At 67.3% G+C, this 55174-nt stretch carries 55 protein-coding genes and 1 pseudogene (1 of these 56 cut by a window edge); 40 read left to right on the top strand and 16 right to left on the bottom strand.

The window, feature by feature from the left end; translation table 11 throughout:
• Positions 1-100: the 3' portion of a 4-alpha-glucanotransferase gene (gene malQ, locus LJ754_RS03940; protein ID WP_227925574.1), read on the top strand. 2075 nt of this gene lie to the left of the window's left edge; only the last 100 of its 2175 coding nucleotides appear in the window; the start codon falls outside the window, past its left edge; it ends in the stop codon at positions 98-100.
• A gap of 2 nt (positions 101-102) precedes the next feature.
• Here malQ and LJ754_RS03935 read toward each other — a convergent pair whose 3' ends face one another.
• The 4 genes from LJ754_RS03935 to LJ754_RS03920 all read right to left on the bottom strand — a co-directional run bounded on the left by LJ754_RS03935 (position 103) and on the right by LJ754_RS03920 (position 4660).
• Positions 103-1338, bottom strand: coding sequence for an ABC transporter permease (locus tag LJ754_RS03935; protein ID WP_227925572.1), 1236 nt, complete (start codon positions 1336-1338; stop codon positions 103-105).
• Entirely contained in the window at positions 1335-2216 is an 882-nt protein-coding gene (locus tag LJ754_RS03930; protein WP_227925571.1) for an ABC transporter ATP-binding protein, read from the bottom strand. The genes LJ754_RS03935 and LJ754_RS03930 overlap by 4 nt, the downstream gene beginning before the upstream one ends.
• Before the next feature lie 109 nt (positions 2217-2325).
• Positions 2326-3081, bottom strand: coding sequence for a response regulator transcription factor (locus LJ754_RS03925; RefSeq protein WP_227925569.1), 756 nt, complete (start codon positions 3079-3081; stop codon positions 2326-2328).
• Between the two features lie 184 nt (positions 3082-3265).
• Positions 3266-4660 (bottom strand): sensor histidine kinase, encoded by a 1395-nt coding sequence (locus LJ754_RS03920; protein ID WP_227925567.1) that lies wholly within the window; start codon positions 4658-4660, stop codon positions 3266-3268.
• A 362-nt stretch (positions 4661-5022) separates the two neighbouring features.
• Between LJ754_RS03920 and LJ754_RS03915 the strand changes: the two genes are divergently transcribed.
• Complete coding sequence (locus tag LJ754_RS03915; RefSeq protein WP_227925566.1) at positions 5023-6198, top strand: M20 metallopeptidase family protein; 1176 nt, start codon at positions 5023-5025, stop codon at positions 6196-6198.
• 41 nt (positions 6199-6239) lie between these two features.
• Positions 6240-6701 carry a DoxX family protein gene (locus LJ754_RS03910; RefSeq protein ID WP_227925564.1) on the top strand — a complete coding sequence of 154 codons (462 nt, stop codon included), beginning with the start codon at positions 6240-6242 and terminating at the stop codon, positions 6699-6701.
• Positions 6702-6713: 12 nt separating this feature from the next.
• Here the strand turns inward: LJ754_RS03910 and LJ754_RS03905 are convergent, their stop codons facing one another.
• Positions 6714-7268, bottom strand: a complete 555-nt coding sequence (locus LJ754_RS03905) for a hypothetical protein (protein ID WP_227925563.1) — start codon at positions 7266-7268, stop codon at positions 6714-6716.
• Between the two features lie 198 nt (positions 7269-7466).
• Between LJ754_RS03905 and LJ754_RS03900 the strand changes: the two genes are divergently transcribed.
• The 8 genes from LJ754_RS03900 to LJ754_RS03865 all read left to right on the top strand — a co-directional run bounded on the left by LJ754_RS03900 (position 7467) and on the right by LJ754_RS03865 (position 14340).
• Complete coding sequence (locus tag LJ754_RS03900) at positions 7467-8171, top strand: hypothetical protein (protein ID WP_227925562.1); 705 nt, start codon at positions 7467-7469, stop codon at positions 8169-8171.
• A 14-nt stretch (positions 8172-8185) separates the two neighbouring features.
• Complete coding sequence (locus LJ754_RS03895) at positions 8186-8755, top strand: hypothetical protein (RefSeq protein ID WP_227925560.1); 570 nt, start codon at positions 8186-8188, stop codon at positions 8753-8755.
• Positions 8756-8826: 71 nt separating this feature from the next.
• Positions 8827-9543 carry a DUF6308 family protein gene (locus LJ754_RS03890; protein ID WP_227925558.1) on the top strand — a complete coding sequence of 239 codons (717 nt, stop codon included), beginning with the start codon at positions 8827-8829 and terminating at the stop codon, positions 9541-9543.
• 370 nt (positions 9544-9913) lie between these two features.
• A complete protein-coding gene (locus tag LJ754_RS03885; RefSeq protein ID WP_227911829.1) occupies positions 9914-10555 on the top strand; it encodes an ABC transporter permease in 642 nt (213 codons plus the stop codon).
• Entirely contained in the window at positions 10548-11834 is a 1287-nt protein-coding gene (locus LJ754_RS03880) for an ABC transporter ATP-binding protein (protein WP_227925557.1), read from the top strand. Before LJ754_RS03885 ends, LJ754_RS03880 begins: the two co-directional genes overlap by 8 nt.
• A gap of 23 nt (positions 11835-11857) precedes the next feature.
• The gene (locus tag LJ754_RS03875) at positions 11858-12622 is read left to right on the top strand and encodes an ABC transporter permease (RefSeq protein ID WP_442860307.1); all 765 of its coding nucleotides are present in this window, start codon (positions 11858-11860) and stop codon (positions 12620-12622) included.
• Complete coding sequence (locus LJ754_RS03870; RefSeq protein WP_227925555.1) at positions 12622-13662, top strand: glycine betaine ABC transporter substrate-binding protein; 1041 nt, start codon at positions 12622-12624, stop codon at positions 13660-13662. Before LJ754_RS03875 ends, LJ754_RS03870 begins: the two co-directional genes overlap by 1 nt.
• A gap of 9 nt (positions 13663-13671) precedes the next feature.
• Entirely contained in the window at positions 13672-14340 is a 669-nt protein-coding gene (locus LJ754_RS03865; RefSeq protein ID WP_227925552.1) for a DUF6308 family protein, read from the top strand.
• Here the strand turns inward: LJ754_RS03865 and LJ754_RS03860 are convergent.
• A complete protein-coding gene (locus tag LJ754_RS03860) occupies positions 14337-14633 on the bottom strand; it encodes an EthD family reductase (protein WP_227911824.1) in 297 nt (98 codons plus the stop codon). The genes LJ754_RS03865 and LJ754_RS03860 overlap by 4 nt on opposite strands.
• Before the next feature lie 78 nt (positions 14634-14711).
• Here LJ754_RS03860 and LJ754_RS03855 point away from each other — a divergent pair, with 78 nt between their 5' ends.
• From LJ754_RS03855 to LJ754_RS03840, 4 genes and pseudogenes are all read left to right on the top strand, one after another.
• The gene (locus tag LJ754_RS03855) at positions 14712-15833 is read left to right on the top strand and encodes an NAD(P)-dependent alcohol dehydrogenase (protein WP_227925551.1); all 1122 of its coding nucleotides are present in this window, start codon (positions 14712-14714) and stop codon (positions 15831-15833) included.
• Positions 15834-15921: 88 nt separating this feature from the next.
• Entirely contained in the window at positions 15922-16467 is a 546-nt protein-coding gene (locus LJ754_RS03850; RefSeq protein ID WP_227911822.1) for a thioesterase family protein, read from the top strand.
• Between the two features lie 92 nt (positions 16468-16559).
• Positions 16560-17156 carry a dihydrofolate reductase family protein gene (locus LJ754_RS03845; protein WP_227925549.1) on the top strand — a complete coding sequence of 199 codons (597 nt, stop codon included), beginning with the start codon at positions 16560-16562 and terminating at the stop codon, positions 17154-17156.
• Positions 17157-17213: 57 nt separating this feature from the next.
• Positions 17214-17966: pseudogene (locus LJ754_RS03840) on the top strand (IclR family transcriptional regulator); the annotation flags it as partial.
• Positions 17967-18084: 118 nt separating this feature from the next.
• Here the strand turns inward: LJ754_RS03840 and LJ754_RS03835 are convergent.
• Entirely contained in the window at positions 18085-20142 is a 2058-nt protein-coding gene (locus tag LJ754_RS03835) for a hypothetical protein (protein WP_227925547.1), read from the bottom strand.
• A gap of 333 nt (positions 20143-20475) precedes the next feature.
• On the opposite strand from LJ754_RS03835, the gene LJ754_RS03830 reads away from it, so the two are divergent.
• From LJ754_RS03830 to LJ754_RS03825, 3 genes are read left to right on the top strand one after another with little or no spacing between them, the layout of a single operon-like run.
• The gene (locus LJ754_RS03830) at positions 20476-21879 is read left to right on the top strand and encodes an OFA family MFS transporter (protein WP_227925546.1); all 1404 of its coding nucleotides are present in this window, start codon (positions 20476-20478) and stop codon (positions 21877-21879) included.
• Positions 21879-21980, top strand: a complete 102-nt coding sequence (locus LJ754_RS17030) for an MFS transporter small subunit (RefSeq protein ID WP_442860305.1) — start codon at positions 21879-21881, stop codon at positions 21978-21980. Before LJ754_RS03830 ends, LJ754_RS17030 begins: the two co-directional genes overlap by 1 nt.
• Before the next feature lie 32 nt (positions 21981-22012).
• Complete coding sequence (locus LJ754_RS03825) at positions 22013-22426, top strand: DUF5956 family protein (protein ID WP_227925544.1); 414 nt, start codon at positions 22013-22015, stop codon at positions 22424-22426.
• Here LJ754_RS03825 and LJ754_RS03820 read toward each other — a convergent pair.
• On the bottom strand, positions 22420-22932 hold the full coding sequence (locus LJ754_RS03820; protein ID WP_227925542.1) for a hypothetical protein: 513 nt from the start codon (positions 22930-22932) through the stop codon (positions 22420-22422). The two genes, LJ754_RS03825 and LJ754_RS03820, sit on opposite strands and share 7 nt — an antisense overlap.
• 123 nt (positions 22933-23055) lie before the next feature.
• Here LJ754_RS03820 and LJ754_RS03815 point away from each other — a divergent pair, with 123 nt between their 5' ends.
• Positions 23056-24093: an NAD(P)-dependent alcohol dehydrogenase gene (locus LJ754_RS03815; protein WP_227925540.1), complete on the top strand. Its 1038-nt coding sequence runs from the start codon at positions 23056-23058 to the stop codon at positions 24091-24093.
• A gap of 17 nt (positions 24094-24110) precedes the next feature.
• Here LJ754_RS03815 and LJ754_RS03810 read toward each other — a convergent pair whose 3' ends face one another.
• From LJ754_RS03810 to LJ754_RS03800, 3 genes are all read right to left on the bottom strand, one after another.
• A complete protein-coding gene (locus LJ754_RS03810; protein ID WP_227925538.1) occupies positions 24111-25208 on the bottom strand; it encodes a phosphotransferase family protein in 1098 nt (365 codons plus the stop codon).
• 3 nt (positions 25209-25211) lie between these two features.
• The gene (locus tag LJ754_RS03805) at positions 25212-26465 is read right to left on the bottom strand and encodes an acyl-CoA dehydrogenase family protein (RefSeq protein WP_227925535.1); all 1254 of its coding nucleotides are present in this window, start codon (positions 26463-26465) and stop codon (positions 25212-25214) included.
• A 116-nt stretch (positions 26466-26581) separates the two neighbouring features.
• The gene (locus LJ754_RS03800) at positions 26582-27427 is read right to left on the bottom strand and encodes an SDR family oxidoreductase (RefSeq protein WP_227925534.1); all 846 of its coding nucleotides are present in this window, start codon (positions 27425-27427) and stop codon (positions 26582-26584) included.
• Positions 27428-27539: 112 nt separating this feature from the next.
• Here LJ754_RS03800 and LJ754_RS03795 point away from each other — a divergent pair, with 112 nt between their 5' ends.
• Entirely contained in the window at positions 27540-28148 is a 609-nt protein-coding gene (locus LJ754_RS03795) for a TetR/AcrR family transcriptional regulator (RefSeq protein WP_227925532.1), read from the top strand.
• 7 nt (positions 28149-28155) lie between these two features.
• On the opposite strand, the gene LJ754_RS03790 is transcribed toward LJ754_RS03795, so the two are convergent.
• Positions 28156-30129: an acyl-CoA dehydrogenase family protein gene (locus LJ754_RS03790; protein WP_227925529.1), complete on the bottom strand. Its 1974-nt coding sequence runs from the start codon at positions 30127-30129 to the stop codon at positions 28156-28158.
• A 186-nt stretch (positions 30130-30315) separates the two neighbouring features.
• On the opposite strand from LJ754_RS03790, the gene LJ754_RS03785 reads away from it, so the two are divergent.
• The 8 genes from LJ754_RS03785 (at position 30316) to LJ754_RS03750 (ending at position 37308) form a co-directional block, all read left to right on the top strand.
• Positions 30316-30945, top strand: a complete 630-nt coding sequence (locus tag LJ754_RS03785) for a TIGR03085 family metal-binding protein (RefSeq protein WP_227911812.1) — start codon at positions 30316-30318, stop codon at positions 30943-30945.
• A 179-nt stretch (positions 30946-31124) separates the two neighbouring features.
• A complete protein-coding gene (locus LJ754_RS03780) occupies positions 31125-31511 on the top strand; it encodes a MarR family winged helix-turn-helix transcriptional regulator (protein WP_227911811.1) in 387 nt (128 codons plus the stop codon).
• Positions 31512-31621: 110 nt separating this feature from the next.
• Positions 31622-31966 carry a bifunctional 3-phenylpropionate/cinnamic acid dioxygenase ferredoxin subunit gene (locus LJ754_RS03775; protein WP_227911810.1) on the top strand — a complete coding sequence of 115 codons (345 nt, stop codon included), beginning with the start codon at positions 31622-31624 and terminating at the stop codon, positions 31964-31966.
• Entirely contained in the window at positions 31963-33219 is a 1257-nt protein-coding gene (locus tag LJ754_RS03770) for an NAD(P)/FAD-dependent oxidoreductase (RefSeq protein WP_227925527.1), read from the top strand. The genes LJ754_RS03775 and LJ754_RS03770 overlap by 4 nt, the downstream gene beginning before the upstream one ends.
• A gap of 161 nt (positions 33220-33380) precedes the next feature.
• Positions 33381-34427, top strand: coding sequence for an iron-siderophore ABC transporter substrate-binding protein (locus LJ754_RS03765; protein WP_227925525.1), 1047 nt, complete (start codon positions 33381-33383; stop codon positions 34425-34427).
• A 68-nt stretch (positions 34428-34495) separates the two neighbouring features.
• A complete protein-coding gene (locus LJ754_RS03760; RefSeq protein WP_227911807.1) occupies positions 34496-35713 on the top strand; it encodes a mechanosensitive ion channel family protein in 1218 nt (405 codons plus the stop codon).
• Positions 35714-35819: 106 nt separating this feature from the next.
• The gene (locus tag LJ754_RS03755) at positions 35820-36140 is read left to right on the top strand and encodes a PRC-barrel domain-containing protein (protein ID WP_227911806.1); all 321 of its coding nucleotides are present in this window, start codon (positions 35820-35822) and stop codon (positions 36138-36140) included.
• Between the two features lie 91 nt (positions 36141-36231).
• Positions 36232-37308, top strand: coding sequence for a YihY/virulence factor BrkB family protein (locus LJ754_RS03750; RefSeq protein WP_227911805.1), 1077 nt, complete (start codon positions 36232-36234; stop codon positions 37306-37308).
• A 120-nt stretch (positions 37309-37428) separates the two neighbouring features.
• Here the strand turns inward: LJ754_RS03750 and LJ754_RS03745 are convergent, their stop codons facing one another.
• The gene (locus tag LJ754_RS03745; protein WP_227925524.1) at positions 37429-38784 is read right to left on the bottom strand and encodes an APC family permease; all 1356 of its coding nucleotides are present in this window, start codon (positions 38782-38784) and stop codon (positions 37429-37431) included.
• Positions 38785-38853: 69 nt separating this feature from the next.
• Here LJ754_RS03745 and LJ754_RS03740 point away from each other — a divergent pair, with 69 nt between their 5' ends.
• Complete coding sequence (locus tag LJ754_RS03740; protein WP_227925523.1) at positions 38854-39834, top strand: NAD(P)/FAD-dependent oxidoreductase; 981 nt, start codon at positions 38854-38856, stop codon at positions 39832-39834.
• A gap of 9 nt (positions 39835-39843) precedes the next feature.
• Here the strand turns inward: LJ754_RS03740 and LJ754_RS03735 are convergent, their stop codons facing one another.
• Positions 39844-40890 (bottom strand): NAD-dependent epimerase/dehydratase family protein, encoded by a 1047-nt coding sequence (locus LJ754_RS03735; protein ID WP_227925521.1) that lies wholly within the window; start codon positions 40888-40890, stop codon positions 39844-39846.
• Between the two features lie 128 nt (positions 40891-41018).
• Between LJ754_RS03735 and LJ754_RS03730 the strand changes: the two genes are divergently transcribed.
• From LJ754_RS03730 to LJ754_RS03695, 8 genes are all read left to right on the top strand, one after another.
• Positions 41019-42047, top strand: coding sequence for a glutathione S-transferase family protein (locus LJ754_RS03730; RefSeq protein WP_227925519.1), 1029 nt, complete (start codon positions 41019-41021; stop codon positions 42045-42047).
• Between the two features lie 184 nt (positions 42048-42231).
• On the top strand, positions 42232-43263 hold the full coding sequence (locus LJ754_RS03725; RefSeq protein ID WP_227912404.1) for a FecCD family ABC transporter permease: 1032 nt from the start codon (positions 42232-42234) through the stop codon (positions 43261-43263).
• Between the two features lie 89 nt (positions 43264-43352).
• The gene (locus LJ754_RS03720) at positions 43353-44324 is read left to right on the top strand and encodes a FecCD family ABC transporter permease (RefSeq protein ID WP_227925773.1); all 972 of its coding nucleotides are present in this window, start codon (positions 43353-43355) and stop codon (positions 44322-44324) included.
• A gap of 1 nt (position 44325) precedes the next feature.
• The gene (locus LJ754_RS03715) at positions 44326-45213 is read left to right on the top strand and encodes an ABC transporter ATP-binding protein (protein WP_227925517.1); all 888 of its coding nucleotides are present in this window, start codon (positions 44326-44328) and stop codon (positions 45211-45213) included.
• Positions 45214-45353: 140 nt separating this feature from the next.
• Positions 45354-46352, top strand: a complete 999-nt coding sequence (locus LJ754_RS03710; RefSeq protein WP_227912402.1) for a siderophore-interacting protein — start codon at positions 45354-45356, stop codon at positions 46350-46352.
• Between the two features lie 90 nt (positions 46353-46442).
• On the top strand, positions 46443-47471 hold the full coding sequence (locus LJ754_RS03705) for an iron-siderophore ABC transporter substrate-binding protein (protein ID WP_227925515.1): 1029 nt from the start codon (positions 46443-46445) through the stop codon (positions 47469-47471).
• Entirely contained in the window at positions 47455-48585 is a 1131-nt protein-coding gene (locus LJ754_RS03700; protein ID WP_227911798.1) for a FecCD family ABC transporter permease, read from the top strand. Before LJ754_RS03705 ends, LJ754_RS03700 begins: the two co-directional genes overlap by 17 nt.
• Before the next feature lie 47 nt (positions 48586-48632).
• Entirely contained in the window at positions 48633-49670 is a 1038-nt protein-coding gene (locus LJ754_RS03695; RefSeq protein WP_227925514.1) for a FecCD family ABC transporter permease, read from the top strand.
• Here the strand turns inward: LJ754_RS03695 and LJ754_RS03690 are convergent.
• Positions 49622-50329, bottom strand: a complete 708-nt coding sequence (locus LJ754_RS03690; protein WP_227925512.1) for a hypothetical protein — start codon at positions 50327-50329, stop codon at positions 49622-49624. The two genes, LJ754_RS03695 and LJ754_RS03690, sit on opposite strands and share 49 nt — an antisense overlap.
• 281 nt (positions 50330-50610) lie before the next feature.
• Here LJ754_RS03690 and LJ754_RS03685 point away from each other — a divergent pair, with 281 nt between their 5' ends.
• A complete protein-coding gene (locus LJ754_RS03685) occupies positions 50611-51444 on the top strand; it encodes a M23 family metallopeptidase (protein ID WP_227925509.1) in 834 nt (277 codons plus the stop codon).
• 10 nt (positions 51445-51454) lie between these two features.
• Here the strand turns inward: LJ754_RS03685 and LJ754_RS03680 are convergent, their stop codons facing one another.
• Complete coding sequence (locus tag LJ754_RS03680) at positions 51455-52417, bottom strand: diacylglycerol/lipid kinase family protein (RefSeq protein ID WP_227911794.1); 963 nt, start codon at positions 52415-52417, stop codon at positions 51455-51457.
• Positions 52418-52511: 94 nt separating this feature from the next.
• On the opposite strand from LJ754_RS03680, the gene LJ754_RS03675 reads away from it, so the two are divergent.
• Positions 52512-53285, top strand: a complete 774-nt coding sequence (locus LJ754_RS03675; RefSeq protein WP_227911793.1) for an SGNH/GDSL hydrolase family protein — start codon at positions 52512-52514, stop codon at positions 53283-53285.
• 213 nt (positions 53286-53498) lie between these two features.
• Entirely contained in the window at positions 53499-55070 is a 1572-nt protein-coding gene (locus LJ754_RS03670) for an MFS transporter (protein ID WP_442860303.1), read from the top strand.
• Positions 55071-55174: the final 104 nt, after the last annotated feature.

Genomic DNA, 55174 nt, shown 5'->3' with positions numbered 1-55174 from the left:
ACCCCTCTGCGGTCCCGATGGAAAGGCGGTGCTGCTGGACGACCTGGAGAAAAACCCCCGGTTCCGGTCCCTGGCTGCGCTGATGCAGGAGGGGATCTAGGCCTACTCCTCGAGCTTCATGGCCTTGCGCAGGGTCAGTGAGCCGCCGCTCTGCATGACGGCCCGGCGGTAGATCCGTGCCGAGAAGGACAGCAGGCCGTAAGCTGCCGCCAGTGCCAGCACCAGTGAGGCAAGGGACTGCCACAGCGGCACTTCGGTGCTCAGCATCCGGATGGGCATGGCCACCGAGGAGATCACCGGGACAAAGGACGCGAGCACCAGCAGCTGCCCCTTGGCGAATATCCCCGCGAACAGGGCAGCCATGATCACCGCCATCACGGGGGTGGAGCTGCTGTTCAGGTCCTCGCTGCGGCTGGCCATGGAACCAAGCATGGCCCAGCCGGCAGCGAGGATCAGGAACCCGACCAGGAAGAAGACCAGGAACCAGCCCGAGACCGGGATGATGAAGCCCAGCGTCTCCGCGGTTCCGGTTAGGTTCATCGCCAGCAGGGCCGCCCCGGCGTACAGGGCCAGCTGGATGATGGCCAGCACGGTGTTGCCGGCCACCTTGCCGTAGAGCAGCTGGCGGATGGGGATGGCGGTGGCCAGGATCTCCACCACCCGGTTCTGCTTCTCCTCCAGCACCGAGGTGGCAATCGCCATCCCGAAGATGATGGTGGCCATGTAGAAGAGGAAACTGAACACGAAACCGACGGCGGAAGCCACCGAGGAGTTCTCGGCGTCGCCTTCGAGCAGGGCTTCGTCCAGCTTGCTGCCGGCGGTCAGTTCCTCAGCCGTGGTTCCGGCTGCGGCGGCGTTGGTGCTGATGACGTAGCTGGTCAGGGCATCCGCCACCGGTCCGCGCAGTTCCGCATCGATGTCTTCCCGGCCGGTGAGCGTCCAGGTGCCCTCCTCCCCGCGCAGCAGTGCGGCGTCGGCCTCTTCGTCGCGGACCAGTTGCAGGGCGGCGTCCTCGGAGTCCGCGGTCCGGACCTCGAAGGAGGTGTTCCCGTCATTTTCCTGTCCGACGGCGTCCGCGCCGGTGATGATCTCCGAACCGGCGGAATCAGTGACCGCCACGGTGAAATCGGAAGCGCGGGAGGACATGTAGCCGCTGAACAGGACGCTGCCGACAATCAGCACCATGGTGACCAGGGTGGAAATCAGGTAGGTGCGGTCCCGCATCTTGACCATGACCTCGCGCAGCGTCACCACGGCCCAGGCAGGGGTGGTGCTGCCTTGTTCGGCGGTTTTCTCCGGGTTCTCTGGTTTCTCCGGGGTACGGGTTGCAGTGCTCATGCGGTCACCTCACGGTAAATGTCGCTCAGGGAGGGGCGGATGGGGGTGAATTCGTGCACCGTACCCCGCGCGACGGCGGAGGCGAGGGTGCGCTGGGCGCCGGAGTCGTCGTCGAACTCCACCAGGGCCGTGGGACCGGCGACGTCAATGACCCTCAGCCCGGCCTCTTCCCGCAGCCAGCCGGCGTCGGGGGAAACCGTGATGCGGTGCCGGCGGGGGACCGCGGCGCGCAGCTCGTCGCCGGAGCCCGCGGCCATCAGGCGTCCCTGCTGCAGCACCACCAGGTTGTCGCAAAGCCGGTCCACCAGGTCCAGCTGGTGGCTGGAGAACAGCACCGGCACACCGGCGGCGGTACGTTCGCGCAGCAGTTCCACCATGGAATCCACGGCCACCGGGTCCAGCCCGGAGAAGGGTTCGTCCAGGATCAGCGCGGTTGGCCGGTGCAGCAGGGACGCGGCAATCTGCACGCGCTGCTGGTTGCCCAGGGACAGCGATTCCAGTTTGTCCTTGCTGCGGTCCGCCAGATTGAAGCGTTCCAGCAGGTCCAGGGCTTCACGGCGGGCCGCGGACTGGCTCATCCGGTGCAGCTGGCCCAGGTAGACCAGCTGGTCGATGATGGGCTGCTTGGGGTACAGGCCGCGTTCTTCGGGCATGTACCCGAAGGCTGCCCGCCGCTGGGCGGTCAAGGGGGCGTCGTCCAGCAGCACTTCGCCGGAGGTGGCGGTTAGTACGCCCATGATCATGCGCATGGTGGTGGTTTTCCCGGCACCGTTGGCGCCGACAAAGCCGGTCATCTGGCCGGACGGAATGTCGAACGTAACGTCGTCGACAGCCGTTTTCTCCCCGAAACGCCGGGTGAGGTTGCGGACCTGCAGCATGGCGGCTGCTCCTTTTCCCGGTGTGCCGGGCTCGGTGGTGTTCTGCTGCTTCCGAGTTTAGGCATCCGCCGAGCGGGGCGGATCGCCCGCCAGGGGGAATCCGCGGCGCCTACCCGGCGGCGGGTTTGTCCCCCGCAAGGATGAGCCCGGATTCGTAGGCGAAGACCACGGCCTGCACCCGGTCACGGACCTGGATCTTGGCCAGCAGGTTGGAGACATGGGTTTTGACCGTCGCCTCGGCCACGAACATGCCGGCGGCTATTTCCGCGTTGGACTGCCCGGCCGCCACATTCATCAAAACTTCACGTTCGCGGGCGGTCAGGGTGGCGAGCAGCTTCTGCTGGGCGGCGGTGGCGGCCGACGGCGCGGGCTGCGTTCCCGGGGATGCGGATCCTTCCGGTGCGGTTGCGGGGCCGCCGCCGGGAACAAACTGTTCCTGGGCCTGCCGGGCAAAGCGTTCAATGACGCGCACCGTCATTTCCGGTGCCAGCAGGGCGTGGCCGCCGGCCACTGCGTGCACAGCTGCCACCAGATCATCCGGATCGGCGTTCTTGAGCAGGAAACCGCTGGCTCCGGCCCGCAGGGCGTCGAAGAGATAGTCATCGCGTTCAAAGGTGGTCAGGATGATGACCTTGGCTGTGCCGGCCCGGACGACTTCTTCCGTGGCACGGATCCCGTCCAGCTGGGGCATCTGCACATCCATCAGGATGACGTCCACCGGATGCGCAGCGGCGAAGTCCACCGCATCGCGGCCGTTGGCTACCTGCCCCACCACCTCGATTTCCTCTTCCACGGAGAGCATCATGGCGAAGCCCGCCCGCACCAGCGCCTGATCATCGGCCAGCAGCACCCGGATCGGTTCCATCTCTGTGTCTCTTCCTTTCTGCCCGGGCACGGCCCGGGCAAATGGCAGCACGCTGCCGCCCCCGGCAGCCACGGTAGCGGGCAGCGGCGCGGAGCGGGAGGGAATCCCCGGCGCGGCCCGGGATGTGACGGGACTGTGACTGTTGACGGACTGTGACCGTTGGCGGCGGTTCGCGGCTCGGGCCTCAGCGCACCGGGAAGCGGACCCGGACCCGCCAGCCCCCGGCGGATCGGGGACCGATTTCCGTCTCGCCGCCGTGCAGTGCGGCCCGTTCCCGGATGCCGCGGATGCCGAAACCGGAGCCGGCGGTACTGCTCGAGCGGGGCCGGCCGTCGTCGACGGTCTCCACCTCCACCCAGCTGCCGGTTTCCGCCGTACCGGTGCGCAGGGCGACGACGGCGGACCCGGCCGTGGAGTGCCGGCGCACGTTGGCCAGCGATTCCTGGATGGTTCGGTAAATGGACAGGGCCATGGGCGCGGGGACTGCGTCCAAGTCCCCGGGAGTCTCTTCGGAGCGGTGGTAGGTGACCGACAAGCCCAGCTTTTGGTGCTCGGCCACCAGTGCCGGCAGCTCCGCCAGCCCCGGCTCGGGCGTGCGCCTCGCCCCGCCGTCGGACGCTGCGGGTGGTTCCTCGCCGGCACGGAGCACACCGAGCAGCGAACGCATTTCCGCGACCGCTTCCCGGGACGAGGCCTCGATGGTCTGCAGGGCACCGGCGGTGGCCTCGGGCTTTTTCTCCAGGACCCGCCGCGCGGCACCGGCCTGGACACCGATCACCGCAATGTGGTGGGCGACGACGTCGTGCAGTTCCCGGGCGATGCGCAGGCGTTCGTCCAGCACCGCCTGCCGTGCCAGCTCCGCGGACTGCGCCTCGAGCTGGGCGGACTGCTTCACCAGCAGCTCCCGCCGGTGGGCAGCACGCCAGGCACCCATCCCGAAAATAATGGCCCCGCCGAAGTATGCCGCGTTGATCAGCGAGTTGTAGATGGCCAGGGATGCCAGGGGCGGGAGGACACCGCGGTAGGTCTCGTCGCCCTCCATCAGGCGTTCCAGCATGCCGTCATAGGAGGAGGACACGGTGAAGGAGAGCAACACCCACAAAGCCATCACGGCAATGACCACCGCAGATCCCATCCACAGGATCCGGCGGTCCCGGGACCACGCCACGGCCGTATAGAGGGCGGCGAAGTAAGCGCCCGCGAACGTCAACTGCGTGCTCACCGACGGGACCAGCAGGGACAGGCACAGGAAGCCGGTGCTGCACAGCAGCATGACCATCACGGGGAAGCGGCGCCGAACCATCAGCGGCAGGATGATCAGGGCCAAGGCCAGGTGCTGGAGCCAGATGGGCCGGGTTTCACCCGCTGCCGCGCCGATGCCGCGGCTAACCTCCAGAACCAGTGCCGAAACCAGCAGCAGGACCACGGCGCCGACTACGTCGTTGCGCTGCTGATTGGGCGTGGGCCCGGGACGTTCCCAGTCTTCGCCGGTACGCCAGGGAAGGCGGGCGCGCCAGTGCGGCGCGGGCGGGGTTTCCGCACGCCGGCCGGGGCTGTCGAAGGCCAGGGTGTCAATCATGCTGCCCAGTCTAGGAGCCGGAAAGGGTGCGGGGCTCCGCCGCGGGGATGAGGGACGTGGGAGGGACTGCCGGCCGATCCGGACCGGAACCCGGGCACGGATGCGGCCTTGCTGGCGCGGCCATTCCCCGCGCTTTGTCCGGTTCGCCGCGTTTTGCGTCATTCCCCGCGCCGCGCAGTGCGGGAATTGCCACAAGGTGCGGGGACCGGGAGGAACGCCTGCGGAGGCGCCGTCGTCAGACCGGAACCGCCCCGGTTTGCCCGCCCAAGGCTGTGCTGGAGTGCAAGGAGTGATTTACTGCGTAGGTAGCGGCAACCGGGTACGGACGGCCGGGCATCAGCGTGGATGACAGGACTCAAAGCATGTTTGTTGAAGAAGCACAGGCCATTCTTCCGGAGCTGGTGGCGCTGCGCCGCAGCCTGCACCGCGAACCGGAGACCGGCCTGGACCTGCCGCTCACCCAGCAGAAGATCCTTGCCGCACTGGAGGGCCTGGACCTGGAAATCACCCTGGGGATGAAGTCCACCTCCGTGGTGGCGGTGCTGCGCGGCGCCGAACCCGGACCGGTGGTGCTGCTGCGCGGGGACATGGATGCCCTTCCGGTGGCCGAGCTGACGGACCTGGACTATGCCTCCACCAACGGCAACATGCACGCCTGCGGGCATGATCTGCATGTGGCCGGGCTGGTCGGTGCGGCCCGGCTGCTCAGCGCCCAGCAGGAAGACCTCTCCGGCAGCGTGGTCTTTATGTTCCAGCCGGGGGAGGAGGGCCACGACGGCGCCAGCGCCATGATCGCGGAAGGCGTGCTCGACGCCGCCGGGCAGCGTCCCGTGGCGGCGTACGGCATCCATGTGCGGCCGGGCCCGCTGGGCGTTTTCCGGACCAAGCCAGGCACACTGATGGCCGGCGCCAACGAACTGCGGATTACCGTCAAGGGCTCCGGCGGGCACAGCTCCCAGCCGCAAACCGCCATTGACCCGGTGCCGGCGCTGACCGAGATCGCCACTGCGCTGCAGACCATGACCACCCGCCGGTTCTCCGCCTTCGACCCGGTGGTGCTCACCGTCACCCAGCTTTCCGCCGGCGAGGCCATCAACGTCATCCCCGATACTGCCAGCCTGGGCGCCTCGGTGCGGACCCTGTCCGAGGAATCCCTGGACCGGGTGATTATCGAATCCAAGGCGCTCGCCGAGGGCATCGCCTCCGCGCACGGCTGCACCGCCGAGGTGGACTTCACCATCCGCTATCCCGTCACCACCAACGACGCCGGCCGCACCCGTGAGGCGGTCACCGGGCTGCGGGAAATCTTCGGAGAGGAGCGGGTGCAGGAATCCCGGGACCCGCTCATGGGCTCGGAGGATTTCTCCCTGATCCTGAACGAAGTGCCCGGCACCTTCATCTTCCTGGGCGCCACCCCGCCGTCGCTCAATCCGGTGACCGCCGCCTGGAACCATTCCCCGCGGGTGGTTTTTGATGACTCGGTGCTGGGAGACCAGGCCGCCGCCCTGGCCCAGCTCGCCTACAACCAGCTGACCTAGGACCGGCCGTGAGCAGCAGCGGTGGTGCTAGCCTCGGCGGGATGATGGAAAAACTCCGGGCCGCCGTCGTCCGCCCCGCCCCGCCGACCTCGAAACCCCGGCGCGCCGGCGCCGTCGCGCTGGGTGCGTTCCTGCTGTTCGCCGGAACCTCGCACCTGACCGTCGCCCGGCAGGAATTCCGGGCCCAGGTCCCGGACTGGGTGCCGCTGGACGAGGACGCGGTGGTGCTGCTCTCCGGCGCGGCCGAGCTCAGCCTGGGCGCCGCACTGATCCTGCTGCGCAAACGCCGGGTGCCCGTGGGTCTGGCTGCTGCGCTGTTCTTTGTGGCGATTTTCCCGGGCAACATTTCCCAGTACGCCACCCACACGGACGCGTTCGGGCTGGACTCGGACCGGGCACGGCTGGTGCGGCTGTTCTTCCAGCCGCCGCTGGTGCTCTGGGCACTGTGGTCCACCGGGGCGTGGCAGGCGCTGCGGGCGGGAACCGGCGCTCGGCGCTCCTGACGCAAGGGTGGCCTAGGAGCGCCAGGTTTTTGACCAGATGACCTTCTCCTCAACTTCGATGGTGATCGAGGGCGTTCCCACAGGATCGGTTTCGTTCAAGGGCGAGCGTGCGCCCTGCTCCTTGGCCCGGCGGCGTTTTTCCCGGCGGAACCGGCGCTGGGCACGGCGCTGCTTATCCTGGCGCGCCTCCCGTTCGAACTGTTCCGCTTCCCAGTCCCGGTACCACTGCGGGAGCAGCACGGGGCGGAGGAATTTCGGGAGGAAGAACTGGTGCATCATCGCAATGGCGATGCAAACACACCAGAAGGTGGTGAAGACGGCCTCCGAACCGGGAATTCTGACGCCCATCTCCTGCAATCCGATAAGCAGAAAGCATCCGGTGACCCCCAGCCCGCCCCAGAACAGCACGAACCCCAGGCGGGAATGCTTTGCCGTTGACTGCGCTGTCAAAGCCAGCCACGACGTCCACCGGCCGGTGTATGCCCGCAGCCCCATCACAATCATCACCGGACCGAGGCCCAGGGCCGAGGCGCCGATCAGGATGTACGCATACAGGGGTGAGTCCATAGACCGACACTCTAGGGGGCGGTGCGGTAGACGTGCTGAATTTCCGCGGCGGGTTTCTACACCTCAGGCTTAGTGACCACCATCACGGTCCCTGCGGCATACTGCACGCCGCGCTGGGCCGACTGTAAGTATGGGGGCGGTGCCGACGGCGCATAAATGCACCCCGTTTTGGCCCTTCCGCAGAAAAGAACAGCAGCAATGGTGCAGCACCCATCGGACCACACCCCTTCCATCACACCGCCACCACCGCCCGCACCTCCTGTGCCGGACGAACCAGCGGAGACCAGCGGGACGCGCAAGACCTTGAAGGGTGCCAACGCGGCGAAGCGGTCTCCGGCCGGCGTCCCGGGCGGGCGGAAAGGCAAGCGGATCTGGCTGGCCGCGGCCGGCGTCGTACTGCTGGCCGGTGGCGCTGTGGGCGGGCACTTCCTGACCGATCCGACGCGCAGCGACGAATACGCGGCAAAGGCAGGCGAGTCCGAACAGCGGCAGGCGCGGCTGGAGAAGTCCCAGAGCGACTACAACGCCATGAAAGCGGACTACAACAAGCTCTCCGCGGGCATCTATGACCGGGAGAAGAAGGTGGGGGAGCGGGAAGAAGCGGTCACCGCGGCCGAAGCTGCCGTGAAGGCGCGCGAAACCGCGGTGACCTCCGCCGAAGCCACCAAGGCAGCCAACACCATCACCGACGGCACCTGGACGGTGGGAAAGACCGTCGCGGCGGGCACTTACACCACGACGACGGACGTCGGCTCGAGCTGTTACTGGGGCATCTACCGCAGCGGCTCCAACGGCGACGACATCATCGAAAACGACATTCCCGGCGGCGGACGTCCGTCGGTAACCATCTCGGAGGGCCAGGACTTCAAGTCCAGCCGCTGCGGAAAGTGGGAGAAGCAGTAATGACGGAAAATGCCATGACACAGAACCCGCAGAACCCGACCCCGCCCGTTGCCGATGGCGGCATGGCGGTACCGCCTCCTCCGCCCGGGGCACCGGGGAACGCTGCTCCCGCGGCGCCGTACTTCACGGAGCCGTACCGAACAGCGCCCGACCCCGTGTCTCCGCGGCGCAACTACGCATTGTTCGCTGGTGCGGGACTGGTGGTGGGACTGGGGGCAGGGTTCCTGTTTGCGCAGATCGATTTCTCGTCAGAGCCCGAGCCTTCGATGGCGCTGACCGATGCGGTGAGGGGCTGCGGCTTGACCAACCAGGAAGGCATCGAACTGGGCGACGAGGGCCAGAGCCTCACCATGGACAGCGAAGGCGACGACGATTTCTTAAGCGAAGCCGCGGACGAAGCCCAGATTGACTGTGTGTTGCGGGCCCTGAATATGCCTGACGCAGTGGATAGCCGGATGGACCATACCCGAGCCCTGGACGGCCGGCAGAGTGCCCAGTGGGACGAGTTCGCCGCGTCTTGGAGCTACCACCCGGACAGCGGGATGAACGTGGTCATCGAAATCCTGGAACCCAGCGAAGACTAGCTGCAGCCTGCCGGGTGCCGGACACCATTGTCGGTACTATCGGGCCAGTCATTAGACAAACAAACCACCGAATGGGGAACGTCGTGGAATTGCCTGGAATCCTTTCTGAAGACCGCACCGGCGAAGCTGCCAAGCTTCTGAGCCGGTACTACACGGAAAAGGTGATCACCGGTTCAATCCGCACCGGCGCACGCTTTGATTCGTGGGCAGGCGGCGGCGACGCGCCGGCAGTAGCCAACGCCGTCACCTCCGACGACCTGCTGGCACTGGCCTTCCTGGGCGTGGAGGTTAAGGGCCCGGCTGTAGTGGGGTTGTTGGACACCCATGCTGCGGAGATCACCCGGCTGCTGGAGCAGATTCCCACGGATGTAGATATGGCCGATGTGAAACCGCAGGACTACGAGCGGTTTTACGGTGAGGGCAGTGCCGCCTGGGAACTGTGGAAGGTGATCCGCGGTTCCAAGGGTGCACGGTGGAAAATGGGGTCCACGAAAACCAGCAAGCTGCTGGCCCGAAAGCGGCCCCTGCTGATACCGGTCTGGGATTCGGTGGTCAAGAAAGAGACCCAGCTGAAAGGCTCGCTCACCCAGTGGTCTGAATGGCATGACCTGCTCACCCGGGACGGTGGCTTGGTGGCCGACCGGTTGGACGCAATCCAGCAGCAGGCCAACCTCCCGCACCCCGTCTCCCGGCTCCGCGCCATGGACGTTGTCCTGCGGATGCACGGAACTGACGGAGGGCTTCTGGAGCCGGCAGCCGACGAAGCCGATGATAGTGACGCCGCCTAGCTTCCGGACCGCTGGTTCCTGACCGGATGGCGTTTCCGCTGCCATTCCGGGATTCTCCCGCCAGCTTGGGAAATCCCTGCCGGTACGCAGTGGCAGGAATTTCCCAAACCGGTCGATTTTTCCCAAACCGGCAGGGTTTTCCCAACCGGTGCTCACCTCCCGCACCGGCCCTCCACCCACTTCCCGCATCACGCGTCAACCCCCGCCCCGAAACCGGCGCCAAAGCCCCGCGTTGTTCCGCTATGGGGCCTTTAGGCGCTTAATGTGAGGGTGGTAACGGTAAGTTTGCTTGCTCGTTTTCGCCCCGCCGCCTTCGGGCCGGCGGCGGCTTGGACAAGAAACATACGTACCAAAGTGAAGAGGTCTTGATGTGTGGGAATTCGTGGCGGACAGGTATCCGCAGATCCTGTTCGCCGGATGGCAGCACTTCAGCCTAGTTATTCAATGCCTGGTCCTGGCCACTGTGTTGGCGGTGGTCATCGCTGCACTGGTCTACCGGAACAAGACCCTGACCGGGCTGGCCAACGGCGTTTCCGCCGTCGGGCTGACACTGCCCTCCTTTGCCCTGATCGGCCTGCTGATTGGCCCCGTGGGTTTCGGTGCCACCCCGGCCGTGATCGTGGTGGCGTTCTATGCCACCCTGCCCGTCCTGCGCAACGCCGTGGTGGGGCTGGCCGGTGTGTCGCCCGCCGTCGTCGAATCCGCCCGCGGCATCGGTATGGGCCGGCTGCGTACGCTGCTGCGGATCGAACTGCCGCTCGCCTGGCCGGTCATCCTGGCCGGCGTACGCGTGTCGGCGCAGATGGTGATGGGCATTGCCGCCATTGCCGCATACGCCCTGGGTCCGGGCCTGGGCGGCTTCATTTTCTCCGGCCTGTCCCGGCTCGGCGGCGCCAATTCCCTGGAATCCGTGGTGGTCGGCGTGGTTGGCGTCATTTTGCTGGCCATGATCCTTGACCTGCTCCTGGTCGGCCTGGGCCGGCTCACAACCCCGCGAGGTATCCGTGTCTGAGACAGAATCCCCCCAAGCTAACGACGGCGGTTCCGTCACCGGAGCCAGCATCCTTTTGGAAGACGTCACCAAGCGTTACCCGGGCCAGGAGAAAGCGGCCGTGGACGGGCTCACCCTGGAAATCCCGAAAGGCAGCATCGTGATGTTGGTGGGCCCCTCCGGCTGCGGCAAAACCACCACCTTGAAAATGATCAACCGGCTGATTGAGCCCACCAGCGGACAGATCATCCTGGGCGGCGAGGACGTCACCGGGATGGACGGCGACCAGCTGCGCCGCGGCATCGGCTACGTGATCCAGGCCGGTGGACTGTTCCCGCACATGACCGTGGCCGCGAACATTGCGGTGGTACCCAAAATGCTGAACTGGGACAAGGCCCGGATCAGCGCCCGGGTGGACGAACTGCTGGAACTGGTCTCCCTGGATCCGGCCGCGTACCGGGACCGGTATCCGAAGGAACTCTCCGGCGGGCAGCAGCAGCGCGTGGGCGTGGCCCGGGCGCTGGCCGCAGACCCGCCGGTGCTGCTCATGGATGAACCGTTTGGCGCAGTGGACCCGATCACCCGCCAGCGGCTGCAGGACGAACTGCTGCACATTCAGTCGGAGCTGCACAAAACCATTGTGTGCGTCACCCACGACTTCGATGAAGCTGTGAAGCTGGGGGACTGGATCGCGATCTTCGAGGAGGGCGCGCACCTGGTGCAGTACGACTCCCCGGAACGGATCCTGGCCAACCCGGCCAACGAGTTCGTGGAAAACTTCATCGGCTCCGGCGCGGGCCTGAAGCAGCTCACCCTGACCCGGGTCAACGAAGTGGACCTGGCCATGCCGGTCACCGCGAACGCCGGGGACCTGGCCAGCGACACCCTTTCCCGGCTGCAGGGCGAAGGCCAGCAGAACGTCGTGGTCCTGGACGGGCGCGGCCGCCCGGTGCAGTGGTTGTCCCGCCGCCAGCTCAGCCGGCTGGACCGGCACACGGACACTCCGGACCTGAAGCTTCCAGTGATCGGCGACCAGGCCACCCTCAACGACGCCCTGGACACCATGCTGGTTTCCAGCACGGGCGCGGCGCTGGTGACCGGGCCGAGGGACCGTTTCCTGGGCCTGGTCACCGTGCAGACGGTCATGGAAGCCATTACCGCCGCGAACGAAGCCGCGCAGCTGGGCTCCTCCGGGGCGCCAGTGGGGATCAACAGCGGCCTCATTGCACGGAACGGCGCGGACGGTTCCGGCACTACGGCCGACGACGCCGGTGCCGCCGCCGGGCGGGGGTCCCGGTGAGCGCGGCCCAGCCGGCGGTCCCGCTGACGGCCCGGACCCATGCCGACACGCAGACCGGCACGGGTCCACAGTCCTGGCGGCCACTGCTGCTGCAGCTGGCAGGCATTGCGGTGGCCTTGGGGCTTCTCATGCTCTGGCTGACCACCGTGGAGCTGAGCGCCACCGAGCGGGCCACCCTGGCACCGGAAGCCCTCTGGGCGTACACCGTGCAGCACCTGCTGCTCACGGGAGTCGCCGCCGTGATTGTGCTGGTGGTGGCCATTCCGCTGGGCATCCTGCTCACGCGCGGTCCGCTGCGCCGCCTGACCGGGCCGGTGATAGCGGTGGCCAACATCGGCCAGGCCGCCCCGGCCATCGGGCTGCTGGTGCTGCTGGCCTTCTGGCTGGGCTTCGGGTTCTGGGCGGCCATTACCGCGCTGGTGGTGTATGCCCTGCTGCCGGTCATGCGCAACACCATGGTGGGGCTGCAGCAGGTGGATCCGCGCATAGTGGAGGCCGGCCGCGGGGTGGGCATGAGTTCCGCCGGGGTGCTGTTCCGCCTGGAACTGCCGCTCGCCGTGCCGGTGATGCTCTCCGGCGTGCGCACCGCCCTGGTGCTGCTGGTGGGTACCGCCACCCTGGCCACGTTCGTCAACGGCGGGGGGCTGGGCATCCTCATTACCACCGGGGTGAACCTGAACCTGGACAAGGTGCTGGTGGCGGGGGCGCTGCTCGTGGCGTTGCTGGCACTGGTGGTCGACTGGATCGGGCGGCTGGTGGAACACGTCGCCCGGCCGAAAGGACTGTGATGGTTCGGCCGAACAATCCCGCCCGCCCAAACCCTGCCCGCCGCCCGTACCTGCGCCGGGCTGCCGGTGCCGCCGCAGCGGGTGCCGCCGCCGTCGGGCTCCTGCTTTCCGGCTGCGGCCTGCAACCGGCTGATTCCTACGTGCCGGACGCCGATCCCGGCCTGATCCAGCCAATCGAGGGCCTGCCGGATCCTGCCCCGCTCACGGTCACCGGCAAGAACTTCACCGAACAGCTGATCCTGGGCAAGATCTCGGTGCTGGCCACCAAGGTTGCCGGGTTCGACGTCACCGACCTGACCAACATTCCCGGCAGCCAGCCGGCCCGCGAACTGATGGTTTCCGGCCAGGCGGACATGACCTGGGAGTACACCGGCACCGGCTGGATTGCCTACCTGGGGCAGACGGAAGGCATAGCGGATAAGCAGGAGATGTGGCAGGCGGTGCATGACGCGGACCTGGCCAACGGGCTGACCTGGGGCGACCCGGCGCCAATGAACAACACGTATGCCTTCGCCATCCGCAGCGAAGCCGCCGAGGAGCTGGGAGTGGACAGCATCTCCGACATTGCCTCCCTGCCTGTGGAGGAGCGAACCTTCTGCCTGGAATCCGAATTCAACTCCCGCCCGGACGGCATGAACCCGATGCTGGAGAAATACGGCATTCCGCGCGGCTCCCCGGACGGGGTGCCGGACGAGAACATCGGCATCTATGACACCGGTGCCGTGTATTCGGCCACCGACGCCGGGGAATGCAACTTCGGCGAGGTGTTCGCCACGGACGGGCGCATCGATTCGCTGGGGCTGACGGTGCTCGAGGATGACCTCGCTTATTTCCCGGCCTACAACGGTGCTCCGGTCTTCAACACCAAGGCGCTGGAGGAATATCCGGAGCTGGTGGACGTGTTTGCGCTGATCACCCCGCTGCTGACCGATGAGGAGCTGCGGAAAATGAACCTGGAGGTGGACGTCAACGGCCAGGAACCGGCCGAGGTGGCGTACGACTGGATGATATCCAAGGGGCTGATTACCGCTCCGGAATGAGGTGGCTCCGTGGATCTACCGGCAATCCTTGGGCAAAGGAACGTGCAGCAGGCGGCCGGGCTGCTGCGCAGCTATTACACGCGGAAACTGACCTCCGGGCACGTCCGCACCGGCGCGTTCTTCGACACGTGGGCCGGCGGGGGAGACGCGCCCGACGCCGTGAACCGGCTGACGGCCGATGACCTGGTGGCGGTCACCCTGCTGGGCGAGGACATCAAGGGCCCGGCCGCCCTGGGTTTGCTGGGCACCTACGCCGCTCCGGTTGCGGAGCTGCTGGAACAGATCCCGGCGGATCTGGACATGGCGGATGTTCCGCCGCAGGACTACATCCGGGTGTACGGCCGGAACAGCGCCGCCTGGCGGCTGTGGGATGTGGTCCGCGGTTATGCGGGCGGACAGTGGCGGATGGGGGCGGCGAAAACCAGCAAGCTCCTGGCCCGGAAGCGGCCGCGGCTGATTCCCATCTGGGATCCGGTGCTGGCCCGGACAGCGGACCTGGACACTTCGCTGACCTACTGGGAAGAGTGGCACCGGCTCCTCACGGCCGACGACGGCGCCCTGGTCCGGCGGCTCGGTTCCGTCCAGGACGCGGCGGACCTGCCGGTGCGGATCTCCGCGCTGCGGGCCATGGACGTCATTCTCTGGATGGATGCCAAGCAGCGCAGCTACCGCAGCTAGCTCGCGTAGGTAAACACCGTCACCCCGCCGGAGGCGAAGTTGGGGATGTCGGCGTTGGCCAGCTGGCCCTCGGCGGTGGTCATGGCCTCCTGCATGGCCGGCTCGTCGTCGAAATCCGCCTCGAACAGCGCGAAGAACGGAGCCTGCCCCTCCGGGGAGCTGAGCCGCTGGGACTGCCGGAAAGCACGGATACCCGGAATGTTCCGCACCAGCGGCAGATGCACGTCCCGGTAGTGCCGGCGGAACGCGTCATGGTCCAGGGGATGGCCGTAGAGGACAACAAGGGTGTGCATGCCGGGCAGGGTAGCGCGAACGACGGCGGCGGGCACGAGTGGTTCCGGCCCGCGGCCGCAGGGGCTAGGGTCCTGTCTATGTCGCTTACCACCAGCCCCGCTTCCGCCGTCCCGACGCCGGACCTTCCGGCCACCATGCGCGTCTCGGTCCTGCGCGTCCCCGCCGCCGGTGCCGCCCGCCCCGGTGCCGACGACCCGGCCGCAGTTCCCGGCACCGAGCACCCCAACACGCTCACCGTCGAGGAACGTCCTGTCCCGCAGCCGGGCGCGGGCGAGGTGCTGGTCCGGGTGGCCGCCGTCGGCGTCTGCGGCAGCGACGTGCACTATTACCGGCACGGACGGATCGGCAGTTTTGTGGTGGAGGATTCGCTGGTGCTCGGGCACGAGGCCTCCGGTACCGTCGCCGCCGTCGGGCCCGGCGTGGATCCGGAGCGGATCGGGCAGCGGGTGTCCATTGAGCCGCAGAAACCGTGCCGGAAGTGCCACCAGTGCAAGCAGGGCCGCTACAACCTCTGCCCGGACATGGCGTTCTATGCCACTCCGCCGGTGGACGGCGCCTTCGCCGAATACGTGGTGATCGAGGCGGACTTCGCCCATCCCGTCCCGGACTCCGTCTCGGACGAGGCCGCCGCCCTGCTGGAACCGCTGTCCGTGGGGATCTGGGCCTGCCAAAAGGCGGGCATCGGCCCGGGCCAGCGCCTGCTGGTGGCCGGGGCCGGTCCGGTGGGCGTCATCATTGCGCAGGTGGCGCGGGCCTTCGGGGCCAGCGCCGTCTACGTCAGCGACATTTCCCGGGAACGGCTGGACTTCGCCGCCGGGCACGGCGCCACGCACACCCTGCACGCCTCGCAGCCGGTGGACGGGCTGGGCGTGGACGCGTTTATCGACGCGTCCGGTGCTCCCTCCGCTGTGCGCGCCGGCATCCGGGCGGTAGCGCCGGGCGGCCGGGCGGTGCTGGTGGGCATGGGCGCCGACGACGCCGAGCTGCCGGTGAGCGTGATCCAGAACCGCGAGCTCTGGGTTACCGGAGTCTTCCGCTACGCGAACACCTGGCCCACGGCCATAAGCCTCGCCGCCGAAGGCAGGGTGGACCTGGATGCGCTGGTGACGGATCTGTTCGGCCTTGGGCAGGTGGCGGAGGCGCTCGACGCCGGACGCCGGCCCGAGACGCTCAAGGCACTGGTCCAGCCGTGGCGCTGACGCCGCGGCGGACCTGCTTTTCAGGCCAACCCGCCGCACCGCGCACGAGTCCTTTCGCCTCAAGTTACTGAGCGGTAATATAGCGGCCATGCACCTGATTCTGCGCACACTGCTGATCCTCTTCCGCGCCCGCCGCCGCTCCAAGCTCGGCTTCTTCGACAACTCTTCGGTGCCCATGCGGGTGCTGCCCACGGACATCGACGTTGCCATGCACCTGAACAACGGCATGTACCTGTCCCTGATGGACCTGGGCCGGTTTGACCTGCTGGTGCGCAGCGGCATGTGGGACATCATGAAGAAGAACAAGTGGAGCCCGGTGGTGAACAACGAGACCATCAGCTTCCGCAAGTCCCTGCAGCTGAACCAGCAGTACAGCATTGAAACCAAGATCATCGGTTTTGATGACCGGGCCATCTACCTGGAGCAGCGGATGGTGGCCGACGGCGAGATTTACGCCAGCGCGGTGATTGGCGCCCGCTTCCTCTCCGCCAAGGGGCCGCTGAGCAACGAGGAGATCTTCAAGAAGGTGGGCGCCGTCCCGCCGTCGGACCTGGTCCTGCCCGAGTGGATCAGCGAATGGCGGGCCAGCGTGGCCCTGCCCAGCACCCGCCGTCCCGCCCCGCACATCTGGTAGAACGCCGGCGCGGCCCAGCCGCCGGCAAAACCGTTGACAGCCCCGCACCCCGGGCAGAACCTTGAAGCAGCAGGGGAGAACAGGGGTGTCCGGTGAAACTGACAGTTAATGCCTTCCTGACGCTCGACGGCGTGATGCAGGGTCCGGGCAGTGCCGACGAGGACACATCCGGCGGGTTTGCCGGCGGCGGCTGGATGATCAACCATATGGACCCCGCGGTGGCCCGCATTGCCACGGAGTGGTTCCACTTCGGGGACGCGCTGCTGCTGGGGCGGACCACCTACGAGCTGCTCTGGCCCTATTGGCAGGACGCCCTCGACCCGCTGGACCTGGTGGCCGACCACATCAACCGCATGCCCAAGTACTTGGTTTCGGCAACCCTCACGGACCCGGGCTGGAACAACACCCGGCTCATCCGCGGCGACGTGCTGGCGGGCGTGCAGGAGATCAAGGCCCACGGCACGGGCGAGGTCCAGGTGCACGGCAGCTACCAGCTGGCCCGGTCCCTGTACGACGCCGGGCTGGTGGACGGCTACCGGCTGCTGATCCTGCCGGTCACGGTGGGGGAGGGGAAGCGGCTGTTCAACAGCGCGGCCGATCTTGGTGACTATGTCCTGACCCGCAAGGAAACCACGGACTCGGGTGCGCTGGCGGTGACCCTGGTCCACCGGGCAGCGGAGTCCTCCTGACGAGAACCCTTTTCCGCCATGCGATAAACTCCCCGCAGATCGTCGGAAGGGTCAACAATGGCTGAACGTGCCGCCGGGGCCGGCGTGCAGTCGGTGGAGCGCGTTTTCGAACTGTTGGAGCGGATTGCCGATGCGGGCGGGTCCGTGTCGCTGAGTGAACTCGCCGGGTCCGTCGGGCTGCCCCTGCCCACCATCCACCGGCTGCTGCGCACCCTGGTGGGCCTGGGCTATGCGCGGCAGCTGCCCAACCGGCGCTACGCGCTGGGCCCGAAGCTGATCCGGCTGGGGGAGGGCGCCAACCAGCAGCTCGGCGCGCTGGCCATGCCGCAGCTGAAGCAGCTGGTGGACGCGCTGGGGGAGACCGCCAATATGGCGGTGCTCGACGCCGACATGGTGGTTTACGTGGCCCAGGTCCCCTCCCCGCACGCTATGCGGATGTTCACGGAAGTGGGCCGCCGCGTGCATACCCATAACACCGGCGTTGGCAAGGCCATCCTGGCCCAGCTGCCCGAGGAGAAGGTCCGCAGTTTGGTGGCCCGGGCCGGGATGCCGACCCCCACCGGGCACAGTATGGGCAGTGCGGAGTCACTGCTGGCGGACCTGGACCGGATCCGGGAGCGCGGGTACTCGGTGGATGAGCAGGAACAGGAGCTGGGGGTGCGCTGCTTCGCCATGGCGGTGCCCGATGCCCCCACGCCGGCCGCCGTCTCAGTCTCCGGACCGGTGTCCCGCGTGGATGCGGCCTTTGCGGAGCGGGCGGTGCCGGCGCTGCAGAGTGCGGTGGAGCAGATTTCCGCCGAGCTGAACCGCGCGGGGGGCTCGCGGCCCGCACCCCCCCCCCCCAACCCGGGGCTGCAACGGGGAAGGGCCGGTACCGCAGCTGCGGTACCGGCCCTTCCGTTAGTGGTGCGAGGTGATGCGGTAGTGCCTAGTACTGCGACTTGCGGCGGGTGCCGGCGATCAGCATGCCGATCGGAACCAGCAGGAGCAGCAGCGGGATCAGCACGGCCAGGATCTTCGGGGAGGTCATGATCTCGCCCGGAGTCAGTGCCGTGGTGCTGGCCCGCATGGTGTCGGCGCCGTCAGCGATCTTGCCGTTGCCGTCGGCCAGGGTCTTGCTGCCGTCGGCCAGCTTGCCGTTGCCTTCAGCCAGGTCCGAGGCGCCGGTCTTGAGCTCCTTGGTGCCTGCCGTGAGGGTCTTGCCGCCGTCGTCGAGCTTGGTGACGCCCTCGTCCAGGGACTGGGTGCCGGTGTTCAGGCGGCTGGTGCCGTCGGCCAGGGTGATGGTGCCGTCGTAGATCTTGTAGTTGCCGTCGGCCAGCGTGTAGGCGCCGGTCTCCAGCGTGTCTATGCCGGTGTACAGGGTGCCTGCACCGGTTGCGATTTTTCCGGCACCTGCAACCAGCTCCGGGGTTTTGCTGGCCAATTCGGACGCACCCGCGTTCAACTTGCCTGCACCGTCGGCGATTGCCTGATTGCCGTCTGCCAACGCCTTGGCGCCTGTGTTGAGTGCTTTCCCTCCGTTGACGAGGAGCTGCAGCCCGTCTCGCACCTGGGGTGCTCCATCAGCGATCTGCTTCGACCCGGCGAGGAGGGCTGGCACGCTTTCTTTAGCGGCGAGCTTGGCCGCTCCGTCACGGACATCCTTCGCACCCTGCAAAAGGCCCTTGGGGTTGTCTTCGGTGTTGTCTCCCACATCGATATCGTGGGCGGCATCTACAAGACCTTGGTTGAGGGCATTGGCTAGACCGTTGGCCAGCAAGGCGTTGGGGACAATGCCTACACCTGCAGTGGTCCACTTAGCAGCGAAAGTAGATGCGGCTGTCGCCGCGTCCGTTGCCGCTGTTTCTGCTCGCTCAGAAGAGGCGGAAACTGCTGCCAGCTCGCTCTTCGCCGTATCTATGCGCGTGACGGACGTGCCTGTGTTCGTTTGCGTTTCTGCCGCGAGTCGCTGCAATTCACTCAATTGCTGCGGGGTCAAGGCGGTCCCTTCCGGCAGTGCTGCAATTGCGGAAGCGAGTGCGTCAGCCGATGTCTGTGCAGCAGTCGCGCTTATTTGCGCTGCCTCCGCCGCTGGTGAAGCTGAAGCGGCTGCGGTCTGGACATTTCGAGCCTCTGTGGCTGCAGCGGTTGCATTTGTGGACACGTTTCCTGCCTCGGCTGCGGCAGGTGCGAGACTCTGGGCAATGCCCGCAGTCAGCTTGCTGACGTTACCGGAAACAGGAACAGCACCGGTTGTAGGGTTGCTCAGCCCATCGCTGACCTTGCCCACGCCTTTGTGAACCTTGTCAGATCCAGCAGCCAGTTGCTTTACCCCACCGTCCACGAGAACCAGTCCGTCATGGAGCGCCTTTGAACCGGGCACGACCGGGGAGAACTTCTCATTGAGGAGTTGGGCACCATTCGAGATGTCCTGGGCGCCCTGTGCTACAGCCTGTGCACCCTTCTTTGCCTCAACGGCACCAACATTCAGGTCGCCGTTCCCTAGAGCAATTTGTTTCGCTCCGGCATCCGCCCGAATAGCTCCATCTTGAAGTTGTGCCCCACCCGTAGCCAGTTGCTGCGCGCCGGTGTTGGCACTAGAGGCGCCGGCAGCGAGCTTGTTGGCGCCGGTGTTGGCGGCCTCCGCGCCGGTGAGGAGCTTCGCTGCTCCTTCATCCAGGCTGGTGGCGCCGTCCTTCAGGGTGGTGACGCCGGCCTTGGCGCTGGAAATGCCGGTGGCCAGCGTGTTGGCGCCGGTATCCACCTTGGCGGAGCCTGCGGCTACCTTGTCCGCGCCTTCCTTGGCTTTGTCCGCGCCTTCCTGCAGGTCACTGGCTCCCGTGTTGGCGCGCTCAGCGCCGTCGCTCAGCTCCGTTGCGCCGGCGGACACTTTGCCCGTGAACAGCACAAAGAAGGCCAAAAGGAGGATCAGGAACAAGGCCAGGAGTGCGGTTAAGAGTGTGTGTGGGCGGGAAGTGGCACGCCCGGACGTGGAACTCGTCATTGAATATCCTTTTTCTGCTTCATGCTGTCGAGACTGACTGGGCTGCGTGCAGCACGCCGGTAGGCGCAGCCTTCGCGGTGCGACCGGACGGGTCCGTCCCACTGAAGTGGAAACAACATGACGAAATCAGTCCGGGCTAGTGTGATGTCTGTTACATCTAAGCTACCCAGCGGTAACAAAGCAAGCATTTCGAGAAATTAGTTACCGAAGAGTAGGTTGCGCGGTATGTTTCCCTCCGCTAATGGGAAAACGCGTGTCGCACCGGGACATGGCGCGCACGGAGGGGCATCCTGACTCCTGATGCACCGTCCGACCTCTGACAAGGGAGTCCGCATGAGCTGGCTGGATCGCGACCGCACCATTGCCCCGCCCGGTTTCAACCGCTGGGTCATCCCGCCGGCAGCGCTGGCCGTCCACCTGTGCATCGGCCAGGTGTATGCCACCAGCGTCTACAAGACGGCCCTGGTGGACTACTTCGACGCCAGCCTCACCCAAATCGGCATCATCTTCTCCATTGCCATTGTGATGCTCGGGCTTTCCGCCGCCGTGATGGGCACGTGGGTGGACGCCAACGGACCCCGCAAGGCCATGTTTGTCTCGGCCATGTTCTGGGTGGGCGGATTCGCGGTCGGGGCCGCAGGCATTTTCACCCACCAGCTGTGGCTGCTGTACCTGGGATACGGGGTGATCGGCGGCATCGGCCTGGGGATCGGCTACATCTCCCCGGTCTCCACGCTGATCAAGTGGTTCCCGGACCGGCCCGGGCTGGCCACCGGCATGGCGATCATGGGATTCGGCGGCGGGGCCCTGATCGCCAGCCCGCTGTCCTCGGCGCTGCTCACCTTCTACGATCCGGAGTCCGGAACCCCCGGCTGGGTGGCCAGCGGCGACGCCGTGGGCAAACTGTTCCTGACACTGGCAGCCATTTACTTGATCTACATGCTCTACGGCGCCGCGACCATCCGGGTTCCGGCCGCCGACTGGAAACCGGCGGGCTTTGACCCCGCCACCGTCGCGTCAAAGTCCCTGGTCACCACCAACCACGTTTCGGCGGCCAACGCCATCAAGACCCGGCAGTTCTGGCTGGTCTGGATTGTGCTCTTCTGCAACGTGACGGCCGGCATCGGCATCCTGGAACAGGCTGCCCCCATGATCCAGGACTTCTTCCGCCAGCCCGACGGCGCGTCGCTGGTGACCGCCGCCGTCGCCGGCGGATTCGTGGGCCTGCTTTCGATCGGCAACATGGGCGGGCGCTTTGTCTGGTCCGCCACCTCGGACCTGATCGGCCGCAAGCGCATCTACATGCTCTACCTCGGCGGCGGCGCCGCCCTGTACATCCTGCTGTCCCTGTTCGGCGGCGGTTCCACCTTCCTGTACGTCGCTTTGGCGTTCATCATCATCTCCTTCTACGGAGGCGGATTCGCTACGGCACCGGCCTACCTGCGGGATCTCTTTGGCACCTACCAGGTTGGCGCTATCCACGGCCGGCTGCTCACTGCCTGGTCCGCCGCCGGCATTGCCGGTCCACTGATCGTCAACTCGTTCCTGGACTCCCAGGGCACTCCCGGTGAACTCACGGCCGCGGCTTACCAGCCCGCACTGTTGACCATGGTGGGCCTGCTGGTGGTGGGCTTCATCGCCAACCTGCTGGTCACGCCGGTAGCATCCCGCTACCACGAGCCGAAGTCCGCACCGGCGGCTCCGGAACAGACCGCTACCGTGAACGGAGAACGCTAATGACTAAGGCAAAGCTGACAGTGAGCTGGGTTCTGGTGGGAGCTCCGCTGGCCTACGGGATCTTTCAGACCGTGAGCAAGGCTTCGGCGCTCTTCGGCTAGACCCGGCTACGGAACACGGGGAGGGGCAGGTGATGGTGAGCTGGGATGATTTTCCTGTCCTCACGAAGGAAGACGACAGCTACACCCACCTGCCCTTCTCCGGCTGGTTCCTGATGTTGGGGTGGGCGGCGGGACCTTTTCATGCCCGCCGCCGCCCCGGCTCCCTGAATGATATCCTGCCCTCCCGTGAGATCCTCTCCGGCGAGGACGAGGAGTGGCTGTATGAAATGGCCAATGAGTACCTGGCGCCGCTGGGCATTCCGCCCGTACCGCGCGGATATGCCTGGTTCTTGGCCCGCCCCGCCGGCATTGACTCGGACGAAGCACTCTGGCGGCGGCTGAACGACACTATTGATGAGCTTGGCGGCCTGCCCGGCCTCGACGGCGAGGCCTATGCAGCGGCCGCCTATCCGGTGGTAGCGGAAGCCATCCGGCGGCTTTACTGACCGGCTGCCGAATCCCCGCGCCCCTTAAGGTCCTTCGCGTCCATAACCTGGTCCAGAAGCAGCGAACTGAGCGCCGACGCCGCGGCCATCACCCGCCGCGGCCGGGCCACCCCGCGCCGGACCAGCCAGGCTTCAACACGTTGGTCCAGCACCATTGTGAGTGCAAGGACTCCGCTGGCGGTTGCGCCCACCGTGGCAGCGATAACAGCAGGACCGACGAGCCTCATCCGCGGGCCGGGCCCGGCGCCGGGAGCAGGCGCCGCGGCGCCCCCGGTCTCCTGATCCCCGGCCGCTACCGGCGGAACCGGGTTCCCCGTCCCGCCGCCCGCCGGTTCCCGCCCGCTTTGGGCACCGGCCCGGACCGCCAGGACACTGAGGACGCCGAGGGCTGCGCCCGGAACAAGCACAAAGGTGCGGCGCATTCCCGGGGACCAATCCGCCGGCCGCTGCAGGGTAAACAGCCCCGAGGAAGCAGCAAGGGCAAGCGAAAGCGGAAGATTCTTCATGGCCCACACGCTACCCGCCGCCCGGAGGGCTGTGGAACCGGCGCGGCAGGTGCAACGCTTAACGGGCACATTCCATCTACCCGTGCCGTGGATTTCTGCCGGGGCGGAGAGCAGGAGCAAGCGATGAAAGCCCTTCAGTACCGCACCATCGGCCAGCCGCCGGAAGTAGTGGACATCGAAACTCCGGAGCCCGGCCCCGGGCAGGTGCGCCTGAAGATGACCGCCGCGGGCGTGTGCCACTCTGACGAATTCATCATGAGCCTGCCGGAGAGCGAGTATGTCTACGGTCTGCCGCTCACACTGGGCCACGAGGGTGCCGGCACGGTGGACAAGGTGGGCGACGGCGTGGAGCACCTCGAACCAGGGGCCTCCATGGCCGTCTACGGTCCCTGGGGCTGCGGCATGTGTTACGAGTGCGCCAGCGGCAAGGAAAACTACTGCCGGAACGCCGCGAAGCTCGGCATCGCCCCGCCCGGCCTGGGTGCCCCCGGAGCTATGGCGGAATACCTCATTGTGGACAGCCCGCGGCATCTGATCCCCTTGGGGGACCTGGACCCGGTGCAGAACGTATCCCTGACGGACGCCGGCCTCACCCCGTACCACGCGATCAGGGGTTCCCTGGAGAAACTGCCCTCCGGCGCCACAGCAGTAGTGATCGGTGTGGGCGGCCTGGGGCACGTAGCCGTGCAGATTTTGCGGGCCATCACCGCGGCCACCGTTGTGGCCCTGGATATCGACGAAGCAAAACTGAACCTGGCAACCGACGTCGGTGCCCACTACACCTTCCCCTCCGAGCCCGGCGCGGTGGCCATGGTGCGGGACCTGACCGGCGGCCGGGGCGTGGACGCCGTGTTCGATTTCGTGACCAATCAGGCAACCCTGGATCTGGGCCAGGCCATGGTGGCGTCGCAGGGGGACCAGGTGCTGGTGGGCGTCGGTGCCGGCACCCTGCCGGTGGGCATGGCCGCGACCAGTGCCTGGGAATCCTCCATCCGGGCACCGTACTGGGGATCCCGGTCCGAGCTGTTTGAGGTGCTGGACCTCGCCCGCGGTGACGGCATCAACGTCCACACCGAAGTCTTCAGCCTGGACGAAGCGCCCGCCGCCTACGAAAAGCTGAAGAACAACCAGCTGATCGGCCGCGCCGTCGTCGTGCCGTAACCCCGGAGAAGCAACGTCTACAACGGTGCCGGAGCCAGCCCGGCGAACCCGGCGGCGGCACGCAGCAGCTGCGGCACCCCGGCCTCCAGCGACGGGCCGAAGACCAAGTCATTCGGCCGTTCGCCCTTGAGCCAGCGGGTGTAGATGGCCTCGCAGAAAATCGATGCCTTCCACAGCGCCAGCGCCTGGTACCAGGGCAGTGCATCCAGGTTCAGGTCCATCCGCTGCCGGTACGCCTCGATGACGTCGGCCCGGGTGAAGTAGCCGGGGTTGCGGGTGACGCTGGTCAGCTCCAGCGGCGTGGATTCACTACCCGGTTCCGAATACGTGGCGGTGAGATAGCCCAGATCTGCGAGCGGATCGCCGATGGCGGACATTTCCCAGTCCAGGACGGCGATCACGCGGGCCGGGGCGGAGGGGGCGAACATCAGGTTTCCGGGCCGGTAATCCCCGTGCAGTACCGCCGCGGCGGAGCTGGCAGGAATGTTGTCCGCCAGCCAGCCGCCGATCCGGGCCACCTCGGGCAGGCTGCGGGTGGTGTTGATGTCCCACAGCCCGGAAAACCGGGCAACTTGGCGCTGCAGGTAGCCGTCCGGCTTACCGAACGCCGCCAGGTCCCCGCTGCTGACGTCTACGGCATGGATGCGGACCAGAGTGTCAACGACGGCTTCGCTGGTGGCCCGGCGCTGCTCCATGGAGGACAGGGAGTCCGGAATGCTGTTGGTGATCACCAGTCCGTCCAGATAGGCCATGACATAGAACGGCACCCCGAGCACGGCGTCGTCTTCACAGACAGCCAGGATTTCCGGCACCGGCACGCCCTGGGTCCGCAGCAGCTGCTGGATCCGTGCCTCGCGGACCATGTCATGGGTGGAACGCGGCAGCGGCGGCCGGGGCCCGCGGCGGAGCACAAAGTCCTCGGCGCCGCGGCGGATCCGGTAGGTGATGTTGGACTGCCCGTCCCCGATCGGTTCCCACGACAGCGGGCCGCTCCCCAGATTATGGGTGTCAAGGAAGGCGGTGACCTCGTCCAGGATCAGCAGCGGGGGAGAATCCAGCGCTTCGGCGTCGGCGCGGGTGGCCACAACTTCACGGCCGTCAGGAGTGGTGTGCATGGGTCAGGCTTTCGCGTCGGCGGGGGAGGCGGCGTCGTTCTCCGCCACATCGGCAAGGAAGGGTGCGCCGCGTTCCACTTCGCGGCGGCGCGCGGCGGAGGCGCGGCGGGCAATAGCCCACTTATGCGTCTCATTGGAGCCGTCATAGATGCGGAAGGCGCGGACCTCGTTGAGGTAGGCGGCCAGCGGCAGCCGGTCGGTGACGCCGTCGCCGCCGCACAGCTGCAGACTGCGGTCAATCACCCGGTACACGGCCTCGGAGGTGTGGGTCTTGGCCACCGAGGACAGGGCCGACCCGGCTTTGGCGTCCGTTTCGAGCAGGGCGGCGGTCTTGGTGATGATGGCGTCCGAGGTTTCAATGTCGATCACGGACTGGGCAATCATTTCCTGCGCCAGGCCCAGCTCGTTCATCACGGATCCGAAGATTTCCCGGCGGTTGGTGCGGTCCAGGGCGATATCCAGGGACCGGCGGGCGAGCCCGAGCCAGCGCATACAGTGGGTGAGCCGGGCCGGACCCAGCCGAACCTGCGCGTACCGGAAGCCTTCGCCGGGAGCACCCAGCACGGCGCCGTCGGGCACAAACACGTCCTCGAAGTGCACGTGCGGATGCCCGCCGCCGATGGCCCGGTCCATGGTGTGCAGCTGCTCGCCGATCCGCACCCCGGCGGCGTCCATGTCCACCAGCAGCATGGTGGCGCCGGCCGGCGCGCCGTCCACCGCGTCCGTGCGCACCATGGCGATGCAGAACGAGGCGTTGTTGGCGCCGCTGGTGAAGCGTTTATGGCCGGTGATCCGCCAGCCGCCGTCCACCTTTTCCGCCCGGGAACGCAGCGCGGCCGGATCCGAGCCGGCGCCGGGGTGCGGTTCGGTCATGCCGAAGCAGGAGCGCGCATCCCCGGCCACCAGCGGGGCCAGGTAGCGGCGCTTCTGCTCCTCGCTGCCGATCAGGTGCAGCATGTGCATGTTGCCCTCATCCGGTGCCATGCAGTTCAGCGCCGACGGTCCGATCAGCGAATATCCGGCCTCCTGGAAGATGGGGGACCAGTGCTGCAACGGGACCCCCTGTCCGCCGTACTCGCGCGGGGCGTGCGGCGCGAACACGCCGGCGGCCTTCGCGGCGGCGCGCAGGTCCGCGAGCAGGTCCTCGGGCACGACGGCGCCCGGCCGCGGTTCGGCGGGCAGCACCGTGCCCCGGATGAACTCCCGGGTGCGCAGGCGCAGGTCTTCGATCTCCGGAGGCAGGGATGCGGTGCTCATGGGCGGGTCCTTTGGCTGGAGCGGGCTGCGTGGGGGAGGGGCTGGAGGCGCTGCTTGGGAAGGGGGGAGGGGGAAGGCGGCCGGTGGTGTTGCCGGGCGGCGGGAACTGCGGCGGGCTAGGCGGAGCCGCCGGCCACCAGCAGGCCGCCGTCGAGGTTCAGGACCTGCCCGGTGACCCACGCGGCGTCGTCGGAGACCAGGAAAGCGGCGGCGCCGGCCACGTCTTCGGGGGTGCCGAGGCGCTTCAGCGGATAGGTGGAGCTGACCTTTTCCTCCCGGCCCTCGTACAGTGCCCGGGCGAACTGGGTCTTCACCACGGCGGGGGCCATGGCGTTGACCCGCACGGAGGGGGCCAGTTCCACGGCCAGGGTGCGGGTGAGCTGTTCCACGGCGGCCTTGCTGATGCCGTAGAAGCCGATGCCGTGCGCCGGGGTCTGTGCCGAGACGGAGGAGAGGTTCAGGACGGACCCGCCGCGGCCGGTGAAGTCCAGGGCAGGATGCGCGCAGAGGGCCTGCACCCAGGCCAAGGTGCCCAGCACGTTGACGTCCAGGATGCGGCGGGCGGCCTCCGGGTCCAGTTCCGTCAGAGGGCCGTAGACGGGGTTGATGCCGGCGTTGTTCACCAGGATGTCCAGCGTGCCCCAGGTCCGGGCCACGGTGTCCAGCACCTCGGCACGGTGGTCCGGGTCATCGGACTTGCCGGCCAGGAACAGGACGCTGCCCTCCGGGAACTCCGTGGCGGCTTCCTTGAGCGGGCCGATGTTGCGGGCGGTGATAAGCACCTTCGCCCCTTCGGCCGCGAACCGGCGGGCGATGGCCAGCCCGATGCCCCGGCTGGCACCGGTGACGACGGCGGTTTTGCCCGCCAGACGGGATTGGTTGGCCGGTGCGGGCTCCGGCAGGTCCTGCACCGTGTACTGCCCCTGGTCCGCTGACTCGTCCGCTGCTGACTGCTCTGTCATATGCTCCGCCTGTCCCTACTACCGAGCGACCGCTCGGTATGGGTAGTCTGGTGCAGGCCCGCAAGTTGTGTCAAGGGTCACAATTGTTCCCCGCGAACCCCGGAAGGATGCCATGAGCGCCGCACCCCAGCCCGACTGGCGGGACTTTTCCGTTCCCGTCCTGCCGCCGCTGCTGGCCGCCGCACTGGAGTGCTTTCTGGAACACGGCTACCACGGCACCGCCATCCGCACCGTGGCCGCACGCGCCGGACTGTCCGTGCCCGGGCTGTACCACCACTATCCGTCCAAGCAAGCGCTGCTGGTCGGGATAGCCGAGTCCGCCATGGCGGATCTGTATGCCCGCAGCACGGCGGCCTTGGCCGAAGCCGGGGACGATGTGGAGGAACGGTTCGCGCTGCTGATCGAATGCCTGGTGCTGGTGCACGCCTACCGGTGGGAGCATGCCTTTATCGCCGCGAGCGAGATCCGCAGCCTGGAGGGCGCGGCCCGCAGCGGGCACATTGCGGCGCGGGACCGGCAGCAGAAGCTGCTGGACGACGTCGTGACCGACGCTGTCCGGCTCGGGCGGTTCTGCACCGCCCATCCCAAGGATGCCAGCCGGGCGGTGACCACCATGTGCACCGGGGTGGCCCAGTGGTACCGCGCCGGCGGGCCGCTCAGTCCCGAGGAGCTGGCGGCCCGCTATGTGCAGATCTGCCGGGGCGCGGTGGGTGCCCGCTAGCCGGTCCTTACCGGTACCAGCGGTGCAGGTTCTCCTTCGGTTCGTCCCCGCGGGCAGTCTCGGAGATCCACGGGCCGGTGCCCTCGGACGCGTCCAGCACGCCCTCCTCGAGCCAGGTGTAGCGCCCGTCCAGCACACCCTTGGACACCTTGCGATCCGCGGCGTCCGAATTGCGCCAGAGTTCTTCGAACAGGGTCTCGATCCGCACCCGGGATTCGGTGCTGAACGCGTCCGCCAGCTCAAAAGCGCTCCGGCCCTCCTCCGGATCCTTCCGGCGGATGTTCATGGCCCGGACGCAGGACGCGGAAATGGCAAAAATCTCCGCACCAATGTCCACAATCCGGCCCAGGAACACCTGGTGGTGCTCCAGCCCCGCCTGCCAGCGGGCCATACCGTAGAACGTGGACCGGGCGAGCCGGCGTGAAGCCCGCTCGGCGAAGCGCAGGTGCTTGGCGAGGATGCCGAACTCGGCGTACGACGTCGGCACGCTGCCCTTGCCTGCCGCGAGTGTGGGCAGCCACTTGCCGTAGAAGCCGCTGGCCTTCATGGCCGCCTTTGCCTTCGCGCCGAGCGGGGCATCCGCCACGGCCAGGTCACCGGCGGCGGAGAGATGCGCGTCCACGGCCTCCCGGGCAATAAAGAGGTGCATGATCTCGGTGGAGCCCTCAAACACGCGATTGATCCGCAGGTCCCGCAGCTGCTGCTCCGCCGGGACCGCGCGCTCGCCGCGGGCGGCCAGCGAGTCCGCGGTCTCGAAGCCGCGGCCGCCGCGCACCTGCACCAGCTCGTCCGCTATGTTGTACGCCATTTCGCTGGCCCACAGCTTGGCAAGGGCCGCCTCAATGCGGATGTCCTTGGTGCCGGCGTCGGCCAGTTCTGCGGATAGCTCGAAGACCGCCTCCAGTGCGAAGCCGGTGGCGGCAATGTAGGCGAGCTTTTTGCCCACGGCCTCGTGCCGGCCGATGGGCCGGCCCCACTGCTCCCGGGCATTGGCCCAGCCGCGGGCAATCTTCAGCGACCACTTGCCTGATGCCGCGCACATGGCCGGAATGGACAGCCGGCCGGTGTTGAGCGTGGTCAGTGCGATCTTCAGGCCCTGGCCCTCCCGGCCCAGGCGGTTCGCGGCGGGGACCCGGACGTTGGTGAACCGGGTGACGCCGTTTTCAATGCCGCGCAGGCCCATGAAGTTGTTGCGGTTCTCCACCGTGATGCCCGGCGAGGACATTTCCACCACAAAGGCGCTGATTCCGCCCTTGGATTCCCCGTGCGGGGGCACTGCGGCCATCACCACCACCAGTTCGGCAATCACGCCGTTGGTGGTCCACAGCTTGACCCCGTCAATGACGTATTCGCTGCCGTCTTCGGACGGGATGGCCGTGGTGCGCAGCCGAGCGGGGTCGGAACCGACGTCGGGCTCGGTCAGGAGAAAGGCCGTCACGGCTCCGGCGGCGCAGCGCGGCAGGTATTCCTGCTTCTGCTCATCGTTGCCGAAAACCTTCACCGGCTCCGGCACGCCGATGGACTGGTGCGCCGAGACCAGCGCCCCCATGCTGGGATGCACGGTGCCCAGCAGCATCAGCGCGCGGCCGTAGTGCAGCAGTGACAGCCCCAGCCCGCCGTAACGCCGGGGGATCTTGATGCCGAACACACCTAGGTCCGCCAACCCGCGCAGGTACTCGTCCGGGATGACGCCGGTGCGTTCAATCAGGCGGCCGTCCAGGGTGCGGCAGTACGCTGCCAGCTCCTCCAGGAAAGCCTCCGCCCGGGCCTCCTCGGCCGGATCCAGGGCCGGCAGGGACCGGATGAGGTCCAGGTTGTAACTGCCCAGGTAGATTCCCTTGGCGAAGCTCGGGCGGGATTCGCCCGTGTCCCGGGCTTCTTCGGTGGCGTTGCGGGCATCCTGTTCCGTGACCACCCGGTCCTTGATTTTTCGAGCGCTGCTGTCGGGGCCGGACCCCTGGGCAAGATCAGTGGTGCTCATGGGATTTCTCCTCTGTTTTGGCCGCATGGAGGGGCGGCCTCGGCTCACTGTGGGGACCATGCTACGCCGCGGTAGCTAAGGGTAAAGAGGGTTCGCGGCTAATGTGGGGCGCAGGCAGCATTGCCGTGGGAAAGTACCTCCAACGGGTGGAAAATCGGCGGCAGTACAACGCAAAAGGAGACGGTTATGGCTTGGGTGGACAGCGAACGCGCGGAATTGGTCCGGACACTGCGGGAGGCGGATCCGCTGGCGCCCACGCTGTGCGAGGGCTGGGATGTGCGCCGGCTGCTGGCACACCTGGTGCTGCGCGAGCACGCGCCGTGGAAGATGGCCGCGGACGTGCTGCGCCGGCCCAAGCCCGGGCAGGAGAAGAACCTGGGCGCCGAGGCCTCCGCTGCAGCCACCCCCCACGGCTATGCCGCCCTGGTGGACCGTTTCGCTGCCGGACCGGGCCGGTTCTCCCCGTTCCGGGCCGACGCCGCGAATCTGGTGGAGTACGTGGTGCACCACGAGGACATCCGCCGCGGCACCGGTGCCGCCGCACCGCGTGAGCTGCCGGCCGGGCAGCAGCAGGCACTGTGGAAGCAGCTGGGGCTGATGGCGCGGATGGGCTACCGGAGCTCGCCGGTGGGTGTGGAACTGGCCGTTCCCGGGTTCGGCCGGAGGCGGGTCCGGGCGGGCGACACTCCCGTGCTGGTCTCGGGAAACGTGGTGGATCTGGCCCTGCACGCCATGGGCCGGCGGGCAGCGGCCAACGTCAGCGTGGAAGGCAGCGGCGAATCCGTGCGTGCCTTCCGGGAATGGGCCGGCGAGTAGGTGCTCCCGGCTTGACAAGCACCCCTCCTATGCCGTTGAAATAGTAAGCACACTGATTTGTTTCAGCGGAGCTGGATCGCCTACCAATGACGTATCAGGGAAGCAGGAAGATGCAGAACGAGGGGGATTGGGAACCCGTGCGGCTGCTGTCAACAGCTGCACGCTTGGTAAGACGGGAAGTGGATAACAAGCTGCGCGCCCTGGGGCTGACCCAGGAACGGGTGACGGTTCTGCGGGTGCTGCTCACGGACGGACCCATGCGGCGGGCGGAACTGGCCCGGCGGCTGCGGGTGACCGCGCAGACTCTCGGAACATCACTGGTGAGCATGGCGGGACAGGGCCTCGTTGAAGAGGTGCCGCCCGAAACTACGGGCCGCAGCGGCCGGCTCATGGCCATCTCGGAGCGCGGCCAGAAGATGCTCGCCGACGCGGAAAACCTGGAGCAGAACACTTCCACGGCCGGCATCGGCCCGGAACTGCGCGCAGAACTAATATCCCTGATCCGCGGCTTGGAACCGGCCCGGCAGTACGGGACGGCGTCGTCGACCGGACCAGGCACGGCCTAACGGACCGCCGCGGTGTCCACCGCGGCAGCAGCCTGCCGACCCGCTGGGCCGGGGTAACGTGTTGAGGTAAGAGCAGCACGTTTTTGGCCTTGGCGCCGGGAAGGACAGGCATGAGCGAGGGTATCCGAGTTGCCGATGCGGACGAGATTGAAGAGGGTGAAGCCCTCACGGTAGACGCCGAAACGGCGGGCACCGCGGATGACATTGCCGTGTTCCACAGCGACAACGGGAACTTCTACGCCCTGAATGACACCTGCACCCATGAAGAGGCCTCCCTGGCGGACGGCTGGATCGAGGGCGACGAGGTGGAATGCCCCATCCATTCCGCGCGTTTCTGCATGCGCACAGGCGAAGCGCTCTGCCTGCCCGCCCTGGTCAACACCCGGGCGCACCGGGTGGAGGTGCGCGACGGCGAAGTGTGGCTGTACCCCAACCAGGCTCCGCAGGACGCGTGAACGCAGGCCCGGCCCCTGCAACGGTAGCCGTTGTGGGCGGGGGCATCGCCGGTTTCAGTGCGGTGCGCGAACTCCGCCGCCGCGGCTACGCAGGTACCCTGCAGCTTATTGATCCCGACGGGTTGCCCTATGACCGTCCGCCGCTGAGCAAGGCGTTCCTGGCCGGAACCCTGGACCTGCCGCAGCTGGAACTGGCACCCCGCGGCTGGTACGCGGACAACGCCGTCGAGGTGGTCACGGACACTGCGGTGAAGCTCGACGCCGGACACGGCGCCCCCGCCCTCACCCTCGCCTCGGGCGGGCAACTACGTGCCGACGCGGTGCTGCTGGCCGCGGGTGCGCGCGCCCGCCGGTTGCCGCTGCCGGGCATGGACCTGCCCGGTGTCCTGACCCTGCGCTCCGCCGCGGATGCCCTGGCGCTGCGGCAGCGGCTGTTCCCCGGCGCGCACCTGGTGATCATCGGTGCCGGACTGGTGGGGGCGGAAACCGCGTCGACGGCCCGGGCCCTGGGCGCTGCCGTGACCATGGTGGATCCGGCTTACCTGCCGTTTGAGCGGGCGGCCGGTCCGGATCTGGCCAGTTACCTGCACGGACTGCACGCCGCCCACGGCACTGCCTACGTGCAGGACACTCCCGCAGCCATCGGTGCCGGTGCCGGTGCCGGTGCCAGTGATGACGCCCTGACCGTGGTCCTGGCCGCAGGAGCCGTGCTCCCCGCCACCACCGTCCTGGTCTCGGTGGGCAGCGAGCCGGAAACTGCGCTCGCAGAAGAGGCCGGGCTCCAGGTCCACGACGGCATCCTGGTGGATGGCTCCGGCGCCACCTCGCAGCCCGGAATTTTCGCCGCTGGTGACTCCTCCCGGCTGCGGAACAGTGACGGCACGCCGGGCCGGCGGTTCGAGCACTGGGACGCCGCCCGCCGCACGGGTGAGGCGGCTGCGGCCGGGATCCTCGGCGTCGAGCCCCCGCAGGCCGCACCCGACTGGTTCTGGTCCGACCGCTACGGGATCCACCTGGAGATGGCCGGCAGCATGGCCGGTCCCGGCCGGACGGTGCTGCGCGGAGAACCCGGACCCGGGTTCATGGTGTTCCGCGTCTCTCCCGCCGGCACGCTGGCCGGAGTGGCTGCCGTGGACGGCGGGACGGCCGTGCGTGCGGCGCGGAAGCTGATCGAATCGGGCCGGGCGGTTGATCCGGCGCAGTTGCAGGACCCGGCGGCTGACCTGCGCAAGATGGCCCGTGGGAAGTCCTGAACCGCCCTTCCATATGGAACTGGCCGGTGTAACTGGAAGCTGTGCGGAGTATTACGCAACGTTAGCGTTGCGTAATTGAGCCAAACCTAGGTTAACCTTATTTTGGATCCGCGTCCGCAGGGTCCGTTCCGTCCGTTTTACGTGATTCCAAGGAGCCCCATATGGCCCTGTCCAGGATGCGCCGCGCCGCTGCCGCGGCCGCCGTCGCCGTTCTGTCCCTTTCCGCATGCTCCACCGGTGCCGCAGGCGAAAATGAGTCCACCGGCAGCGCCGCCGCCGGTGACCAGTTCCCCGTCACCATTGAGCATGCCTTCGGCGAAACAGTTATCGAAGAGGCCCCCGAACGGGTGGCGACAGTTGCCTGGGCCAACGCCGAGACCGCGCTGGCGCTTGGTGTTGTTCCCGTAGGCATGCCCACCATCGAGTTCGGCGGCAACGAGCAGGGCACCACGCCCTGGATCGACGAGGCCCTTGAGGACCTGGACGCCCCCATCGGCTCGGAGAACGCCCCGGCACAGTACTCCGAAGCGGACGGGATTGCGTTCGACGACGTCGCTGCCACCAACCCGGACGTCATCCTGGCCTCTTATTCCGGGCTGTCCCAGGAGGACTACGACAAGCTGAGCAAGATCGCTCCCGTCGTGGCCTACCCTGACGCCCCGTGGGGCACCTCCTGGCAGGACACCGCCACCCTGACCGGCAAGGCGCTGGGCCTGGAGGATGAGGCCCAGCAGCTGGTGGCGGACACGGAAAAGGCCATCACCGAGAAGGCCGCCGAATACCCGCAGCTCGAAGGCAAGACCTTCATCTACGGCAACCTGGCACCGGGTGCGGAGAACTCCGTCTACACCGCGCTGGACAACCGCCCCAAGTTCATGGAGTCCCTGGGCCTGACCCAGGCACCCGTGGTGGCCGAGAACACCAAGGGCGACGAGTTCTACATTCCCTGGTCCGATGAAAACCTCAACCAGCTGGATTCGGACATCTTCATCAGCTGGGTGGCCAGCGAGGATGTTGCCGACACCATTGCCGCCGACCCGCTGCTGAGCCAGATCCCCGCCGTGAAGAACGGCGCGCTGGTGGCCGACGCAGACCCGACCCGCGTGTTCTCCACGTCCGCCATCAATGTCCTGAGCATCCCGTACGCCCTGGACAACGTAGTGCCGATGATCGCGGACGCTGCCACCGCCGCGGACAACGCACAGTAACCGCACTTCCGCCCGCAACGAACATCCGATTGGACAGCACCCCACCGGGGTTTGGGATCATCGAAAGCATGGAAGACCTGCTTGACCTTGCAGTTAGCCTCAAACCGCTCTTCGCCGTCCTCGTGGCAGTAGGCATTGCCCTGATCATCGCCTGGATCGCACGCGAGGGCGCCAACCGGGCGTTCCGCAAGGTGCCCAGCATCCGGGAGATCTCCGTCAAGGCCCGGAACCCGCTGCGGCTGGTGCTGGGGCTGATCGGCATCCGGATTGCCCTGGGCGCAACAGCGCCCGGGGCGTCCTGGCTGCCGGTCCTGGACTACCTTTTGGTGCTGGGGCTGATCGGCGCGCTGGCCTGGTTCGGCGTCGTGACGCTGCTGATCATCGAGGCCATGATCCTCACGAAGTACAGCACCGACACCCGGGACAACCGCAGGCTGAGGCGCCTGAAAACCCAGGTGAACCTGGGCCGGCGGATCGGCATCGCCGTGCTGATCACCATTGCCGTGGCCTTTGTGCTGCTGACCATTGACGAGGTCCGTGCGCTGGGCGCCGGTATCCTTGCCTCCGCCGGTTTGCTCTCCATTGTGGCCGGCCTTGCCGTGCAGGGAACCCTGAGCAATGTCTTTGCCGGGCTGCAGCTGGCCTTCACCGACGCGATCCGCGCCGACGACGTCGTAGTGGTGGAAGGCGAGTGGGGCACCATCGAGGAAATCACCATGACATACGTGGTGGTGCATATCTGGGATGACCGGCGCCTGATCCTGCCTTCCACCTACTTCACCACCACGCCGTTCCAGAACTGGACCCGCCGGCAATCCGCGATCCTGGGCACAGTGGAGCTGGACCTTGACTGGCGGGTACCGGTGGGGGACCTGCGCACCAAGCTGAAGGAGACCCTGGCCGGCACCGAACTGTGGGACAAGCGCACCAGTGTGCTGCAGGTGACCGAGGCCGTGAACGGTGTGGTGCGGGTCCGTATCCTGGTCAGCGCCGTGGACAGCGGGACGCTGTTCGACCTGCGCTGCCTGATCCGCGAAACCATGGTGACCTACCTGCAGGAATGGCACCCGGACGCCCTCCCGCGCCAGCGCTGGGAAGAGGTGCGCAAGACCGGCACGGATGTCCACAGCGGACCGCGGACCGCGCCGTTGGTGCGCAGCTCCGACACCAGCGATTCCCAACTGTTCACCGGCAGCATCGACGCCGTCGAACGCCGGCAGAGCTTCTCCGGTCCGGGTGAGGACGTCATGGCCGAACGCGAGGAGAACGCGGACACGCCGCGCTGATTTCCCCTGCCCGGCCGCCGTGCGTCCGGCACTGTTGACAGGAGGCCGCCCGCCGGGCGGCAATAAGACCCCCGGCTGTTGCGCCGGACCGGCGAAGGGATCAACGATGGCGGACGCCTTTGTGCTTCACGAAATCCAGGGATCGAGTGTGTGGGCGAATGACGGCGAGCGGCTGGGCCTGGTGGGGGAAGTCCACCTGGACCGCGACACCGGGCAGCCCGCGTGGATCACCGTTAACCTGGGCCTGTTCGAATCGGCTGAACACTACGTGCCGCTCGCTGCCGCCCGGCGCGACGGGCAGGACATTTTTGTGAACTACTCCAAGGAAAAGGTTTCCAAGTCACCCGGCGCCAATCCGGAAAACCCGTTGAGTCCGGCCGAAGAAAGTGTCCTGATGGAGTACTACGGCCTGGGCCGGAACACTTGAACCCGGCCGGCCTGTTTGTGGTGCCCCTTTGTTACTAAGGACACTTACAAATACGATGGGGATCTGACATCGATTCACCCAGGAGGCCGTAGTGGCGCAGGACACCAACAGCAAAGCCGAGACAGCACCAAGTCCCGACGATGCAAGCAAACCGGACAAACCAACCGAGGTCTCCAAGCCCAGCTGGAAATACATCCTCAAGAAGACGGTGCGCGAGTTCTCCAAGGACCAGTGCACCGACCTGGCCGCGGCACTGACCTACTACACGGTCCTGGCGATCTTCCCGGCACTGCTGGCCATGGTTTCCATCCTCGGTCTGGTGGGTCAGGGGGAAAGCACCACCAATGCACTGCTGGACTTCGTCAAGCAGTTCGCGCCGTCAGACGCTGCATCGGTCCTTGAAGACCCCATTAAGCAGCTGACCACCTCCAGCACCGCCGGACTCGCGCTGATTGTCGGTATTCTCGGCGCCCTGTGGTCCGCCTCCGGCTTCGTGAAGGCGTTTGGCCGTTCCATGAACCGCATCTACGAAGTGGATGAAGGCCGGCCCGCCTGGAAGCTGCTTCCCACCCAGCTGCTCGTGACCCTGATCCTGGTCCTCATGGCGGCGGCACTGCTGCTGATGCTGGTGATCTCCGGCCCGATAGCCGAAGCCATCGGCAACGTCATCGGCCTGGGCAGTGAAGCGGTGACCGTCTGGAACCTCGCCAAGTGGCCGGTCATGCTGATCTTCGCAGTTCTGATTATCGCGGTCCTTTACTACGCCACCCCGAACGTGAAGCAGCCCAAGTTCCGCTGGATGAGCATGGGCTCGCTGATTGCCCTGGTGATCCTGGCGATTGTGACCGCCGGCTTCAGCTTCTACGTCTCGAACTTCGGCAACTACAACGCCACCTACGGTGCCATTGGCGGCGTGATTGTGCTGCTGCTGTGGATCTGGCTGGCCAACGTGTCCCTGCTCTTCGGTGCCGAGTTCGACGCCGAGGTGGAACGCGGCCGCGAACTCCAGGCCGGTATCCAGGCCGAGGAATCCGTACAGCTTCCCCCGCGCGACACCCGCCAGACGGAGAAGCGCCAGGAACAGGAAGAGGAAGACATCGCCGAGGGCCGCAAGCTGCGCCAGCAGCACGCCGGCAAGGACTACGACGACGACCTGCACGAGGACTGACCTGCCCGGCTAGCCCTGGCACGCCCGACCTAAAAAACCGCCCCCGGACCAACTGGTCCGGGGGCGGTTTTGTTTTAGGGGCCCGGCTGGACGTTCAAAGTGCAGCAGGTGCCGGGTGGGCTAGTGCCCGGTGTCCTTGGCGCCGCCGTGGTTCCGGGTGCCCAGGTTCTTGCCCTTGGAGAACCGGCGGGCGAAGTACAGCACCAGGCCAACGGCCATCAGGGCAGCTGCCCGCAGCCACGTGTCACCGCTCTGCTGGGTGAGCAGCAGGACGCAGGAGGCAATGGCAAGGTAGGGCAGCACGATGGGGGTGCGGAAGTGCTTTTCCTCCACCTTGTCCTTGCGCAGCACGATCACCGCGACGTTGGTGCTGATGAAAACGAAGAGCAGCAGCAGGACCACGGTTTCGGCCAGCGCGGCCACCCCGCCGGTCAGGGTCAGGAGCATGGCCACCGCGGTGGTGGCGACAATGGCCACCCACGGAGTCTTGCGGTTGGGCAGCACCTTGCTGAAGACCTCGGGCAGCAGCGATTGCTCGGACATGCCGTAAACCAGCCGCGAGGACATGATCATGGTCAGCAGGGCGCCGTTGGCCACAGCTACCAGGGCAATCGCGCTGAAGATCCAGTCCGGGATGCCGAAGCCGGTGGCGCTGACAACGTCCAGCAGCGGCCCCGTGGAACCGGAGAGGTCCTTGGTGGGCAGGGCGATGGACGCCGCGATGCCGATCAGCACGTAAATGAGCCCGGCGGTAAGCATGGCGCCGAAAATGGCCCGTGGATAGACCCGTCGGACATCGCGGACCTCTTCGGCGATGTTGGCTGAAACCTCAAACCCTACAAACGAGTAGTACGCCAGGATGGAGCCCGCCAGGACAGCCAGCGCAGGATTCGTATCCGCCGGGAACTGCGTGATCTGCTCGGGGTGTCCCTCGCCCTTGCCCACCATCAGGGACACGAGCACAATCACCAGGACCAGGCCGGAGACCTCGATAACCGTCATCACCACATTGCTGCGGACGGACTCGGAGATGCCGCGCGCATTGAGCAGCGCCACCAGCAGCAGGAACACAATGGCGGCCGGCACCGTGGGGACGTCCAGGAAGGACTTCAGGTAGTCGCCGGCGAATGCCTGGGACAGGCCTGCGGCACTGGTCACTCCGGCAGCCAGCATGGCAAAACCGACCAGGAACGAGATGGCCGGCACCTTGAAGGCCCGTTGGGCGAACACTGCAGCACCGCCGGCTTTGGGGTATTTGGTGACCAATTCCGCGTACGAGGCTGCGGTCAGCATCGCGAGCACGAGGGCAACCACGAGCGGAACCCAGATGGCGCCTCCGACTTGCACGGAAACATCGCCCACCAATGCGTAGATTCCTGCCCCCAGCACGTCGCCGAGGATGAACAGATAGAGCATGGGGCCGGTGATGCCCTGCTTGAGTTTGGATGCAGGTTTTTCCTGCGTGGTTTCTCCCATAAAAGGAAAGTTTAGACAACATACTAAGAATGCTGATGATTCCCTGCGGATCCTGTAGAAATATTGTCTATGAGCACTCCCGCAACCTCTTCTTCCACGTATGACGCAGTGATCGTGGGCGGCGGAATCGCCGGCCTGACGGCGGCCCTGGTCCTGGGCCGGGCACGGCGCCGGGTGGCGGTGATCGACGCCGGCAGCCCACGCAACGCCCCGGCCGGGCACGTCCACGGCTTCCCGACCCGGGACGGCGTGCCGCCGGCGGAACTGCTGGAGCTGGCCCGGGCCGAGGTGCGCGGGTACGGCGTGGAACTGGTGGAAGCAACCGTGGCGCGGGTGGCGGCCGACGGCAGCGTGCGGACCACCGACGGCCGGGACTTCCGCGGACGGCAGGTGGTGCTGGCCACGGGACTGCGCGACGTCCTGCCCCAGATTGACGGGCTGCGGGAACGCTGGGGCCGGGACGTGCTGCAATGCCCCTACTGCCACGGCTACGAAAACGCGGACAAGGTGCTGGCCGTGCTGGGTACCGCGCAAACCTCCATCCAGCAGGCGCAGCTCGTGCGCACCTTCTCCGACGACGTGACGCTGGTCCTGCAGGCCGGCCTCGAAGTGGGCGAGGAGGACGCCCGCGGGCTTGCCGCCATGGGCATCCGGGTAATCGACGGCGAGGTGGCCGGCCTGGAAATCGAAAACGACACCCTGACCGGCCTGGAACTGGCGGACGGGCGCACTCTGCGGTGCGAGGCGCTGTTCCTGGAACCGGAGGCCGAACTGGACGCGGACCTCACAGCGGACCTGGACCTGGACGACGACGGCTGCATCGTCACCGACGAGCTCGGCCGCACCAGCCGGGAACGGATCTGGGCGGTGGGAAACGCCACGGACCCCTCCGCGCAGGTGGTGGCCGCCGCCGGAGATGCCTACCGGCTGGCCGTGGTGGTCAACGCCAAGCTCCTCGAAGAGGACCTTGGCCTGGCGGTAGGCGGCGACGGCGACGGCCCGCGCCCGGTGGGTCCGGTTGAGGCAGCCGCCGTGCGCGAAGCCCTCTAGCCGTACCCGCTAGCTCCGGGCCCGGCTGCGCGGGGCGAGCAGCGGGGAGCCGGCCACGCCGTCGCCGGCGCTCATCCCGTCCAGCACAAACTGCAGGGCTTCCAGGGAGGTGCGGCGCGGCCGCCAGCCGAGCACTTCGCGCGCCCGGGTGGTGTCCATGACCGGGGCCCCGGCGGCCATGTCCACCCAGCCCGGATCGGTGGCCTGCAGGTGCGCGGCCCAAGTGAGGCCGACGACGGCGCGGACCAGTTTCACCGGCACGTTCAAGACCCGTTTGGCACCCAGCATGCCGGCGAGCAGCTCCGGGGTGATGATCGGATCCGCTGCAATGTTGAAGGCTCCCTCGGCCCGCTGGTCCACTACGCGCCAGTAGGCGTCCGCAATGTCGTCGGCGTGCACGGCCTGGAAAACGAAGGAATCCGGCAGCGGGATCAGCGGCAGGGACAGCTTGTTCAGGAAGAACTTGGGGATCAACCGGCCAATGAAATAGTGCCCTATTTCGCTGCCCGCGTCGGAGGAGAAGATGAGTCCGGGCCGCAGCCGGGCCACCGGAATTTCCGGGTACTCCAGTTCAAACCGGTCCAGCAGGGCCTCCTGCTCGCCCTTGTGCCGGCTGTAGTGGGAGCTGGCAATGCCCCGGGCGGGCCAGGATTCATCCGTCAGCCGGTCCTTGGGGGCGGGACTGTACGCTCCGACCGAGGAAGCGCAGACAAACTGCCGCACGCCTGCTGCCGCAGCCGCAGCCAGGGCGTTTTCCGTACCCTGGACGTTGACCCGGTGCAGCTCCGCCTCATCCCGGTTGGGCTGGATCAGCCAGGCCAGGTGGATCACGGCGTCGGCGCCGCGCAGCGCTTCGGTCAGTTCCGGCACGTTGGCCGTGTCGCCGACGTCGATGCTGTGCCACTCGACGCCGTCGTACGGAGGCTGGGTGGTGTCCGGGATCCGGCGGGCAATTCCCGCCACTTCCAGCTCTCCGAGTTCCTGGCGGGCCTCCGCCAGCCGGCGCAGAACGGCGGTCCCCACGTTTCCGGTGGCCCCGATTACGGCTACTCGCATGGTCAAAGTCCTTCCGTCGCACTGCCGGCTGCATTGCACTCGACTCTACCGCCGCACCGGATTTCCGGCAGCGGGGCGGCCCTTCGGAAGCCGTTAGCAGCTCAGGGTGCAGGGGCTAGTGTGAGCGTATGACTTCGCACAGCACCAAGGGCTCCTACGTGACCGGTGGAACCGAGTACACCCGGGACACCAACTACATTGAAACCCGGATCACCCGCGACGGGCGGGACGGCTACCCGGTGGAGTCCGGACGGTACCGGCTGATCGCGGCCCGGGCCTGCCCGTGGGCCAACCGGACCATCATTGTCCGGCGCCTGCTGGGACTCGAAGACGCCATTTCCCTGGGCCTGCCCGGCCCCACCCACGACGCCCGCAGCTGGACCTTCGACCTGGATCCGGACGGCAGGGACCCGGTGCTCGGCATCGAACGGCTGCAGGAGGCCTTCTTCAAGCGCGTCCCCGACTATCAGCGCGGCATCACCGTTCCCGCCGTCGTGGACGTCCCTACGGGTGCGGTGGTGACCAACAACTTCCCGCAGATCACCCTGGACTTCTCCACCGAGTGGAAGGACTTCCACCGCGAAGGGGCCCCGGACCTGCTGCCGGCCGAGCACATGGCGGAAATGGAGGCCGTGAACAAGCGGATCTTCACCGAGGTCAACAACGGTGTGTACCGCTGCGGGTTCGCCGGTTCGCAGGAAGCCTACGACGCCGCGTATGACCGGCTGTGGGCGGCGATGGACTGGCTGGAGGACCGGCTTTCGAAGCAGCGTTACCTGGTGGGGGACACCATTACCGAGGCCGATGTCCGGCTGTTCACCACGCTGGTGCGTTTTGACCCGGTCTACCACGGGCACTTCAAGTGCAACCGGAACAAGCTCACCGAAATGCCGGCGCTGTGGGGTTACGCCCGGGACCTGTTCCAGACCCCCGGCTTCGGTGACACGGTGGACTTTGAGCAGATCAAGGCGCACTACTACGTGGTCCACGAGGACATCAATCCCACCGGGATCATCCCCAAGGGACCGGACCGGTCCAACTGGCTTTCCGAGCACGGACGCGAGGAGCTGGGCGGGCGCCCGTTCGGCAACGGAACACCGCCCGGACCGGTACGCGACTCCGAGCGGGTGGCCCCCGGGCACGGGGCCGGGAACTAGGCCGCCGGGCGCTTCCTAATACGCAACACAAACGTTTCTTAAAGCACCTGAGCATAGGCTAGCCTTATTTAAGAAATTGCTGCTGCTTAGGGGAGGTGCCTACGTGAGCGTTGCCGCACGCCCTGCCGGCGTTCCTTCCCGCGCACCCTCCGCCACGGCCCGGGACAACGGGTCCCCGGGCACAATGGTCCCGGGCGGCGGTACCCCGCACGGCAGGCGCGGACCCGGCACCCGCACGGCCCTGCTGCTGCTCACCATTGCGGTTTTGGTCCTGGCCTGCACCGCCTCAGTGGCCATCGGCGCCCGGCCTGTCCCGCTGGCCACGGTCTGGGACGCGCTCACCAACTTCGATCCGTCCAACGGAGACCACGCCGTGGTCTCCTCCCGCATTCCCCGCACCGTCCTGGGCCTGGTTACCGGCGCGGCCCTGGGCCTGGCCGGCGCAGCCATGCAGGGCGTGGCCCGCAACCCGCTGGCGGACCCGGGCATCCTGGGCGTCAACGCCGGCGCCGCGTTCGCGGTGGTGCTGGGCATCTACATCTTCGGCATCACCAACCTGACCGGCTACATCTGGTTCGCCCTTGCCGGTGCGGCGCTGGCCGCCGTCGTGGTCTACGTGGTGGCGAGCATGGGCCGTGACGGCGCCACCCCGGTGAAGCTGGCCCTGGCCGGCGCCGCCCTGAGCGCCGGGCTCATGTCCGCGCTCAGTGCCGTGCTGGTCTCCAGCCAGCAGACCCTGGACACGTTCCGGTTCTGGCGGGTGGGCAGTGTATCCGGCAGGGACTGGGACACCATCCTGTCCGTGCTGCCGTTCCTGGCCATCGGCGCCCTGATCACCCTGTTTGCCGGCCGGGCGCTCAACGGGCTGAGCCTGGGGGACGACGTCGCCCGCGGCCTCGGCCAGCGCGTGGGACTCAGCCGCGGCATCACCGCGCTGGGGGTGGTGCTGCTGTGCGGTGCCGCCACTGCCGCCGCCGGTCCCATCGCCTTCATCGGCCTGGTGATTCCGCACATGGTGCGCAGTTTCACCGGCCCGGACTACCGCTGGATCCTGCCCTTCTCCATGCTGCTGGCCCCGGCACTGCTGGTCGTGGCCGACGTTGTGGGACGGGTGCTGCTCCCGCCGGGCGAAATCCCGGTGGGCATCACCACCGCGGTGCTCGGTGCACCTGTGTTCATCTGGCTGGTCCGCCGCCGGAAGCTGGCTGAACTGTGAGCGCCGCCGTCGACACCCGCCCGGCGGCTCCCGCCGCAGCAGCCGGGGCCGTCCGCGCGGCCCGGAAACAGTCCCGCCGCCGCCGGGTCCTGGTGCCCTCGCTGCTGGCCGCCGCCGTGCTGGTCCTCTTCGCGGTGTACGTGCTGCTGGGTACCTACACCTTCACCATTCCGGACTTCTTCCGCATCCTGTTCGGCGAGCAGATCCCCGGCGCCAGTTACATCCTGATGGAGAGCAAACTGCCGCGCGCGGTGATCGGCACCATGATCGGAGTGGCTTTCGGTATTGCCGGAACGGTGTTCCAAACACTGCTGCGCAACCCGTTGGCCAGCCCGGACGTGATCGGCATCAGCTACGGCGCCAGCGCCAGCGCCGTGGCTGCCATTGTGCTCTTCGGCGCCGCCGGAACCACTGTGTCCGTTGTGGCCCTGGTCGGCGCGCTGGTGGTGGCGCTGGCCATCTACCTGCTGGCCCGCCGCGGTTCAGTGGCCGGCTACCGGCTGGTCCTGGTGGGCATCGGCTTCGCCGCCGTGATGCAGGCCCTGGTCAGCTACCTGCTCACCCGCACCGACATCCGGACGGCCTCCGAGGCGCTGGTGTGGCTGAACGGGTCCCTGAACAACAGCAGCTGGGACCGCGCCGCCGTGCTGGCGGTGTCCCTGCTGGTGCTGCTGCCCGCCGCGGCCGTGCTGGCGCGGAGCATGCGCGGCCTGGAACTGGGCGACGACGCCGCCGCCGGGCTGGGCATCCGGGTGGAAACCGCGCGGCTGGCCCTGATCATTACGGCGGTGGCCTTGGCCGCCGTCGCCACCGCCGCCGCCGGTCCGGTGGCCTTCATCGCGTTCCTTTCCGGGCCCATTGCCCGCCGCCTGATGCACGGGCAAACCACGCTGCTCACGGCCGGGCTGGTGGGCGCCTGCATTGTCCTCGCCGCCGATTTTGCCGGCGCCAACCTCATCCCGGGCGTCACCATGCCCGTAGGGGTCGTCACCGGCGCGCTGGGCGCACCTTTCCTTCTGTGGCTGCTGGTCACGTCAAACCGCGTAGGCCAAGGAGGCTGACATGGAGAACCTTCTTTCCGCAGAGAAACTGGAACTCGCGTACGACGAGCGCAAGGTGGTGGATTCCCTTTCGCTGACCCTGCCCGCGGGCAAGATCACCATCATCGTGGGCGCGAACGCCTGCGGGAAGTCCACGCTGCTGCGCGGGCTGGCCCGGCTGCTCAAGCCGTCCGGCGGCACGGTCTACCTCAACGGCAAGGACATCCACTCGGTGCCCAGCCGCCAGGTGGCCCGGACCCTGGGCCTGCTTCCGCAGACCCCCACGGCACCGGAGGGCATTACCGTGGCGGATCTGGTGGGCCGCGGCCGCTACCCGCACCAGGGCTGGTTCCGGCAGTGGAGCGCCGACGACGACGCCGCCGTCGCCGCCGCGCTGGCCGCCACGGACACCGTTGACCTGGCGGCGCGGAACGTGGACGAACTTTCCGGCGGACAGCGCCAGCGGGTCTGGATTGCCATGGCCCTGGCGCAGGAAACGGACATCCTGCTGTTGGACGAGCCCACCACCTTCCTGGACGTCACCCACCAGATTGAAGTGCTGGACCTGATTACCGACCTGAACCGGCGCGCCGGCACCACGGTGGCCATTGTGCTGCATGACCTGAACCTGGCCGCCCGCTACGCGGACCACCTGGTGGCCATGAAGGACGGCCGGATTGCCGCCGAAGGAGCCCCCGCAGATGTGGTGAGCGAGGACCTGGTCAGCACCGTCTTCGGCCTGTCCTCCCGCGTGATTCCGGACCCGGTGTCCGGCACGCCCATGGTGGTTCCCCTGGGCCGCCACCACAGTGCGGCACCGGAGCCGGAACCGGAACCGGAACCGTCGCAGGGGTATATGCCCAACCCGGCGGACCGCCGCCCCACCGAACGCCTGGAGGCAGCATCATGACCCATGGTTCCACCAACGGGGCCACGGCTGTGCCGGCTGACGCGGCTGTGCCTGCTGACGCGGCTGTGCCTGCTGACGCGGCTGTGCCTGCCGGTACCGCACCCGTCCGGCCGCGCCGGGCACGCACTGCCGGGGCGGTAATGTCCTTCGACGTCGAGGTGAAGCGGATTGTCCGGCTGGGGGCCAACTTCCAGCGCATCACCTTCGCAGGGGCCTGTTTGTCCGACTTCGGCATCTCCGGTGAAACCCATGACCTGCGGATCAAGGTGATTGTGCCCTGCGTGGACGCCGAAGGCACCTCGCTGCCGCTGCCGGACCTGTCTGAGCTATCAGCCGGCTGGTACCAGGACTGGCTGAAGCTGAACCCGGCCACCCGCGGCTGCATGCGTACCTACACCGTCCGCGGTGCCCGCTGCACCGGCCCGGAGCCGGAGATCGACGTGGACTTCGTGCTGCATTTCGACGAAGACGGCAATGGCGGGCCGGCCTCCAGCTGGGCCGCTGCCGCGCAGCCCGGCGACCGGGTATGCATCATCGGCCCCAACGCGGCCCAGTGCGTGACCGCCGAAGCCTACGGCGGCATTGAATGGCGCCCGGGGATGGCCCGGCATGTGCTGCTGGCCGGCGATGAAACCGCCGTCCCGGCCATCACCGCCATCCTGGAATCCCTGCCCGAAGATGTCACCGGCCACGCCCTGATGGAAATCCCTTCCACCGCCGACCGCCAGCCGGTCCGCACCGCTTCCGGGGTGCAGATGATCTGGCTGGCCCGGGGTAACCGGCCCCACGGTGAACTGCTCGACGCCGCGGTGCGGCAGACCGTGGCACTGCCGGGCTGGGCCTCGGTGGAAACCGCTGACGGCGTGCCGTTCCGCCAGCGCCCGGCGCTGTCGGAACCGGAGGAAATCAACGTGGACGAGGCAATCCTGTGGGAGACCCCGCAGCGCCTGGACCCGGCCGCCGTGCAGGCCACCCCCAATCCACACGCACCTTCCGGTGCCCTGCCCTTCTACGCCTGGATTGCCGGCGAGGCGGCCGTGGTCCGCGGACTGCGCCGCTACCTGGTCCGCGACGTCGGCATTGACCGCAAGCAGGTGGCCTTTATGGGCTACTGGCGCAAGGGACGCGCCGAGTCCTAGCCCTGCCGGCGGACCCGCCGGCCCGCTCCACCCCGTTTTTGGCTTTACCGGCCCGCCGTTCGGCGGGCCGGACTTCTGAGAGGACAAAACATGAAACGTGCCCCCAAGGCCGCCCTGCTGGCGGTTCCCGCGCTCCTGCTCGGTTTGAGCGGCTGCGGTGCCGAGGCTTCGGACTCGAGCCCGGCCGAAGAATCCGGTACGGCGTCCGCGCAGTTCCCGGTGACGGTGGAATCCGCGCTGGGCGAGGCCGTCATCGAAAAGAAGCCCGAACGCGTGGTGACCATCGGCTGGGGATCCGCAGACACCGCCGTCGCGCTGGGCACCACCCCCGTAGGCGTGGAAGAAGTCACCTGGGGCAATGACGAGCACGGCAACTACCCGTGGGTCACCGAAGCCATCGAGGAACGGGGCGACGACCTCCCTGCCACCTTCACCGGCGGCACCGACATCGACATTGATGCGATCGTGGCGCTGGAACCGGACCTGATCCTGGCCCCGAACTCGGGCATCACGCAGGAGGACTTCGACATCCTCAATGACCTGGCGCCCACGGTTGCCTACCCCGAAAAGGCCTGGAACATCGACTGGGATGACCAGATTTCGGTGATCGGGAAGGCGCTGGGCGAGCCGGAGGCCGCAGAGGAAGCGGTAGCCGGTATCAAGACGTCCCTGGCCGACAGCGCCGCGGAGCACCCCGAATTTGCCGGCAAGACCTTCGCCTATGTGTGGGGCGGCGGCGCACCCGGTTCCCTGGTGCTGTACAACGAGGGTGACGCGCGCGTGGACATGCTCACCGCTCTGGGCATGACCGTGGCGCCCGAGGTGAAGGACATTCCCTCGAGCGAAGGCAGCTTCACCTCCGAGCTGGGACTGGAAAACGCCGAGAAGCTCAACAACGTGGACGTGCTGTTCACCTGGTACAACGATGAAGCCGAGCAGCAGCGCACCGAGGAACAGCGGCTGTTCGCCTCGATTCCCGCCGTGGAACGCGACTCCGTGGTCCGCAACCTGGACCGCCAGGTAGGCATGGGCTCCAGCTTCCTCACCCCGCTGAGCGTCCCGTGGGTCCTGGATCGGTTCGAACCGATGATCGAAGAAGCAGTTGCCAAGGTCGGCTGATTCGCTTCCGCCTGGGGTCCGGGCGGAAGCCGCGGACCCCGCAGCGGCCGGTGCATCAGCACCGGCCGCTCCCGGCGCTCCGGCGGGGCCCGCACCGGCCCGGCGGGCGTCCGTTGGCGCGGGCCGCGGGGCGGTGCTGCTTAGTGCGGGTGCAGCCCTCCTGGTCCTGGCCGTGGTGACCAGCCTGGCCGTGGGAGCACATCAGCTGAGTCCCGGCGAGGTGGCTGCCTCCCTGTGGACCGAGCTCACCGGCACCGGCAGCACCTACGCGGATGACGTGGTGGCCAGCCGGATCCCGCGCACCGTCCTGGGCATCATGGCCGGTGCCGCACTGGCCGTGGCCGGGGTGATCATGCAGGGCCTGACACGCAATCCGCTGGCGGACCCGGGCATCCTGGGCGTTAACGCCGGTGCCGCCGCGGCCATGGTCACCGGCATGGCGTTCTTCGGGGCCGGCGCGGCCGGCGCCAATGTATGGCTGGCCCTGCCCGGCGCGCTGCTTACCGTCGTCGTGGTGTACGGCCTGTCCTCGGGCCGGCGGGGTTCGACCCCGGTGCGCCTGGTGCTGGCCGGCACGGTGATGTCGGCGGTGCTGATGTCCTACATCCAGGCCGTTGCCCTGACGCGTCCGGACGTTTTCACCATGTACCGGTTCTGGGCCGTCGGGTCCCTCAGCGGCCGCACCCTGGAGCAGGCCCAAGACGTCCTGCCGTTCTTCCTCGTGGGACTGGCCGCGGCCCTGGCCACCGGCCGGTCACTGAACGCGCTGGCGCTGGGGGAGGAGGCGGCGGCGTCGCTGGGCCTGCACCCCCAGGCAGCCAAGATCACCGGTGCCCTGGCCGCCACGCTGCTGTGCGCCTCCGCAACCGCCGCCGTCGGACCCATCGGGTTTGTCGGCCTGGCCGTGCCGCACATAGTGCGCAGCTTCGCGGGCCCGGACCACCGCTGGCTGCTGGTCCTGAGCGCCCTCACCGGCCCGGCACTGCTGCTGTTCGCCGATGTCCTGGGCCGCCTGGCGGCCCAGCCCGGGGAACTGCTCACCGGCGTCGTGACCGCCCTGCTCGGTGCACCGCTGCTGATCCTGGCCGTGCGCCGGATGCGAGCCGTCGCATGAGCGCCCGGACGCGGGTCGCACCCGCTGCGGCCCGTGGGTCCAGTGCGGTGCCACCCAGCGGCACGCGTACCCTCCGGCTGGGCTCGAAGCTGAGTATCCGGTACCGCCAGCGCAGCCTGCTCCTATCCGTTCTCCTGGCCGTGGCCGTGCTGCTGGTGGGTGCATTCACTTTGACCGCCGGGAAACTGGGACTGTCCTGGACCGAGCTGCTGGCCCTGGCCGTGTCACCGCCGGAAGGCAGCGGCGCCTTTGTCCTGGAACGTTTGCGCGGGCCCCGATTCCTGACCGCCGTGGGCGCCGGAATGGCGCTGGGCGTGGCAGGTTCCCTCTTTCAGACTGTCACCCGCAATCCCCTGGGCAGTCCTGAGGTGGTTGGCCTGACCAGCGGCGCTGCCGCCGGCGCCGCAGCCACCGCCCTGTGGCCCGGCTACGTGCCCGTCCCCGTGGCGGCGATCCTGGGCGGCGGACTGGCCGTGGCCCTGGTCTGGCTGGGCACCGGACGGGGCTTTGCCCGGCCCGGGAAAATGATTGTGGCCGGCATCGGCATTTCCGCCGTCGCCTCCGCGCTGACTTCGCTGGCGATGACGACCCTGGGCGAGCAGCAGGCCCAGACGCTGGCGTTCTACCTCAACGGATCCCTGGCATCCCGGTCCTGGTCCCACGTTGCCACTATCGGGATTGCCGTGGCCGTGGTGCTGCCCGCGGCGGCAGCCCTGCAGCGCCGGCTGGACCTGGTGGCCCTTGGCGATGAGCTGGCCGAATCCCTCGGCGTCCGGGTGGACCGGACCCGGACGGTCGCCGTGCTGCTGGCCGTGGTACTCGCCGCTACCGCCGTCAGCGTCTGCGGGCCGGTGGCCTTTGTGGCCCTGGTGGCCCCGCAGATTGCCCTACGGCTGCTGGGGACTTCCTCGCCCGGAGTCGTTGCCCCCGCCCTGGTGGGTGCCCTGGTGCTGACGTTGTCCGATTTCACCGTGCAGCAGATCGACGTCGGCCCGGCCCTGCCCGTGGGGATTTTCACCGCGGGCCTGGGCAGCCTCTACTTGGGCTGGCTTTTGTGGACCGAAGCCCGGAAAGGCTTGTTCTGAGGAGAATCCTCCTCATCCAGGCCCCAATCCTCCTCATCCGCCAGGGGCTCCGGGTACTCCGCCGGCAGCGCCAGCTCGGAATACCCTGCCGGCAGCGGCTTCAGTTCCAGCGGTGCATGCGGCCAGGGCAGCGGATCCGCCTTTGCGTTGTCGCGCACGTAGGCGTCCCACTTGGAAAGTTCACCCAGCAGGAGCCTGACCTGCCGGCTGGCTTCGCCCCAGTTCAAGGTGCCCTTGGGGTGTTCCGCGGCAACCCGCACCAGCGTTCCACCGTCGGGGCCGGGCGCGGACACCACGAACAAAGGTTCGCTCGCCAGCACCGTGCGGTTCCGGGCCCGCGTAAAGACGCCTCCGGGTACCTCCTGGATACCGCGGTAATACAATCCAACCGCGCCAAAAACGGTGTCCAGCAGTTCGGCGAACTGTGCAGGGGAGCGGTTGACCAATACCTGGCGGTCAGCCCTCCGGCCCTGCAGCCGGATGCCGGCGGCCCGTGCGGCGCGCCGGTTGTTCAGCACATAACCACAGGTCCACAGCGTCAGGACCACGATCACCGCAACCACGGCCGGACCGAACCGGGGAGCGTTGCAGTAGGACAGGACGAGCCAGGCGGCAGCAAAGGTGCCGGCGCTGACGAAGAACAGGTGATGCGGCCGCATGAGTATCCCCCGGATGGTTCGGCCCGCCGTCGACGGCAGGCACTTGCGCTAGTGATGCTAATCCATCTGCAACCGGTCCGTGACGGCGGACACAGGAGCAGGGGCGCCGGTCACGCAGGAATTTGGGATTGCCCACATATTGTCGAATGGGCTCACCGCCCTTCCTAGAATCGAAATATGGCCGGTGTCGAAGGCACACCAGGCCCGATGCATAGACAGGGACCCGGACAAGGGTCCGGTGCATGAAGAGTCCTTGACCAATACTCACGCTGAGGTGATTGTTGACCGAGCACTTTTTTGAACCCGCACAGGCATATGAAACCGTCTCCGGCCGGATCCTGCTCCGCACCATGCATAACGTCCGGGACCGGGCCCGCGACCTGGTGGAACGGCGCCCCCGGGGAGCGCACGCGGCCACCCGCAAGCCCCGCGACCTGCGTACCCAGGCGAAGGACTGGATCCACGAGCACGACACCCCGGCGAACCGGACCGGAGCGCTGGGGGTTGCCGCCGCCGTCGTTATTGCCGGCCTGGTAGGCGGGGCGGCAGGTTCCGCCGAACCGGAGCTGCAGCTGGAACGGCAGGCAGTGGTTGCGTCGCTGAGCGCTGAAGCCGCGGCTGCGACACCGGCGGCCCCTGAGTCCGGAGGAGGTCCGGCCGCCCCGGCGGCGCAGGCCGGGCCCGCAGGCGGGGGCACGGAAGCAGTTCCCGTGCCCGTCCCGCAGGGACCAGTCGCTCCGCTGGACGACGCCCCCGTCACGTCCCCGTTCGGCTACCGCGAGAATCCGCTGGCGCCGGGTGCCCTGGAGTTCCACACCGGCACCGACTTCGGTGCAGGCACCGGCACTCCGGTGAAGGCTTCTGCCGCCGGCACCGTGGTGGAAGCGGGCTGGCACACCACCGGCGGCGGCGGGCTGCGGATCGTCATTGACCACGGAGACGGCCTGCAGACCACCTACAACCACCTCAACAGCATTGACGTTGAAGTGGGCCAGACCGTCGAAGCGGGGCAGGTCATTGCCGGCGTGGGCAGCACCGGCAACTCCACCGGCCCGCACCTCCACTTCGAGGTGCTGCGCCACGGAGCCTACGAAGACCCGATGGGCTGGCTGTAGCCGGGGCGGGCTACGGCACCGGGTTGCTCAGGACTGCCGGATCCTTCTTGCCGTACGGCATCCGGATGCGCAGGGCATTCGACTCCGTTTCGAACAGGATGTGCGTGGCGCTGCCGAGGTGGTCCCCGTCCATCTCGAAGTCCAAGGGGGACTCGGCCCACACCTCGGCGCGCTTGCACTGGTAGTACTCCACGGCGGTGCTGCTGCCCTTGCCGCGGCGCAGCAGCCCCGTCACTACACCGAACCAGCCCAGCTTGCCCTTCGGAGCCAGGGTCAGGATGTCCAGCAGGCCGTCATCGAGGCGGGCGCCGGGGAAAATTTCCAGTCCGCCGGTGATCTTGCCGCAGTTGCCGCCCATCACGCTGCGCAGCCGGCGCTGGATCGGCTTGCCGCCGTCAATCGAGATGGTGGTCTTCACCGGTTTGCCGGGCAGGTTGCGGATGCCGGCATCCACATAGGCCAGCCAGCCGATCTTGTCCTTGAGGGCGTCCTTGGTGTCCGCCATCATGCCGGCGTCGTAGCCCAGTCCGGCCATCACCAGGAACGTGTCGCTGTCCACGTTCTCGTCAACGGTCACGTGCACGACGTCGATGCGCCGCTCGGTGCCGTTCAGGGCGGCGCGGACCGCCTGCTCGGGATCGTCGACGCCGATGTCGAGGTTCCGTGCCAGCAGGTTGCCGGTGCCCAGCGGCAGCAGTCCCATGGGGAAGGTGGTACCGGCCAGTTCGGCAGCCACGCAGCGGACGGTGCCGTCGCCGCCGGCGGCGATGACCAGGTCCACGCCGGCCTCCATCGCCTTGCGGGTCATGGAATGCCCCGGGTCCTCCGCCTCGGTGTCGAAGAACAGCGGTTCCTCCCAGCCTTCGTCCGCGCAGATCTCGGCCACGCGGACGCGCACGTCGAAGTCCGTTTTCTTGATGGGGTTCACAATGACAGCAGCGCGCTGGCGCTTCTGTGGTTCCTGGCTGGTCATGGTGTCCTTATCGTAAGCATGCGAACTGTTCCGCTCCGAGTCTAGCCCGGGGGTGTGGTGAAAGGGCCCGGGTCCGAGCTTGTAACCTGTGGTGGTGAACTTTACGCAACGATATGTGGCCCTGGGGGATTCGTTTACGGAAGGTGTGGGGGATGAGGATGAAACCCGCCCCAACGGTGTGCGGGGCTGGGCGGACCGGGTTGCCGAACAGCTGGTGCTTGCCGACAGCTCCTGGGGGTACGCGAACCTGGCAATCCGGGGCAAAAAGCTGCACCAGGTCCTGAACGAGCAGGTGGATGCGGCTATTGCCATGTCTCCCACTTTGGTCACCATTTACGCCGGCGGCAATGACATCCTGCGCCCGAAGGTGGACATTGACGCCATCGTGGCTGCCTACGAAGGAGGCATCGCGAAGCTGCGCTCCAGCGGCGCAGCGGTGATGGTCTTCACCGGGTTTGACTCGGGCAGCGCACCGGTCATCGGCCGGACCCGGGGGCGCACAGCCGTGTACAACGAGCTGGTGCGGGAAATCGTGGAGAAGAACGAGGCCGTGCTGGTGGACTACTGGCGGATGCGGGAGCTCCAGGACGAACGCTACTGGGCGGTGGACCGGATCCACATGTCTCCCGCCGGTCATATGCTCACCGCCAAGAAGGTCCTGGAAGTGCTGCGCGGAACCGACGCAATCGACGTGCCGGAACTGGAGAACCTGCCCTCCCGCAACCGGGTGGAACAGCTGCGCCGGGACGCCCAGTGGGCTCGTGTTTACCTTGGCCCCTGGGTGAGCCGCAGACTGCGCGGCGTCTCCTCCGGAGACAACCTCACAGCCCGTTATCCAGAGCTGACACACCCACCGCTGCCTGCCTGAACCGGCGGTTATGGGCCAAATCACATAACTGAAGATAAGTCCCCTGTTTATTGGGCTGAATCGCCTTCCCTGCCGCGTAAAACCGGCGGAATTCGCCCCTTCGATTCGGTGTGGCCAGGAGATTTTCCTAAACTTGTAGGTCTGCCCGGCCCTATTTGGCGCCGGGCGGCTGCTTCTGTTCCCAGCAGCTGACTTCATCGAGGGAAGGCCGACATGTCGAAAGATGCACCGCCCCACATTTCCGGAACCCCGGAATCATCCGCCAAGGTAAGGGCCCGCAAGCTGCGGATGCCACCGCTGAGGCGGCGCAGGCTGGAGTTTGACGACGTCAACGTGGTCGACAAGGCCATGATGAAAAAGGCAGTGGGCGGAACCGTCGTCGGCAACACCATGGAGTGGTTCGACGTCGGCGTATACGGCTACCTCGCCGTCACCATGGGTGCCGTCTTCCTGTCCGACGCAGACAAGGATGCGCAGCTGCTCTTCAGCCTGGGTGTCTTCGCGGCCACCTTCATTGCCCGCCCGCTGGGCGGCGTCGTGTTCGGGCGCCTTGGTGACCGCATCGGCCGGCAGAAGACCCTGGCCATGACGCTGATCATGATGGCCGCTTCCACTTTCGTCATCGGCCTGCTGCCCAGCTACGACACCATCGGCATCTGGGCTCCGATCCTGCTGGTGCTGATGAAGCTGCTGCAGGGCTTCTCTACCGGCGGTGAGTATGCCGGTGCCACCACCTTCGTTTCGGAATACGCCTCCGACAAGCGGCGGGGTTTCCTGGCCAGCATCCTGGACCTTGGCAGTTACATGGGCTTTGCCCTGGGTGCCGCCGTCGTTTCGGTGATGCAGCTGCTGCTCTCCGAGTCCGACATGGTGGGCTGGGGTTGGCGCATTCCCTTCCTTATTGCGGGACCGCTGGGTGCCTTCGCCATCTACTTCCGGCTGAAAATCGAAGAATCCCCGGCTTTCCAGGCCACGCTGGACGCCCAGGAAGCCAGCGCCAAGGCCGGTGACGAAACCGAGTCGCTGGGCACCATGGGAATCTTCCGCGCCTACTGGCGTCCGATTGTGTTGGCTATGGTCCTCGTGGCCGCCGTCAACTCGGTGGGCTACGCACTTACGTCCTACATGCCGTCCTACCTGACTGATTCCAAGGGCTACGATCCGATCCACGGCACCCTGCTGACCATTCCCGTCCTGGTGGTTATGGCCCTGTGCATTCCGCTCGCCGGCAAGCTGTCGGACCGGATCGGCCGCCGCCCCGTGCTGTGGATCGGTGCCGGATCCACCATCGTGCTGGCTGTTCCTGCCTTTATGCTGATTGGCCAGGGTCCGGTTGCCACTACGCTGCTGGGCCTGCTGCTGCTCGCCGTCCCGGTGACCTTCTATGTGGGCAACCTGGCCGCCACGCTGCCTTCCCTGTTCCAGACCTCCAGCCGGTACGGCGCCATGGGCATCTCCTACAACGTTGCCACCGCCGTCTTCGGCGGTACCGCTCCGCTGATCATGCAGGGCCTGATCGCCCTCACGGACAATGACATGTCCCCGGCGTACTGGCTGATGTTCACCTCAGTGGCCGGCGCCATTGCGGTGATCTTCATGAAGGAATCCGCGCAGCGGCCCATGCCGGGGTCCATGCCCAGCGTGGACACTGAGGCCGAGGCATACGAGCTGGTAGCCGGGCAGGATGAGAACCCCAATCTGGACGTTGACTCGCTGCCCTTTGAGACACTCGGCACGGAGCGTGACGGCGACGGCGCGGCAACTGCAGAACCCGCGGGCCGCTAGCTGGCACAGCAGTAACAGCAGTAACAGCAGCACCCCGGCTGCCGGCCGGACGCCTCGCGTCCGGCCGGCAGCACTGGTTTAACGCCCCGGATTGCGCCGGTGGT

The organism is Arthrobacter sp. zg-Y40 (assembly GCF_020731535.1).
GTDB lineage: Bacteria > Actinomycetota > Actinomycetes > Actinomycetales > Micrococcaceae > Arthrobacter_B.
Note: the sequence above shows the minus strand (reverse complement) of the source record. Positions and strands in the feature narration are given on the sequence as shown.

What these genes read in the sequence shown, in the direction of transcription:
- LJ754_RS03740 (WP_227925523.1), top strand. Translation starts at nt 38,854, where the DNA reads ATGAGCACTCCCGCAACCTCTTCTTCCACGTATGACGCAGTGATCGTG.
- LJ754_RS03860 (WP_227911824.1), bottom strand. Translation starts at nt 14,633, where the DNA reads ATGCACACCCTTGTTGTCCTCTACGGCCATCCCCTGGACCATGACGCG.
- LJ754_RS17030 (WP_442860305.1), top strand. Translation starts at nt 21,879, where the DNA reads ATGACTAAGGCAAAGCTGACAGTGAGCTGGGTTCTGGTGGGAGCTCCG.
- LJ754_RS03800 (WP_227925534.1), bottom strand. Translation starts at nt 27,427, where the DNA reads ATGACAGAGCAGTCAGCAGCGGACGAGTCAGCGGACCAGGGGCAGTAC.
- LJ754_RS03820 (WP_227925542.1), bottom strand. Translation starts at nt 22,932, where the DNA reads ATGAAGAATCTTCCGCTTTCGCTTGCCCTTGCTGCTTCCTCGGGGCTG.
- LJ754_RS03730 (WP_227925519.1), top strand. Translation starts at nt 41,019, where the DNA reads ATGACTTCGCACAGCACCAAGGGCTCCTACGTGACCGGTGGAACCGAG.
- LJ754_RS03755 (WP_227911806.1), top strand. Translation starts at nt 35,820, where the DNA reads ATGGCGGACGCCTTTGTGCTTCACGAAATCCAGGGATCGAGTGTGTGG.
- LJ754_RS03825 (WP_227925544.1), top strand. Translation starts at nt 22,013, where the DNA reads ATGGTGAGCTGGGATGATTTTCCTGTCCTCACGAAGGAAGACGACAGC.
- LJ754_RS03810 (WP_227925538.1), bottom strand. Translation starts at nt 25,208, where the DNA reads ATGCACACCACTCCTGACGGCCGTGAAGTTGTGGCCACCCGCGCCGAC.
- LJ754_RS03890 (WP_227925558.1), top strand. Translation starts at nt 8,827, where the DNA reads ATGGGGAACGTCGTGGAATTGCCTGGAATCCTTTCTGAAGACCGCACC.
- LJ754_RS03870 (WP_227925555.1), top strand. Translation starts at nt 12,622, where the DNA reads ATGGTTCGGCCGAACAATCCCGCCCGCCCAAACCCTGCCCGCCGCCCG.
- LJ754_RS03705 (WP_227925515.1), top strand. Translation starts at nt 46,443, where the DNA reads ATGAAACGTGCCCCCAAGGCCGCCCTGCTGGCGGTTCCCGCGCTCCTG.
- LJ754_RS03735 (WP_227925521.1), bottom strand. Translation starts at nt 40,890, where the DNA reads ATGCGAGTAGCCGTAATCGGGGCCACCGGAAACGTGGGGACCGCCGTT.
- LJ754_RS03895 (WP_227925560.1), top strand. Translation starts at nt 8,186, where the DNA reads ATGACACAGAACCCGCAGAACCCGACCCCGCCCGTTGCCGATGGCGGC.
- LJ754_RS03935 (WP_227925572.1), bottom strand. Translation starts at nt 1,338, where the DNA reads ATGAGCACTGCAACCCGTACCCCGGAGAAACCAGAGAACCCGGAGAAA.
- LJ754_RS03930 (WP_227925571.1), bottom strand. Translation starts at nt 2,216, where the DNA reads ATGCTGCAGGTCCGCAACCTCACCCGGCGTTTCGGGGAGAAAACGGCT.
- LJ754_RS03920 (WP_227925567.1), bottom strand. Translation starts at nt 4,660, where the DNA reads ATGATTGACACCCTGGCCTTCGACAGCCCCGGCCGGCGTGCGGAAACC.
- LJ754_RS03680 (WP_227911794.1), bottom strand. Translation starts at nt 52,417, where the DNA reads ATGACCAGCCAGGAACCACAGAAGCGCCAGCGCGCTGCTGTCATTGTG.
- LJ754_RS03830 (WP_227925546.1), top strand. Translation starts at nt 20,476, where the DNA reads ATGAGCTGGCTGGATCGCGACCGCACCATTGCCCCGCCCGGTTTCAAC.
- LJ754_RS03670 (WP_442860303.1), top strand. Translation starts at nt 53,499, where the DNA reads ATGTCGAAAGATGCACCGCCCCACATTTCCGGAACCCCGGAATCATCC.
- LJ754_RS03725 (WP_227912404.1), top strand. Translation starts at nt 42,232, where the DNA reads ATGGTCCCGGGCGGCGGTACCCCGCACGGCAGGCGCGGACCCGGCACC.
- LJ754_RS03715 (WP_227925517.1), top strand. Translation starts at nt 44,326, where the DNA reads ATGGAGAACCTTCTTTCCGCAGAGAAACTGGAACTCGCGTACGACGAG.
- LJ754_RS03805 (WP_227925535.1), bottom strand. Translation starts at nt 26,465, where the DNA reads ATGAGCACCGCATCCCTGCCTCCGGAGATCGAAGACCTGCGCCTGCGC.
- LJ754_RS03790 (WP_227925529.1), bottom strand. Translation starts at nt 30,129, where the DNA reads ATGAGCACCACTGATCTTGCCCAGGGGTCCGGCCCCGACAGCAGCGCT.
- LJ754_RS03690 (WP_227925512.1), bottom strand. Translation starts at nt 50,329, where the DNA reads ATGCGGCCGCATCACCTGTTCTTCGTCAGCGCCGGCACCTTTGCTGCC.
- LJ754_RS03795 (WP_227925532.1), top strand. Translation starts at nt 27,540, where the DNA reads ATGAGCGCCGCACCCCAGCCCGACTGGCGGGACTTTTCCGTTCCCGTC.
- LJ754_RS03835 (WP_227925547.1), bottom strand. Translation starts at nt 20,142, where the DNA reads ATGACGAGTTCCACGTCCGGGCGTGCCACTTCCCGCCCACACACACTC.
- LJ754_RS03815 (WP_227925540.1), top strand. Translation starts at nt 23,056, where the DNA reads ATGAAAGCCCTTCAGTACCGCACCATCGGCCAGCCGCCGGAAGTAGTG.
- LJ754_RS03710 (WP_227912402.1), top strand. Translation starts at nt 45,354, where the DNA reads ATGTCCTTCGACGTCGAGGTGAAGCGGATTGTCCGGCTGGGGGCCAAC.
- LJ754_RS03855 (WP_227925551.1), top strand. Translation starts at nt 14,712, where the DNA reads ATGTCGCTTACCACCAGCCCCGCTTCCGCCGTCCCGACGCCGGACCTT.
- LJ754_RS03760 (WP_227911807.1), top strand. Translation starts at nt 34,496, where the DNA reads ATGGAAGACCTGCTTGACCTTGCAGTTAGCCTCAAACCGCTCTTCGCC.
- LJ754_RS03910 (WP_227925564.1), top strand. Translation starts at nt 6,240, where the DNA reads ATGATGGAAAAACTCCGGGCCGCCGTCGTCCGCCCCGCCCCGCCGACC.
- LJ754_RS03775 (WP_227911810.1), top strand. Translation starts at nt 31,622, where the DNA reads ATGAGCGAGGGTATCCGAGTTGCCGATGCGGACGAGATTGAAGAGGGT.
- LJ754_RS03765 (WP_227925525.1), top strand. Translation starts at nt 33,381, where the DNA reads ATGGCCCTGTCCAGGATGCGCCGCGCCGCTGCCGCGGCCGCCGTCGCC.
- LJ754_RS03905 (WP_227925563.1), bottom strand. Translation starts at nt 7,268, where the DNA reads ATGGACTCACCCCTGTATGCGTACATCCTGATCGGCGCCTCGGCCCTG.
- LJ754_RS03745 (WP_227925524.1), bottom strand. Translation starts at nt 38,784, where the DNA reads ATGGGAGAAACCACGCAGGAAAAACCTGCATCCAAACTCAAGCAGGGC.
- LJ754_RS03915 (WP_227925566.1), top strand. Translation starts at nt 5,023, where the DNA reads ATGTTTGTTGAAGAAGCACAGGCCATTCTTCCGGAGCTGGTGGCGCTG.
- LJ754_RS03925 (WP_227925569.1), bottom strand. Translation starts at nt 3,081, where the DNA reads ATGGAACCGATCCGGGTGCTGCTGGCCGATGATCAGGCGCTGGTGCGG.
- LJ754_RS03900 (WP_227925562.1), top strand. Translation starts at nt 7,467, where the DNA reads ATGGTGCAGCACCCATCGGACCACACCCCTTCCATCACACCGCCACCA.
- LJ754_RS03850 (WP_227911822.1), top strand. Translation starts at nt 15,922, where the DNA reads ATGCACCTGATTCTGCGCACACTGCTGATCCTCTTCCGCGCCCGCCGC.
- LJ754_RS03785 (WP_227911812.1), top strand. Translation starts at nt 30,316, where the DNA reads ATGGCTTGGGTGGACAGCGAACGCGCGGAATTGGTCCGGACACTGCGG.